Genomic DNA, 57,671 nt, shown 5'->3' with positions numbered 1-57,671 from the left:
GCTGATTGCGGCCTACCACTTCCAGCCGCTCACCCAGCCCAAGGCCCAGGCCCTGGCCACCAGCCTCGGCCACACCAACCCGCTGGACGAGCCCACCGCCCTGGCCGACATCTACAACCGCGAAGAGCAGGAATTTGAGGTAGGCAAGGCACCCAAACGTATCGGTTTTGGCGCCAAAGGCTAAACCTGGCAGTATAAACCTGGTATATTTTCAGTATAAAACCAGCACAATAAAAAAGCCACTCTGCACCAGGCAGAGCGGCTTTTTTGTCGAATCTAGGAAATCAGCGCCAGAAATTCCAGCGCTTGATGATCTAGCTCCTCAAAACTAGAACTGCTCGTTCGCGCCGAAGAAGAAGTTGCCTTCGATCTGGGCATTTTCGTCGGAGTCGGAGCCGTGCACGGCGTTGGCTTCGATGCTCTTCGCGTACTTTTTGCGGATGGTGCCTTCCTCGGCCTGAGCCGGGTTGGTAGCGCCGATCAGGGTGCGGAAGTCAGCCACGGCGTTGTCCTTCTCCAGGATGGCGGCCACGATGGGGCCCGACGACATGTACTTCACCAGGTCGCCGTAGAAGGGGCGCTCCTTGTGCACGGCGTAGAATTCGCCGGCGCGCTCGGCCGTCAGCAGGGTTTTCTTCAGCGCTACGATGCGGAAGCCACCGGCCTCGATCATGCTCAGGATGCCACCGATGTGGTTTTCCTGGGTCGCGTCGGGCTTGATCATCGTGAACGTGCGGTTCGTTGCCATGTCGGTCTGGGAAATGATAGGGGTGAGAGCCGCCCGGCGCCAAGGGCCGCGGTCGGCTGCGGGAGAATTGAATTTGCGGCCGCAAAACTAGGGGATTGTCCCGGAAGCGGCACGCCGCGGGCCTAAGTAATTAAGCAAGTTATGTGTAGCCCCGGCGGCGCGGGGCGGCCAAATCAGCCCGCTGGTCAGTATTCTGCGGGCCGCCGAACCGAAAAGCCGCGCGCCGATGTTGGGCTCGGGAACAAGTTTGGGAATTGTTCGCGAAATTTGCCCCCTTGCATCCCGGTAAGGGCCGCAAAGTCAGTCACCTATCAGCCGACAATGCACGACGTCACGGCGCTGAAAGAGCTTCTACGGGAGCCTCGGCGCATTTTCATCACCACCCACCACAAACCCGACGCCGACGCCCTGGGCTCGTCGCTGGGCCTGGCGGGCTACCTGCGCAAAAAGGGCCACCACGTGACGGTGGTTACCCCATCGGACTACCCCGACTTCCTGAGCTGGATGCCCGGCAACGAGGACGTGGTGGTGCACGAGCCCGGCCGCAACGACCGGCGCATTCAGGACATCCTGCGGGAGTCGGACGTGCTGTTCTGCCTGGATTTCTCGGCCCTGAGCCGCATCCACGAGCTGGGCGAGTACGTGCGCGCCTCCCACGCCACCAAGGTGCTCATCGACCACCACGAGCAGCCCGAGCCCTTCGCCGACATTGCGTTTTCCTTCCCCTCCGCGGCCGCCACGGCCGAGCTGGTGTTCGAAATTATCCGCGACCTGGGCGACCAGGCGCTGATTACGCCCGCCATCGGCGAGTGCCTCTACGCGGGCATCATGACGGACACGGGCTCGTTCCGCCACCCGAGCACCTCGCGCAACGTGCACATGATCATTGCCGAGCTGCTCGACGCGGGCATCAACCTCTCGGCCGTGCACCGGCGCATCTACGACTCGCACTCGGAGGAGCGCCTGCGCTTCCTGGGCTTCGTGCTCAAGGACAAGCTCACGGTGCTGCGCGAGTACAACACGGCCTACATCGCCATTACGGCCGACGAGCTGAAGCAGTACCACTCCAAGACCGGCGACACCGAGGGCCTGGTGAACTTTGCCCTGAGCATCGAGGGCATCGTGTTTGCCGCCATCCTCATCGACCGCGTCAACGCCGTGAAGATTTCCTTCCGCTCGGTGGGCGAGTTTTCGGTCAGCGAGTTTTCGCGCCGGCACTTCAACGGCGGCGGCCACCACAACGCGGCCGGCGGCATCAGCTTCGAGCCGCTGGAGCCCACCGTGCAGCGCTTCCTGCGCCTGCTGCCCGAGTACCAGCCGCAGCTGGTGACGGCCCCGCTCACGGTGTAGCAGGCCGGGCCGGCCTGCTCCCCGGCACCTGCGCCGGAACTACCCGGGGCGGCTTGGCCGTTGGGCGGTGTAGCTCCGCGCGTCTACGTCTAATTCCTAATACCTTCGCCCCGCATTTTCTCTCTTTTCTTCTTTCATGCTCCGCAACTCTCTTCTTCTGTGGCCGGCCGCGCTGGTAGCTGGCGCCATTGCGCTGAATGCCTGTAACCCGGCTGACGCCAAATTTGCCAAGACCAAGTCTGGCATCGAATACAAAGTATTCACCAAGGACGGCAAGGCCAAGGAAATCAAGCCCGAAACGGCGGAGGCGGCCTATAAGAAGAACGTCGGCCAGATCATTGCCCTGCACGTGGAGTACCGCACGGCCAAGGACTCGGTGCTGTTCCAGTCGCGCAAGCAGCAGATGGGCTTCCCGGTGCGCGTGCCGCTGCAGGACGTGACCCGCAAGGGCGGCCTGGAAGAAGCCATTTCGCTGCTGCAGCCCGGCGACTCGGGCGTGTTCCGCTTCAACGCCGACTCGCTCTCCGTGAAGACCACCGGCCAGCCGGCGCCCCCCCAGATCAAGAAGCACGGCAACACGATGACCCTCTTCGTGAAGGTCGATGCCATCCAGAACCAGGCCGACGCCATGGCCGCCCAGCAGAAGGCCATGCAGGACATGCAGGCCAAGGTGAAGGCGCACGAGGAAAAGCAGAAGCCCCTCGACGAGAAGACCATCCAGGAGTACGCCCAGAAAAACAACCTGCAGGTGCAGAAAACGGCTTCGGGCATCTCCTACGTCATCACCCAGCCGGGCACGGGCCCCAAGCCCACCCCGGGCCAGATCGTGTCGGTGAACTACAGCGGCAAGCTGCTTAGCGGCAAGGAGTTTGACTCCTCGGCCAAGCAGGGCCGCCCGATTGAATTCCCCATCGGCGTGGGCCAGGTGATTCCGGGCTGGGACGAGGGCATTCCGCTGCTCAACAAGGGCAGCAAGGCCATCCTGCTGATTCCGTCGAGCCTGGCCTACGGCCAGCGCGGCGCCGGCGCCGACATTCCGGCCGATGCCGTGCTGCGCTTCGACGTGGAGCTGGTGGACGTGAAAGCCGCCCCGCCCCAGCCGCCCATGGGCATGATGCCCGGCGGTGCGCCGCAGGGTGCCCCCCAGGGCCGATAAGGTATTATCTTTGGTGTTGCGAAGCTGATGCAACCCGCCGACGGGCGGCCGACTCTTCAGGTAGCCGGCCGCCCGCCGTTTTTTTTAAGCTCATTGCCATGCGTACACTTTCTTTCCCTGCCCCGGTCCGCGCCCTGCTGTGGGCCCTGCTGCCGCTGATGCTGTTGCTGGCGGGCTGCAAAAACGACTCCGATGACGCCGCCAAGGAGCTGGCCAAGCTCGTGGAACAGCACAAAGCCGAGGACGACGCCACCATTCAGGCCTACCTGACCGCCAACAACATCACCACTTACGAGCGGCGCGACTCCGGCCTCTACATCATCTGGCAAAACCGCAGCACCACCGGCACCACCCTGCCGGTAGCGGGCAGCCAGGTGAAGGTGCGCTACATCGGCCGTCGTCTCAGCGACGACATCCGCTTCGACGCGTCGATTGACAACGGCACGCCCTGCGGCTGCACCTCCTTCACCGTGGGCAGCGTTATCGAAGGCTGGAACGAGATGCTGCAGCTCATGCGCAAGGGCGACAAGGTCATCATCCTGGTGCCCTCGCACCTGGCCTACGGCCCGAGCGGCAACGGGTCGTTTATTCCCCCCTTCACGCCGCTGAAATTTGAAATGGAGCTGATCGATTTCCAGTAGGTCTTTCGTCAAGCCCACTGCGGGGCGGCCCGGCCCGCCCGCGTGATTCCGAAGAAACGCAGGCCCCGCCCCGGGCCTGCGTTTTTTTTTGCCGGCTGCCTGCTCCGGCCGCTTATCTTAGCCCCGATGGTATCAACGGTTCTTCTGCTGGCCCTGACGGCCGCACCCGCCGCCGCGCCCGACACCCTGCGCACGCCCGGGGGCGTGCAGTACGTGCTGCGCGCCCCCGGGCAGGGCGCGCCGGCCGGCCCCCGGGCCACGGTGCGCGTGCACTACACCGGCTTTCTGCCCAGCGGCAAGTTTTTCGAGACGTCGGCCACCGACCGGCGGCCGCTGCGCGTGCGCCTGGGGCGCGGCGAGGTCATTCCGGGCTGGGACGAGCTGCTGCCCCTGCTGCCGCAGGGCGCCCGCGTCTGGACGCGCATTCCGGCGCGGCTGGCCTACGGCGCCGAGGGCCAGCGCGACCCCGACGACGCGAGCCAGTACCGCATCCCGCCCGACACCGACCTGGTGTTTGAGCTGGAAATCGTGCGGGTGAATTGATTGGGCGTCCGAGGGGTTAATAGTCAGCGGGTTTGCCCGGCTTTTGCGGCCCGCCCGGCTGGCCGCTTGAAAAAGCCGCCCGCACCGGCGTAACTTCGGATTTCCAATCTGCCCGCTTTTCACCCCACGCATGTTTATTGAACCCCGAGTCGGCAATGGCCGCGAGTTGCCCCGCCGGGGCTGGATTGAGGTGGTGGTCGGCTCGATGTTTTCGGGCAAAACCGAGGAGCTGATCCGGCGCCTGAACCGGGCCAAGATTGCCCGCCAGCGCGTGGAAATCTTCAAGCCCGCCCTCGATACCCGCTACCACGCCGAGGACGTGGTGTCGCACAACGCCACCAGCATCCGCTCCACGCCCATTGCCTTTCCGCATGAAATGCTGCTGCCCGCCAGCAGCTGCGACGTGGTGGGCATCGACGAGGCGCAGTTCTTCGACCAGTCCCTGGTGGAAGTGTGCAACCAGCTGGCCGACCACGGCGTGCGCGTCATCGTGGCCGGGCTGGACATGGACTACCAGGGCAAGCCCTTCGGCCCCATGCCGGCGCTGCTGGCCGTGGCCGAATACGTGACCAAGGTGCACGCCGTGTGCGTGCGCTGCGGCGACATTGCCACCTACTCCTTCCGCAAAACCCCCTCGGCCGAGCAGGTGCTGCTGGGCGAAACCGATTCCTACGAAGCCCGCTGCCGCCACTGCTTTCTGGAAGGCCAGCAGGAACGAACGGCCCTCGGCACCGCGGTAGCCGAAGCGGCAAAGCACTAATTGGCCGGGCGGGGCGTTATTGGCGCACGTCTGATTTGTGATTACCCCTTCGTATGACTAAAGCGCTACGCACCGCGCTGCTGGCCGGCTTCGGCCTCGTGGCGGCGGCTTCTTCGGCCCTGGCCCAACGCACCGCCGGCTACGGCGACTGGCAGCTGCACCTGCCCACCAACCGCGCCCGCGTGCTGGCCGACGCCGGCACGCGCGTGTACGCCGCCGCCGAGGACGCCTTCTTCATGTTCGACAAGGAAACCAGCAGCGTGCAGCGCCTTTCGCGCCGCGACGGGCTGAGCGACGTGGACGTGCGCGAGCTGGCCTACGACTCGCTTACCCGGCAGGTGGTGGTGGTGTACCGCAGCGGGCAGGTCGATATCCTCAACAGCAAGGGACGGGTGGCGGCCTCGCTCTCCGATATCAAGCGCAAAACCCTGGCCGGCGGCAAAATCATCAACCGCGTGGACGTGGCCCGGCGCCTGGCCTTCGTCAGCACCAATTTCGGCATCGTGGTGCTGGACCTGCAGCGCTTCGAGGTCAAGGACACGTACACCAACTTCGGGCCGGGCGGCACGGTGCCGCAGGTGTACGCCACGGCCGTGCAGGGCGACACGCTCTACGCGGCCACCAGCGCGGGGCTGCTGCGCGGCAACCTGAACACCAACCTGCTGAACTTCAGCAACTGGCGCAGCACCGCCGGCTTCGGCACCCGCACCGGCGACCCGTACCGCACGCTGGTCACGCACCGGGGCAAGGTGTACGCGGGCGTCAACGGCGACAACCTGTACCGGGCCGTGGGCGCGGGCTGGGTTAGCCTGGGCTTTGGCTGGGGAACCATTCCGACCAGCTATGCCCTGCGCTCCTCGGCGGCCGGGCTGCTGGTGACCGAGTTCGACCGCGTCACGCTGCTCGACACGCGCACCAACCAGGTGCGCAGCCGTGTGCAGCTGCCTTACATGACGGCCGCGCGCGACGCCATCCGGCCCAGCAGCGGCCCGCTCTACATTGCCGACTTCCGCAGCGGCCTGATCCGGGTGGAGGCCAACGGGCAGAACGCTACCACCTTCGTGGCCAACGGGCCGGCCGCCACTAATGCCTTCAACATCGTGCCCGACCCCGTCAGCAAAACGGTGACGGTGCTGCCGGGCGGCTACAACGAGGGCTACGTGCAGAGCGACAATTACCTGGGGTTTTACGTGTATGATGCCGATGGGCGCTGGACCAACGTCAACGCGCAGAGCTACAGCGCGACGGATTTTCCGAACCTGAAGGATCTGAGCCGGGGGGTGCGCACGTCCGACGGCACGCTGTACGTGGCCAGCTATGGCCAGGGCCTGTTGGAATGGAAGGGACCCGGTCAGTGGCGCCAGTTCACCCAGGGTACGGCCGGCTCGCCGCTGCTCAGCGCCATTCCAGCTGACCCCTTGTACACCCGCCTGACCGATGTGGCCGCGGCGCCCAACGGCGACGTGTGGGTGGTCAACCGTCATCAGCTCCCCCAGCAGTCGGGCGTGTTCCGTTTCACGCCCACCACGGGCACCTGGCAGAGCGTTGCGCCCTTCGCCGGCTCCGAAAACCTGGAGCGCCTCACCATCGACGACCTGGGCCACCTCTGGCTGGGCCGGGCCCGGCGGGGGCTGACGGGCCTGGTGGCGTACAACCCGGAAACCAACGCGCTGCGCACCTTCACGGAAGGCGACGGGCTGCCCGACGGCACCGTGTGGGACATGGTTAAAGACCGGCGCGGCGCCATTTGGGTGGCCACCAGCGAGGGCGCGGCCGTGTACGACGACCCCAGCCTGGCGTTTGAGCCCGGCGCCGCGGGCTTCCGCACGCCCGTTGTGCGGCGCGGGGCGGGCACGGGCTTCCGCACGCTCTGGACGGAGGTGGTCAAGTGCGTGGCCGTGGACGGGGCCAACCGCAAATGGTTCGGCACCGAAAAAGGACTGTGGCTGTTCAACGAAGACGGCGACGAGGCCCTGCAGCACTTCACGGTGGAGAACAGTCCGCTGCCGTCCAACCGCATCTTCGACGTGGCCGTGGACGACCGCACCGGCGAGGTGTGGGTGGCCACCGAAGCGGGCCTGGTCTCGTACCGCGGCTCGGCCACGGTAACCGAGGGCGCCCCGAGCTGCGCCAAGGTCTTCCCGAACCCGGTGCGCCAGGACTTCAGCGGGCAGGTGGGCATTTCGGGCCTGGCCAACAACGCCGAGGTTAAAATCACCGACATCACCGGCACGCTGGTGTACCAGACGCGCGCCACCGGCGGCACCGTGGTCTGGAACCTGGCCGACTACAACGGCCGCCGCGTGCAGTCGGGCGTGTACCTGGTGCTGACGGCCGATTCGGACGGCAAGAACGGCTGCATCTCGAAAGTGGCCGTATTGACGAAATAGTGAACTGGTGAGGTGGTGAAATGGCGAGTGCCGTGCTGCTTGTGCAGGGCCGGCCTTCCAAACGACAACTCGCCATTTTACCACCTCACCATCTCGCCATATGCTGATCAAGACCCGGGGCATCGTCCTGAACTACCTCAAATACCGCGAAACCAGCATCATTGCGCGCGTATACACCGAGCAGCGCGGGGTGCAGTCCTACATCGTCAACGGGGTGCGCAAGGCCAAGCCGCCGGGGCGCATCGCGCTGTTTCAGCCCTTCACCCTGCTCGATCTGGTGGCCTACGTGTCGCCGCGCGGGGGCCTGACGCGCCTCTCGGAGTTTCGCTGCCTGCGCCCCTTCCGCAGCCTGCCCTACGACGTGCGCAAGAGCAGCGTGGTGCTGTTTCTTTCGGAAGTGGTGAGCCGGGTGCTGCGCGAGGAAGAGGAAAACGCGGCCCTGTTTGCGTACCTCTACCAGTCCATTGTGGCCTTCGACGAGCAGGAAGAGGGCTTCGAGAACTTCGCGCTGGCGTTTTTGCTGCACCTGAGCCATTACCTGGGCTTCGGGCCGGATTCGGGCCGGCAGATAACCGAGCAGGTGGCCTTCGCCACCGATGCCAACCTGCCGGCCACCTCGCGCCCCACGGTGCTGCGCTTCCAGGAGTTCGAGCACTTCTTCGACGAGCTGCTGCGCGACGAAGCCCCGGCCACCGTGCCCAACGGCCGCGTGCGCCGCGAGCTGCTCACCATTCTGCTGCGCTACTACCAGCTGCACGTCGAAAACATGGGCGACGTCCGCTCCCTGGACGTGCTGTCGGACGTGCTGGCGGAGCTGTAGCCCGCCAAGGCGGCCCACCCCGGCCGTCACTGGGAGACGCAGCCGAAGCAACCGGTCCTGGCCAACGGGCCAACAACCACTGCCCGAAACTGGTAACTGCCGTTTCGGGCAGCGCTGTTTTTCGGCTGCGCGATGTTGGGCTGTGGATATTGCGTCGGCGGTGCTCCCGCAGGCAGAATTGGCTACGTCTTCCGGCGGGTGCTTCGTTCCGCGCGCCATGACGGCCGGTGTTGCCGCTTCACTCCGCGTACTGCACGTGCGGCAGCTTGGTGGCCTCGGGCACCCGCCCGACGACTTCGCCCTCAGGCAGTTGGGCCTGGCAGGTGAGGCGGGCGGTGGCGGCGAGGCGGCCGGTGGTGAGGTAGCGCAGCTCGTGGGCGGTGGGCGGGGCCAGGCAGTCGGCGCCGCTGAGCAGCTCGATGCGGCAGGTGGTGCAGCGGCCGCGGCCCCCGCAGGCGTGCATCCAGTCGTGGCCGGCTTCGTGCAGGGCCCGAAGCAACGTCTGGCCGGGTTGTACGTTGATAGGGCCGCCGGGCAGGTTTTGCACGGTTAGTGTAGGCATTTTGGCTAACTTGCCCACTTGAAGCAGGCTTTTTCTGAGGATGCAAGATACGTATAGCAACGACCAGCTGCAGGCTTACGGCAAGCGGCTTGCCGCTCGCCTTTGCGACCAATACTTCGCCACCCAACCCGTGGGCAGCAGCCTGGACGGGCCCGCCGTGCTGCGGCTCGCGCCGGTGCGCCAACTCAACCTCTACGTGGTGCAGCAGCTGCTCACGCAGTGGACCGGGGAAATGGCCCGGCTGCGCAGCCCCTATTTCGACTACGAGGACCCGGCCGTGCGCCAGGCCCTGACGCAACTCATGAATCTGTTGTCGCGCCGCATCCGGCTGACGCGCGCCAGCTACGAGCCCCTGCTGGCCCAGGCCGCCGCCGACACCTTGCTGACGGCGCTGGACCCGCTGGCGGCCTTTGAGGCCAAGCTGCTGCCGGCGGGCCAGCCCTCGGCCACGCCCGCCCAGCTGCGCGACGCGCTGCGCTACGTGGAGGTGAACAAGCCGCTGTTTCAGGACTTCATCGACAGCCTGCCGGCCGACCTGCCCCAGGACCGGGAGTTTCTGCTGAGCCGCTTCCGCCTCTACCGCGACGCCCACTACAAAGAGCAGCAGCCGCTGGGCGCCCTGCTCGGGGAGCTGAGCGCCGTGGTGCCGGTGACGGAAGACGAGCTGCGTACTAAGACGGCTTCGGCAGCCCCGGCCGTTCCTCCCGCCCCGCCGGTAGCCCCGGCAACAGAGTCGCCCGCCGAGCCGGCAGCTTCTACGCCTGCAATGCCAGCAGAATCAGCCGAAGCGCCAGTCGTGGCCCAGGCGCCGGCCGCAGCACTGGCGCCGGCCGCGGCCGACAGCCCTGTTGCCCCGGCTCCCAGCCCGGCGCCAGCGGCCGAAACTCCGGCCCCCGCCGTGGCGCAGCCCGCACCCGTCGCAGCCGAAGTGCCCGCCGCCCCGGCCATCGAAGCGGCCACTGCACCGGCCGCCAGCGCGCCAGCGCCCCAGCCCGCCCCGCCGGCGGAGCCCGTTGCCTCTCCGTCGGTGGTGACCGAACGCGCCAAGCCGCTGGCTGAAACCGTGGCGCCCGCCAATACCCTGGCCGATAAGCTGGCGGCCAACGTGCGCACCAGCACCCTGGCCGATAAGCTGGCCTCGAGCAGCGCCGGGGCGGCGCCCACGCTGGCCGAGGCCCAGCCCAAAGTGGAATCGTTGCGCAGCGCCATTTCCATCAACCAGCGCTTCAGCTTTATCAATGAGCTGTTCAACGGCGAGAACATGGAGTACCACGCCGCCATCGAGCACCTCGACGCGCTGCCCACCGCCGAGGCGGCCCGGCGCTACATCAGCGAGGAGCTGACCCAGCGCTACCAGTGGGTGCGCAAGGACGAGCACGTAAACAAGCTGCTACGCCTGGTAGAACGGAAATTCGCCTGAGCAATGCTGCTTACTGCAAACGCCAACGGCCCGGTTTAGCTAAACCGGGCCGTTGGCGTTTGCAGTGCCGGCCTCATCCGTGCACCACCGCTCAATCAACCGCTCGTAGCTTAACCAAAGAATGGCTACTGTCTCCAAAGTCCATCCTGCTCTATCTGGCAGCTGCCGGGCGCTGGTAGAGGCGGAAGTACACCTGCCCGACCCGCTCCTCGTGCAGCAGCGGCCACTGCTGCTGCAGCGAATCGAGCACGGCGTCGCCGAAGTTCATGGTGTTGGACTGCAGCACGTAGCGGTTGCGGCGCAAATCCACCGGGGCGAAGCGGCGCGGGTCACCGTTGAGGTCGACCTGCTGCAAAGGATAGAGGTTGGGAAAGTTGCTGCCGACGTCGGCCAGCGGAATGCGGCGGGTGTCGAGCCAGCCGATGAAGCGGTGGCGCAGGCGGTAGTAGGGCCAGTGGGCCAGGGTGGCGTCCCAGCCGTTGGCCAGGTGGTCGGGATACACCCAGAAGTGGCCGCTAAGCAAACCCAGCAGCGCCACGCCGGTGAGCGGGCGGGCCAGGCGCCGGGCGGGCAGCTCGCTCAGCAGGTGGGCCACCAACAGGGCGAAGAGCAGCAGCACCGGCAGGTAGTAGCGGTGGCCGATGGGGTTGGCGTACCACACCATCGCGCCCGACAGCGCCAATGCGGGCGCCAGCCACAGCACCAGCAGCCGCCAGGTGGTCGGGCCGGGGCGCCAGCCGCCGCGCCACAGCGCCAGCAGCGCCGCGGCCCCGCTCAGCCACAGCACCAGCCGGCCCTGGTCGAGCAGGCGCCAGCCGATGAGGGCCACGTTGCGCCCTATGCCCAGCGGCCCGAGCAGCTCGTAATTGCCCGACCACTGCGAGCGGGCATTGTAGCCCACCCAGCCCCGCAGCCGGTAGTGCAGCGCCAGCCAGAGCCCGGCCAGCAGCAGGGCCGGCAGCAGCGGCCAGAGGCGACGGCCCAGTAGCCGGGCGGTGGCCACTGCCCGGCGGCGCGCGGCGCGCAACGGGTTTTCGTCGAGCCAGCCGAGCAGGGCGGCCGTCAGGGCCAGGGCGGCCCACAGGATCATGCCGCGGGTGCTCAGGAGCACCAGCGGCAGCGAACCGGCCAGGGTGAGGGCGGGGCGGCGGGCGGTGAGGCCGTTCAGGACCAGCAGGTAGCAGAACAGCAGCGCCACGTCGGACGACACCAGGGTACTCTGGGTGAGCCAGGTCGCGTCGAGCCAGAGCAGCAGCACGGCGGGCCCCACCCAGGCGCGGGGCACGAAGCGCCGCACCAGGCAGTAAACCTGCCAGAGCGTGCCGAGCACCAGCGGCAGCATGGCCCAATGCCCGGCGGGCAGGGTTTGGCCGAACAGCCGCCAGACCCCGGCCAGCGCCGCCGCAAACAGGGCCGGGTGGCCCGCATCGAGGGCCTCGGGCACCAGCAGGTGGGTGAAGCGCGTGTCGTAGTACCACTGCGCGTGGCGCGAGGCCTGCAGCACGGCGTCCCAGAAAAAGCCGTGGTGGGCGGCTAGGGCGGTGAGCAGCACGCTGCCCAGGGCCAGCAGCAGCAACAGCAGGCGGTGAGAAGCGGGCATCAGCGCAGGTCGGTGAGGTAGCGGGGGCCGAAGAAAGTGGGAAACGTGTCGCGCACCACGGGGCGGAAGCCGCGCAGCAGCTCGGCGGCCTCGGCTCCGCGCAGCAGGCTGGCGCGGTCGAGCAGCCGGGGGCCGCCGAGGGCATCGGTGCTGAGGCGGCGGCCGGCCTGCTGCTGGCTGCGCAGCCACTGCTGCAGCTGCGCGGGCGTCCAGTGGCGCTTTTGGCGCAGCAGGTCGGGGGCGGGCAGTACGTTGGGGGCCCCGTCGCGGCCGGTGAGGTAGTGCAGCTGGTTCAGGGCCAGGTTGTGGTTGTCGAGCAAAAACCAGGTGTTCGGCTCCTGCCGCACGCGCCGCAGCAGCGGGGGCAGGTTGGTGAAGTCGAGCCGGTGACTGGGCACGAGACCGAAGGCCAGGTTCCAGGCCAGCAGGGCGGCGGCGGCAGCCGTCAGCGGCCGGGCCAGCGTGGGCGGCGCGGCCGTGAGCAGCAGGGCCAGCAGCACCGGCAGCATCACCATAAACTCGGCATTGCCCGAGGCCCAGGCCGCAAACCCCAGGTGCAGCAGCAGAATCAGGCCGTGGGTGCGCCGCACGGCCTGCCCGAGCACCGGCGGCAGACCGGTACCGCGCGGGGCTTCGGGGTGGCGCGCACGGCGCAGCCAGGCCCATGCCACGCCCGCCAGGCCGAGCACCGGCACCACGGCCAGCCCGGGCAGCTGGCGCAGCAGCGCCAGCGTGGAGCCGTGGATCTGCGCGAAGGTGCGCACCACGTTGGCCCCCGTCAGCAGCGCGGCCTGCGGCAGCGAGGCGGGCGCCCCGGCCGAGCCGCTCAGAAAATCGTGCAGGGCGAAGCGCACCAAGGACTCGGCGGTGCGGGGCAGGTGCCAGTAGTCCAGCGCCAGCGCGTAGGTCAGCGGCACCAGCAAGGCCGGCGCAGCAAACCATAGCAGCGCCCCGCGCCGGGGGCTGAACAAGGCCGTCCCGATCAGCAGGCCCAGCCACCACCAGGCCTGCAGCTGGTGCAGCAAACAGGCCCCGGCCGCCAGCAGCCCGGCCGTCAGCAGTGCCGGCAGCGCGCCGGTGCGCAGGTGGCGCAGCCAGGCCACACTGCCCCCCACCGAGAGCAGCAGGGGCAGGACGTAGGTTTCGTTTTCGGTGGCGAAGCGCAGCAGCCCGAAGCTGCTGCCCGCGGCGGCCAGCAGGGCCAGGCGCAGGGCATCGGAGCCGGTGAGCCGCCGCAGCAGCTGGCGCAAGCCCAGCAGCGTGCCGCCGTAGGCCAGGGCGTTGAGGGCGAGCAGGGCGCTGATAACCTCCGGGTGCAGGGGCCGCAGCAGCTGCAGCCACAGCCAGCCCGCGGCGTTGTGGAGCAGGTGGTGGGGCAGCAGCAAATCGTGGCCGTAGCGCACGCAGGCGGCGTAGTACCAGGCGTCGGCGGTGCTGTTGCGGGTGGGCAGCAGCAGGCAGAGCAAGGTCAGGACCAATATCAGCGCCCATTCGCGGCGCGCGGCGGAAAACATCGGTCCAAGTTAGCGGCTGCCGACTACTGCGCCACTACCCGGCCAAACCGTTGGCGCGGGCGCGGGCCATCATACGCGAACAACCGGCCACCCTGAGAAGCCCCGTAGCATCATCCGCGGCCCGTCGGACTTCCGGGGAAGGCGCGGACAATCATCCACGAGCTTCCCGGACATCCCGGGAAGGCGCGGACAATCGTCCGCGGCCCGTCGGACTTTCAGGGAGGCCCTGTAGCATCATCCGCGCCTTCCCCGGACATCCCGGGAGGTCCTCCGCAGCCACCTTGGACCTCCGACGGGCCGCGGACAATCATTCGTGGCCGCAGTGCAGTTGCCCCGTGCTTACCGCACCAGGTCCTGCTTGCGGTAGGCGTCGATGGCCAGCAGGATGAAGAGCAGGATGGTGAACGACCAGAGCGAGGAGCCGCCGTAGGAGAAGAAGGGCAGCGGAATGCCCACCACCGGCGCCAGCCCGATGGTCATGCCGATGTTGACGCAAAAGTGGAAGAAGATGATGCTGGCCACGCAGTAGCCGTAGGTGCGCCCAAACACCGATTTCTGCCGCTCGGCCACGAAGATTACCCGCGCCAGCAAGGTCATAAAGAGCACAATGACCGTCATGGTGCCCAGCCAGCCCCACTCCTCCCCCACCGTGCAGAAGATAAAGTCGGTGCTCTGCTCGGGCACGAAGTCGAAGCGCGTCTGGGTGCCTTCGAGGAAGCCCTTGCCGGCCAGTCCGCCCGAGCCGATGGCAATTTTGGACTGCGTCACGTTCCAGCCCACGCCCAGCGGGTCGGCCGAGGGGTTCAGCAGCACCTCGATGCGCTTCTGCTGGTGGGGCTGCAGCACGTTGTTGTAGAAGAAGTCGACCCCGAACACCATGCCCAGCACCACGGCGTAGACGCCCGCCGCCACCGGCAAATGGTGGCGCAGCACCCGCGGGTTCAGGGCCAGCACGGCGGCCAGAATCACCGTGAAGGCGCCCACCAGCCAGAGCTTGGGCACCAGCAGCGAGAGAATGAGCACCAGCCCCGCCGCGGCCAGCACCAGCAGAATCAGCGGCGACATGCCCTCACGGAAGTAGGCCAGCAGAAAGGCCCCGAACACCAGCGCCTGCCCCGTTTCGTTGGAGGCAATGATGAGCAGCGGCGGCAAGAGCGTGAGGCCCGCCAGCACCAGCTGCTGCTTGAAGGCCTGCTGGCGCAGGTTGATGCCCGCCATAAAGCGCGAAGCCGCCAGGGCGGTGGTAAACTTGGCAAACTCGGCCGGCTGCAGGCGCATCGGCCCCAGCTCCAGCCAGGAGCGGGAGCCGGCAATGGGCCGGGCAATGACCAGCGTGACCAGCAGCAGCACAATCATGCCCCCGTAGAGCACGTAGGCGAAGGTGTCGTAGGCCTTGTAGTCGATGACCAGCAGCACCATGATGAGCAGCACGCTCACCCCGATCCAGACCAGCTGCTTAAACCAGTTGAAGGCCATCAACCCGCTCCAGTCGGCCGAAAACACGCGCTCAAACGGCACGTCGGCGGAGTACGAGGCGGCGTACACGTTGAGCAGCCCCACGCCCACCATCACGAGGTAAATGAGCAGGGTGACCCAGTCGATGCTGCGGCTGTAACGAACCTGATTCAAGGGAGGAGGTGTGGCTTTGCGGTCAAGAAGAACGTCATGCTGAGCCTGTCGAAGCATCTCTACCGCTTCGTTGGGCCCGATTCAGGTTGTCGTGCTGAGCTATTTTACTATCTGACGAAGCGGTAGAGATGCTTCGACAGGCTCAGCATGACGTGCTGGTATTGTTATCATCGTCTGTTGCGCTTGCTCACAAACCGGTCGGCGGAGCCGGGCAGCCACTCTTCCCAGCGGTGGCGCCAGGGCGCTACTTTGCCGCGCAGGTACTTTTCCATCATCAGGCCCGCCAGCGGGGCGGCCGAGGAGCCCCCGAAGCCGGCGTTTTCGATGAACACGGAAATGGCAATTTTCGGGTCGTTGGCCGGGGCAAAGCCGCCGAAGGTGGCGTGGTCGATGCCGTGGTAGTTCTGCACGGTGCCCGTCTTGCCGGCCACCGAAATGCCCACGTCGAGCAGCGAGGCGTTTTCGCCGGTGCCGCCGCGGCCGTCCACCACCGCCACCATGCCCGGCACGATGGCGTTGAAGTGGCTGCTGTCGACCGAGGTGTAGTGCCGCTGCCGGTAGCGCGAGAGGGGGCCGCGGTTGCCCACGCTGCGCACGAAGTGGGGGGCGTAGTAGTAGCCGCGGTTGGCGAAGATGCACATCAGGTTGGCCATCTGCAGCGGCGTCACCTGGATTTCGCCCTGCCCGATGCTGAGCGAGTAGATGGTCTTGTAGGTCCAGCGGTGGTGGCCGTAGCGCTTGTCGTAAAAGGCGGGCGAGGGAATCAGCCCCATCCTTTCGCCGGGCAAATCCACCTGCAGGTGCTGGGCCAGCCCGAAGGAAGTGACGTGCTTGCGCCAGTCGGCCAGGCCCAGGGCCACGTCCTCAAACTTGCTGGGCGAGCGGCCCTGGCGCACGGTGGCAAACATCACCTGGTAGAAGTAGGGGTTGCAGCTGTTCTTGGTGGCAATGGTGAGGTTGGCCGGGTACTCGTGGCGGTGGGTGCAGCGCACCAGCTTCCAGTTGCACGGAAAGCCGGTGTAGGGCGTCACCACGCCTTCCTGCAGGGCAATGGCCTCGTTCACCAGCTTAAACACCGAGCCCGGCGAGTAGGCCGCCGCCAGCGGGCGGTCGAACAGGGGGCGGGCCGTATCGCGCAGCAGCTCCATGTAGCGGTTGCCCGAGCCCTTGCCCGTGAGCATGGCCGGATCAAACGACGGGGCCGACACGAAGGCCAGGATTTCGCCGGTTTTCGGGTCGATGGCCACCACCGAGCCCTTCTTGCCCTGCATCAGGTACTCGCCGTACTTCTGCAGCTCCGGGTCGATGCTCAGGTGCAAATCCTGCCCGGCCACCGACAGCGTATCAAACTCCCCGTCGCGGAAAGCGCCCTTCTCGATGCCGCGCACGTTGACCATGCGGTACTGCACGCCGCGCCGGCCCATCAGCTCCTTTTCGTAGTACGACTCGATGCCGCTGATGCCGAGGAAGTCGCCGGGCACGTACTTGGCGTACTTGGGCTTGGCCAGCATCACCGGCGACACCGGCCCCACGTACCCGAGGGCGTGGGCCATGTTCTGCGTCTGGTACGAGCGGGCCATGCGCGGCTTCACGCTGAAGCCCGGAAAGTCGATCAGGTTGTCCTGGATGGCGGCCAGCTCGGGCGTCGACAGGTTCTGCACCAGCGGCGAAGCCTTGACGCGGGAGTAGATTTTGGCGTCCCGCAGCCCGTCGCGCAGCTCCTGCACGGGCATCTGCAGCAGCTGGCAGAAGCGGGCCGTATCCAGGTTCTTTACCTCGCGCGGCACCACCATCAGGTCGTACACCGGCGTGTTCTGCACCAGGATTTTGCCGTTGCGGTCGTAGATGACGCCGCGGTAGGGCATCTGCACGATGCGCTGCAGCGTGTTCCGGTCGGCGGCCAGCTTGTAGCTGCCGTCGAGCACCTGAATGTGGAAGAGCCGCACCGCAAACACCACCGCCACCGCCAGGAAAATGCCCAGCACGACAAATTTGCGGCCTTCTAAGTACTGCAAGACGCGTTACGAACTGAAGGTGAGTTGACTGCCCCGGGTGCAATCAGCCCGCAAAGGTACCACCACCGTGGCGTTATCCCTACGTTCCCAACCGATTCACCCGTCCGTCGCCCCCGTAACAACGCAGGTACGCGTTTTGCTCCCGCCCGGGGCCAAACAGGTTTGGCCGAAGAACCCAGCCCGTTATGTCGAGCGCAGCCGAGACATCCCGCGGGCTGACGTGGAACGACTGAAAAAGAACGTCATGCTGAGCGCAGTTGAAGCATCTCTACCGCTTCGTTGGCTCTTTCTCAGTTCGTCATTCCGAGCGAAGTCGAGAATCTCGCGTGCTGATATCAGGTTGCTATCTGGCGAAGCGGTAGAGATGCTTCGACAAGCTCAGCATGACAATACTATCCAGCGGGATTCCTCAACTTCGCTCGGAATGACGTTCAAATGCTGTCGTTCTCCTCCCCTACCGCCGGCGCCGCGCCGGGAACAGCAGCAGCTGCACGATGAGCATGGTCACGCCCGTAAACAGCGTGCTGGCCAGAATCTTCAGGCAGGTCAGGCCGATGGCGGAGAACGAGCCCAGCTCCAGGAAGAAAAACACGAAGTGGTGGATGCTCACCAGCAGGCCCAGGTACACGCCGAACCACTGCCAGCCCATCTGGTGAATGTTCACCGCGTCCTGCGCGTCGTAGCCGTCGCGGGGGGTGAGGATGCGCAGCACCCAGGGGCGCAGGTAGCCCAGCAGCACCGCCGCTGCCGCGTGCAGGCCGCCCGTGTCGTAGAACAAATCCATCGAGAAGCCCATCAGGAAGCTCACCACCAGCATCACCACAATGGGCGTAGCAATGGGCAGAAACAAGAGGAAGCCCAGATAGAAAAAGCACCAGCCCACGTCGAAGAGCTGCAGACGGCTGATGAGTAGCACGTGCACGGCGCCGTAGAGCAGAAAGCGCGCGGCCTGAAGCAGTAGTTGCAGAGCGTTTCCCATTACGGCCGGCCTCCTTCCTGCTCGGCGGCGCGCAGCCCCGAGCGGGTTTCCAGCGTGTCGCGCTCGGCGGCGCGGGGTGGGGTACCCACCACGTACACAAAGGTCAGGTTCGAGAAATTGGCGGCCAGCTTCACGCGCACCGTCCAGAAGTTCTTGTCCGGCTCCTTGGTGAAGTTGTCCACCGTACCGATGAGCACGCCCTCCGGAAACACCTGGTTGTAGCCCGAGGTGACGATGGTGTCGCCCGGCACCAGCTTGTTCTGGCGCGGAATGTAGTCGAGCAGCGCGTGGGTGGGGTCTTCGCCCAGCCACTTGATGGTGCCGAAAGTGCCGTCGCGCCGGATTTTGGCCGAGAGGTTGGTCTTGGAGTGCAGCACCGACGTGACAGTGGCGTAATGCTCGCTCACCTGCCGCACCCGGCCCACCACCCCGGCGGCCGACAGCACACCCATGCCGGGCAGCACGCCCTGCTGGGCGCCCACGTTCAGGGTCAGGTAGTTATCCACGCGGCGCAGGGTCTGGTTGATGACGCGCGCCGGAATCAGCGGGCTGCCCACCAGGCGCGTGGGCATGGGGCGCAGGCCCAGCCGCAGCGTATCGGCCCGCAGGCGCAGGCCGGTGGTGTCGCCGGGGGCGGCGAGGCTGTCGGGCATGCGGGCGGCGAGGTCGGCGCGGTAGAGGCGCTGGCGCAGCTGGGCGTTTTCGGTAGCCAGCGCCCGGTTTTTGTCGGCCAGGCTGAAGTAGTCGTAAATCTGCGTGCGCACTTCCAGCACCCGGCCGATGTAGGCGTTGGAGGAATTAAAGAACGCCGCCCGCTGGTAGGCGCTGTTGCGGATAAACAGCACCATGCTCACGACTTCCAGCAGCACGAATACCAGGACGCCCCGGTAGCGGTACAGAAAGTCGAGCAGATTACGCATGGGTGGAGCGACATGAGAAAATGAGACATGAGAAGTAAGACGGCCGCCTCGTTGCGAGGTCGTTCATCCCACTTCTCATGTCTCAAAATCTCACTTCTTAGGATAACAGGACGCTGCGGAAACCGGTGATGTTCTTGATGGCGGCACCAGTGCCGCGCACCACGGCGCGCAGCGGGTCTTCGGGCACGTGCACGGGCAGCTTGGTTTTGGCGGCCAGGCGCCGGTCGAGGCCGCGCAGCAGGGCGCCGCCGCCCGTCAGGTGAATGCCGTTGTCGTAGATGTCGGCCGACAGCTCCGGCGGGGCAATTTCCAGGGCCTTGAGCACGGCTTCCTCGATTTTGGCCACCGACTTATCCAGCGCAATGGCAATTTCGGCCGAAGTCACCTTGATAACCTTCGGAATGCCGGTCATCAGGTCGCGGCCGCGCACTTCGTAGTCGGGCGGGGTGTTTTCCAGCTCGGTCAGCGCCGCGCCCACTTCGATTTTGATGCGTTCCGCCGACCGCTCACCGATGAGCAGGTTGTGCTGCCGGCGCATGTAGTCGAGGATGTCCTGGTTGAACACGTCCCCGGCCGTCTTGATGGACTGGTCGCAGACGATGCCCGAGAGGGCAATAACCGCAATTTCGGTGGTGCCCCCGCCGATGTCGATAATCATCGAGCCCACGGGCTGCTCCACGTCGATGCCGATGCCGATGGCGGCGGCCATGGGCTCCTGAATCATCCACACTTCCTTGGCCCCGGAATGCTCGGCGGAGTCGCGCACGGCGCGCTTCTCCACCTCCGTAATGCCCGACGGGATGCAGATAACCATGCGGTGCGAGGGCTGAAACAGCCGCGTACCGGTATTGACCATCCGGATCAGGCCCTTGAGCATTTCCTCGGCGGCGTGGAAGTCGGCAATGACGCCGTCCTTCAGCGGGCGGATGGTTTTGATGTTATCGTGGGTCTTCTCGTGCATTTGCTGCGCTTGCCGGCCCACGGCAATGACCTTGTTGGTCGTACGGTCTTTGGCAATAATGCTGGGCTCATCGACCACGATTTTGTCGTTGTGGATGATCAGCGTATTGGCCGTACCCAAGTCGATGGCAATGTCGCTGGTGAAATTGAAGAACCCCATGGAGTAGCGGCAAGTGAAAAATTCAGCGCCGGTTTTGGCGTTGCAAAAAGGTGCGCAAAGGTAAGCAACCTTCTTCGAAGGCCAACCCTTTCGTTTTGTACTGGGCGAAGAGAAGCGCGCTAAACGCACCGGGCCCGGCCGCTAGTATACGGCCGGGCCCGGATTCGGCTAACTTCCTGAGAAATTAGTGCTTAAAGTGCCGCACGCCGGTCAGCACCATGGCCATGCCCAGACGGTTGCAGGCGGCTATGCTGTCCTGGTCCTTGATGGAGCCGCCGGGCTGCACCACCGCGCGGATGCCCGCCGCGCCGGCAATTTCCACGCAGTCGGGGAAGGGGAAGAAGGCGTCGGAGGCCATGACGGCGCCCTGCAGGTCGAAGCCGAAGGATTTGGCCTTTTCAATGGCCTGCTTGAGCGCATCCACGCGCGAGGTCTGGCCCACGCCGGAGGCCAGCAGCTGCCCGGCCTTGGCCAGCACGATGGTGTTGCTCTTGGTGTGCTTGCACACTTTCAGGGCGAATTCCAGCGCGTCCACTTCCTCGGCCGTGGGCGCGGTTTCCGTCACGGTGCGGAACTCGTGGCGGCCTTCCACCACGCGGTCGAAGTCCTGCTCCACGAAGCCGTTGAGCAGAGTCTTCACCTGCTTGGTCGGCAGCGCTACCGGCTTTTGCAGCAGCAGGATGCGGTTTTTCTTGCTTTGCAGCACCGGCAGGGCATCGGCGGCGAAGCCCGGCGCGATGAGCACCTCGAAGAACAGCTTGTTCAGCTCCTCAGCGGTGGCCAGGTCCACTTCCTTGTTCACGATGATGACGCCGCCGAAGGCCGAAATCGGGTCACAGGCCAGGGCGTTGACGTAGGCCTCGTGCAAGGTGCCGGCCTGGGCCACGCCGCAGGCGTTGGTGTGCTTGAGGATGGCCACGGCGGCCGGCCCTTCTTGGAACTCCTGCATCAAAAGCACGGCCGCGTCCACGTCCACCAGGTTGTTGTAGCTGAGCTGCTTGCCGTGCAGCTGCTCGAACAGGGCCGACAGGTCGCCGTAGAACGAGCCCTGCTGGTGGGGGTTTTCGCCGTAGCGCAGCGGCGTAGCGGGTCCTTCGCTGATTTTCAGCGCGGCGCCGGCCACCTCGGTGCCCTGGGCGAGGTAGTTGAAGATGTGCGTGTCGTAGTGCGAGGTCTGCTGGAAGGCGGCGGCGGCGTAGTGACGGCGCTGCTCCAGCGTGGTGGCCCCGTTCTGGGCTTCGAGCAGCTCGGTCACGGCGGCGTATTGGTCGCGGCTGCTCACCACCAGCACGTCGCGGTAGTTTTTGGCGGCGGCGCGCAGCAGGCTGATGCCGCCGATGTCGATTTTCTCGATGACGTCGGCTTCCGCGGCGCCGCTGGCTACGGTTTCCTCGAAGGGGTAGAGGTCGACGATGACCAGGTCGATGGGTGGAATCTGGTGCTGCTCGGCCTGCTGCCGGTCGCCGGCCTCGTGGCGGCGGTGCAGGATGCCGCCGAACACCTTCGGGTGCAGGGTCTTCACGCGGCCGCCGAACACCTCGGGAAAGCCGGTCAGGGTTTCTACGGCCGTCACGTCGGCGCCCAGCTCCTGGATGAATTTCAGGGTGCCGCCGGTGGAAAACATCTGCACGCCGTGCTGCTGCAGCAGGCGCACCAGCGGCTCCAGCCGGTCTTTGTAGTACACGGAAACCAGGGCGCCGCGGATGGGCAGACGCTCGGCGGTGGCCGTTTCCAGGGTGGCGGGCGACGGGGACGAACTCATGGCAAACGAAAGGTTTGGGGGTGAAACGCGCCGCGAAGGTAGCCCCTGCCGCCGCTCCCGGCGGCCCGGGCCATGTTACCGAATTGTTACGCCCCGCTTTACCCGCCGCTGATTCTGGCTCGGCGCAGCCCTTTTGCCCGAGCCGCCGTACTGCGTAGCTGGAGCAGGTATGCTCCGTAGTTGCCGCTATCCATGAGTATTCCTCTCGCCTGGCCGGCCGCGCCCGCAGCCGCCGGTCCCATGCTCCCTGCTGCCGCCGTAGCCGCCGCGGCCCAGCTTACGCCCCGGCTGTTTGCCCACGCCCCGCAGTCCGACCACGAAGGCGGCTTCCCGCACGAGGAATTTGGCTGGCTGCGTGCAGCCGGCCTGCTCACCGCCCCGCTGCCGACCCCGCTCGGCGGTGCTGGGCTCAATCACCCTACCCACCTGGCCGAGCAGCTGCGGGTGCTGCGGCACATCGGGGCCGGCAACCTGGCCGTGGGGCGCGTGTACGAGGGACACCTGAATGCCCTGCAGCTCATCGAGCGGTTTGGCACCGGGGAGCAGCTGCGGCGCTACGCGGCCGATGCCCAGGCCGGCCACCTGTTCGGGGTGTGGAACACCGAGGCGCAGGACGGCGTGCACCTGGAGCCGCTGCCGGACGGCCGTTTTCGCCTGCGCGGCAGCAAAACCTTCGGCTCGGGCGCGGGGCAGCTCACCCGCCCGCTCCTTACCGGTGCCCGGCCCGATGGCGGCTGGCAGCTGCTGGTGCTGCCCGCCGACGCGCAGCCGCCCCGGCTCGACCCCGCGTTCTGGCAGCCTCTGGGCATGCGCGCCACGGCCAGCTTCCGCGTCGATGTGACGGGGTTGGAAATCGGCCCCGCCGACCTCATCGGCCAGCCCGGCGACTACTACCGCCAGCCCTGGTTTAGCGGCGGGGCGGTGCGTTTCGCGGCGGTGCAGCTCGGCGGGGCCGCCGCCGTGCTCGATGCCACCCGCGGCTTTTTGCGGGGCCTCGGCCGCACCGACGACCCTTACCAGCGCCAGCGCCTGGGCGAAATGGCCCTGCTGGTGGAAAGCGGGCAGCTCTGGCTGACGGGCGCCGCCGCCCGCTACCCCGCCCCCGAAGCGGAAGAAGCCCAGGCCGAACCCATTGTCGCCTACGCCAACATGGTGCGCTCCGCCATCGAGGACATCTGCCTGCGCGTGCTGCAGCTGGCCGAGCGCAGCGTGGGCGCCCGCGGCCTGCTGCGCCCGCATCCGCTGGAGCGCCTGCACCGCGACCTGACGCACTACCTGCGCCAGCCCGCCCCCGATGCCGCCCTGGCCGACGTGGGCCGCTTTGCCCTCAGCCACGACGCGCCCGCCGCCCAGCTCTGGGAGCCGGAGCAAACTGCTGCTCCCTCAGCGTCCTCCGCAGCGTCTTCTGCGGGCTAAAAACTGCCTGCGACGCCTTATTTGTATTATGCCGACTCGCCCCGCTGCCCTGCTCGACCTGCCGCTGCGCCCCGCCAGCTACGCCGCCACCCTCGGCCCCACCGCCATCCTGGTGCCCCACCCCGACGACGAGTCCTTGGGCTGCGGGGGGCTGCTGGCGCTGCTGCGGCAGGCGGGCCAGCCGGTGAGCGTGACGCTGGTGACGGATGGCCGCATGTCGCACCCGAACTCGATGCGCTTCCCGCCCGCGGCCCGACAGCAGCTGCGGGAGCAGGAGCTGCGGCTGGCGCTAAGGGAGCTGGACGTAGCCGCTGATACATTGTTGACGCTGAGCCTGCCCGACGGCGCCGCCCCCCATCACCCCGGGCAGCCCGGTTTCGAGGAAGCCGTGGCAACCTTGGGCCACTGGCTCCGGGAGCAGCAACCCCGGACGCTGCTGCTGCCCTGGCGCCGCGACCCGCACCCCGACCACCGCGCCACCTACGCCCTGGCCCGGGCCGCGCTGCCGCTGCTAGCGCAGCCGCCCCGACTGCTGGAATACGTGGTGTGGGCCTGGCAGCGCGCCGCGCCTGCCGACTTGCCCCAGCCGGGCGAGGCGCAGGGCTGGCGGCTCGACATCAATTCGGTGCTGGGGCCCAAGCAGCGGGCCATCGAAGCGCACCGCTCCCAGCTCACCGACCTGATTGACGACGATCCGACCGGCTTCCGGCTGGGCCCCGACATGCTGGCTCACTTCGCGCAGCCCTTCGAAACGTATTTCGAAACCTCGGCTTCCTGAACCCATCCTCCCGGTGGCACCGCGGTGTCCAGCCAGGTCAACTTAGCTGCTACGGGTTGTTCCTGCTGCAGAAAATGTAGCACACGTACTTGCTACACGTTTTGCTGCCAACGTAAAACCCGTAGCAATTCCTTTTCCAGCCTACCGCTCCGTTATGAACCCCAAGCAGCCCAATACGCTGGGTGCCGACTATTTCGATGAGGTGTACCGCGCCAACGATGACCCCTGGCACTTCGAAACCAGCCCCTACGAGCACGCTAAGTACGCCGACACGCTGGCCGCGCTGCCGGCGCCGCATTACGCCCGCGCCTTCGAAATTGGCTGTTCCTTGGGCGTGCTGACGGCCGGGCTGGCGCCGCGCTGCGGCCACCTGCTCAGCGTCGACGTGGCGGAGGCAGCCCTGGCCAAAGCCCGGCAGCGCTGCGCCGCACTGCCGCAGGTAGAGCTGCGCCGCCTGGCCGTGCCCGCAGAGTTTCCGACCGGGCAGTTCGAGCTGATTGTGGTGTCGGAAGTGGGCTACTATTGGGACATGCCTACGCTGCAGCGCGCCGCCGGGCGCATTACGGACGCGCTGCCACCGGACGGGCAGCTGCTGCTGGTACACTGGACGCCCGAAGTCCACGATTACCCGCTGACCGGCGACGAAGTGCACGAATACTTTTTGAGCTTAGCCACCGAAACCGGCCCGCTGCGCCACCTGCACGGCCACCGGGCGGAAAAGTACCGGCTCGATCTGCTGGCCCGCCGCTGAGGCTTCGGCCGCCCGCAGCGGCCCCTGCAACGCCGCCCGGGCCGCCGTCAGCGGCAGCGGGGGCCACTGCACCCGCCACCGCTCGATGGCGGCTGGCCGCAGCGCCTCCCACGCCAGGCCGAAACCAGCTGTGCGCAGCGTAGTGCGCAGCCGGGCGGGCGTTACGGCCAGCTCGGCGGCCAGGGCCCGCACCTCGGCCGGCGCCACTGGCAGCCCGGCCTGGCCTTGCTGCCACACCCGGCGCAGCTGCCGCCGCAGCTGCCACTCGGCGACCAGCCGCTGGGGGTGCTCGGCCAGCGGCTCGCGCCCGGCGGCGGCGTCAGCGGCCCAGGCGCGCAGCTGCCACGACAGGCCCACCGCCACCCGCCCCTGCTGCCGCGCCGAGGTGTGCACGCGCACCAGCGGGCTGTGGCGCAGGCGCAGCTCGTGGCGCAGCAGCAGCTGGCAAAGGGCTTCATCTTCGAGGTAAGGCACCACGGGCAGGCCGCCCACCTGGTGGTAGGCTGCTGCCGTCAGGGCCAGGCTGCCGCCGAAGTGCTGGTGGTGGCGCGGCCAGGGGTCGGCGGCGCTGGGGTCGAGCAGGTGCTCCAGCCGGGCCAGGCCCAGGCGGTAGGCCGCGTCGTGCAGGTGCAGGCGGCGGGCGGGGCAGCCGGCCCTGGCCGGGGCGTCGGGCAGGATGCGGCCGCCCACGGCGTCGGCGCCGGCGGCGAATTCGCGCTGCAGGGCGGCCAGCCAGTCGGGGGCTACGCGGGTATCGGCGTCGGTGGAGGCAATGATGCCGCGGGGCCGGCCGGCCAACGCCAGGCGGCGGGCGGCTTCGTCCATGAGCAGGCGGCGGGCCCGCCCCACGTGAGCTTCGGCCCGGGGTAGGCTGATTTCGAGCACGTGCAGGCGCAGGTGCGGGTGCTGCCGCCCGGCGGCCCGCGCCACGGCGGCGGTGGCATCGGTGCAGTTATTGGCCAGCACAATGACTTCGTAGCGGGCGCCGCTTAGCGCCTGCCCTCTGGTATCAAGCTGAGCCGCCAGCGCGGCCAGCGTCGCGGGCAGGGCCTCGGCCTCGTCCTTGGCCGGGATAATCACGCAGATTTCCAGTTCTGCTGCGGGGGGCGTCGTTACTTGCGTAATGGGCGGCACCGCTCCAGGCGGCGCATCGATACTGCGGAAATAATAGCGTTGCGGCAAATTCATACCCTCGGTACGTAACTATACCGGGGCACGTTTGCTGATTGTACGCAGGCCGGGCTTACGTATTCGCCCTCATCCCAGAGTCAACCGGCCGTCAGCTGCCAAGGCCGCCATCTGCGCCCCGCAAACCTCTCCGAACGACTGCGGGCGAGTGGTTTCGCGCGGCTCCGTTCGCCCGTTCAATTGGCCTTCCGGCTACTCCCCACGCACTTGCCAAGACGCTTCCCAAACTCCCGCCCCAGCCCCGCTCATACGCCCGCCGCGCGGCTACAGCCCGCCCGTCCAAACACCCTTGCTGAGCGGCGCACAACGTTCCTGATCGGTGCAAATTCGCCCTAAAATGCTTCGTTGAAGGCGAAATACAGCCCGCTCGACTGCCCCGAGCCCACGGCGTAGTCGATGCGGATACCGAGGCGGTCGGCGCGGTTGACGGCAATGCGCAGGCCCGCGCCCGCGGCCACGTTGAAGTCGCCCGGGCGAAACTGGCCCAGCCGGTCGCGCACCTGCCCGGCGGCGCCGAACACCACCCCGCCGAGGCGCCAGAACAGCTGCTGGCGCAGCTCCAGCTGCGCAGCCACCATCTGCCGGTCGCGAAAACGGCCTTCGTAGATGCCGCGCATCATCTTCTCGCCGCCCAGGTTGGCCAGCTCCCGGAAGGGCACCCGGCCGCCGGCGTTGAACTGCGCCTGCAGCTGCCCGGCCAGGATGGTGCGGTTGTCCGTCTTGCGCAGGGAGCGGAAGTGGCGGGCATCGAGCAGCAGGCGGGTGAAGCGGTAGTCGCTGCCAAGGTAGCCGCCCATCACCAGGGCGCCGGTTTCGAGGTAGCTGCCGCGGTAAGTGCTGAGCACGTTGTCGCGGCTGTCGTAGAGAAAGGTGGGGCCGAGGCCGGAGGTGATGGTGGTTTGCCGCTCGCGCGGGTCGCGCAGCAGCAGCAGGTTGGGCCGGGTCCGGTCGTCGGTCGAGTCGTCGTCGAGCCGGATGTGGTGCAGGTCGGTCAGGCGGAAGCTCAGCCCGGCGAAGGTGTGCGGGCGAATCTTCTTCAGCACCCGCTGCGTGACGATGACAACCTTGTAGGAAATGTCGCTTTTCTCGGCCTTGCGGGTGTCGTTGCCGGTGCCGTAGTAGTAATAGGGAAAGTTGAAGTAGAAGGCCTCCCCGCTCAGCACAAACTTTTCCTGCGGGGTGAAGATATTGTAAGTCAGCGACATGCTCGACTGCTTGCGCTGGGTGTAGTAGCCCAGCAGGCGGGCGTTGGAGCTGCGCGTGAGCGTATCCTGGCCGAAGCGCCACACCGGCAGCACGGCTGCCCCGTAGGCAAGGCCGGTTTCGGGCTGCGAAAACACAATGGGCAGGGCCGCCACCTTTACCCGCCGGGCTTTGCGCGGGGGCGCAGGGGCGGGCATGGCGGCGGGCGTTTCGGCGGCGGTGGCCGGCGGGGTAGTCTGGGCGGCGGCGGGCAGCGTGGCGGCCAGAAGCAGCCCGCCTGCGGCAAGAATGGAAAACCGGCTGGACATCGGTAAACAGAAGCAGCCGCCCAACGCGGACGGCTGCTAAATGTACCAGCTTATTGCTCGGATTATCCAATCATAGGCCGCCAATTGCGCGGTCAATCTGACTTTGCAGCCGGCCCCGGATCGGCGCACCGGGGCCCGGGCCAGCTGTTTCGGCCGGATTTGCCGGACGTTAAGCTAGAAGGCCTCGTTGACGCCGAAGTACAGCCCGGAGCTGCCGCCCGAACCCACTCCGTAGTCGAAGCGGATGTTGATCCGGTCGCGGCGGTTGAACTGAAAGCGCACCCCGGCCCCGCCGGCCACGTTGAACTTGGAGCCAAAATCATCGAGGTGCGAGGCCACCTGCCCCGCCCCGACGAAGCCGGCCACGTTGATGCGCCAGAACAGGTGGTGACGGATTTCCGTCTGGGCCGAAACCAGCTGCCGGTCGCGGAACCGGCCTTCGTAGATGCCCCGCAGCAGGCTGATGCCGCCCAGGTTGGCCAGCTCCCGGAAGGGCACCGTGCCGTTGTGAAACTGCCCGTACAGCTGCGAGGCCCAGATGGTGCGGTTCGAGCCCAGGGGCTGGTAGTGGCGCGCATCGAGGGTGTAGCGGGTGAAGGTGTAGTCGCTGCCGAGGCCCTTCGCGTTGAACAGCGCCTGCAGGTCCAGGTAGTTGCCGTGGTAGGTGCTCAGGATATTGTCGCGGCTGTCGTGCACGATGGCCGGCCCCAGGCCCGAAATAAGCGTATTCTGGCGCTGCCGCTCGTCGAGCAGCAGCAGCTGGTTGGTGCCGTCGCCCTCGTTGTCGAGGGGCTTGTCGGCCTTGATGCTGCGGGCATCGGTGAGGCGGTACGTCAGGCCCGCAAACCAGTAGCGGCGGAAGCTTTTCAGCCCGCGCTGCTGCAGAATGAGCAGCTTGTAGCTGATTTCGCTCTCGTTGTCGATGTCGGTGCTGTTGCCGATGCCGTAGAAGTAGATCGGGTAGTCGTAGAACTGAATGTCGCCGCTGATGAGGTAGCGCTCCTGCCGGGTGAAGATGGTGTGCGAAAGCTGCAGGTTCAGCTGCTTTTTCTGCGAGTACCAGCCCCCGAAGCGGCCGTTGGACTTGCGCACGGTGGTGTCGCGGCCGTGGCGCCAGGTGGGCAGGAAAGTCACGCCGGCGGCGGCCCCGGTTTCGGGCTCGTAGAAGAGCACCGGCGCGGGAATAAAGCTGGGTTTGTCGTTCGGGTCCTTGGGCGGGCGCGCGTCGAGGGTGGCGTTGTCGGCGGGGCGCACTTCCGCGGGCAGCGGAGCGTCGGGCGGGGTGGTGGTGGGAGTGTCCTGAGCGTAGGAGTGAGCGGCCTGAAGCAGTATGCCCAGGAACAGGAACAAGCGGCGAAAGCGCATGGAAAATAGTAGGAGTGAGCGAATATGACCTCTTACGAGCAATCCAAAAAAAGCTCTGCCTCCACCGCTAATATTTTATCTTTTGTATGCTTTATTAGTGCAGTCAATTTCACGCTATCTGAATACTCTATGTTGCGTCATTTCTGTTTCCTGCCGCTGCTGTGCGCCCTCGGCGCGGCCCCTGTCGCGGGCCACGCGCAGGCCCGCCCCTACGACCCGCTGCTGCGCGCCAACGCCAACTGGCAGGGCTCCATTCACGACTTCTTTACCCGCACGCCCTACAGCTACGTCGTGGCCGGCACCACCACCGTTGCGGGCCGGCCCTTCACTTACTTCATCGTCCACCGCTTCAACCAGCAGTTTCTGCTGCGCGAAGACGCGGCGCAGCGGCGGGTATACATTCTCTATCCCGGCGACCCGCAGGAGCGGCTGCTCTACGACTTCACGCTGCAGCCGGGAGCCACGTTCAATTTAACTTACGGCAGCTCGGCGCGGCAGATGCCCATGCGCGTCCTGCAGCGCGACTCGGTCTGGACGGCACTGGGCTACCGCACGCGCATCGTACTGAGCGGCAGCAACCTGGGCAGCGAAACCTGGGTTGAGGGCGTCGGCAGCGAGCATAGCCTGTTGTACCTGGCCGATGGCGTCGGCACCGACCCGGTGCCGGTGCTCTACTGCGCCGGCCGCGGCACCCAGCACCTCTACACCGGGCAGTACGCCCCGGCCACGGCCCCCTGCCCCCGACCGCTGCCGACGCGCACCGCGCTGCCCGCCGCCGTGCTGCAATTGCAGCCGCAGCCCGACGGCAGCCTGCAGCTGGCCCTGACCGATTCAAACGTGCTCGTGGCGCAAACCACGGTGACCGATGCCGTGGGGCGGCGGCTGTTCACCTGCGCCGGGCTGCCGGCTTCGCCCCTGCCCGCCCAGCGCTGGGGCCGCGGCCTGTACGTGGTGTCGCTGGTGAGCAAGCGGGGCGACGTACTGACGCGCAAATTCCAGCAGCCCTGAGGCGCTAGCGGCCCAGCACGAGCATCGAGAGCACGCCGCCGAGCATGACCAGCTTGCAGAGCAAACTCAGGCGGGCAAAGTCGCGGCGGCGGTCGGCGCGCAGCAGCTGCCGGCCCAGCATGGCGCCCGGCCCGAGCACCGTGCCCAGCAACCACAGCGCCATGCGCCATTCGCCCTGCCCGAAGGCCGCCAGCACGGCTCCGCTCACCAGAGCCAGCAGCAGCAGCAGAAACAGCCCCGCCACCCACTTGCTGCGCGCCACCCCGGCCACGATGGGCAGCGTGCGGCAGCCGTGCTGGGCGTCGCCGCGCATGTCCTCGATGTCCTTGATAATCTCGCGCACCACCGTCAGCAGAAAAGCCGCCAGCGCGTAGGCCCACACCGCCGCCGAGCCGGTGCGGCGCAGCAGTTCGGGCAGCAGCACCGAGGCCGCCGTGAGGGCCGCAATGCTCAGGTTACCCACCAGCGCCAGCCGCTTGAAGCGGGCCGAGTAGCCCCACAGCAGCAGGGCCGCCCCCGCCGTCACCAGCCCCACCACCCGGCTCATGGCCCCGGCCACCGCCACGCCCTCCACCGACAGCACCAGGTGCGCCATCATGGCCGAGCGGCGCCCTACGGCCTGGCCCACCACCAGCGTGCCGGGCCGGTTGATGGCGTCGATTTTCACGTCGTAGTAATCGTTGATGATATAGCCCGCGGCGGCCACGCACACCGTGGCCAGCACCACCAGCCCAAAGCGCACGTCAAGCAGGGCGGCCAGGGGCTGCTCGGGCGCCAGCAGGCAGGCCTGCGTCAGGGCCATGGTCAGCACGATGATGAGCAGGTTGGGCAGGCGCACCAGCCGGGCCAGCTGCCCCCAGCGGGCGAGCGGGCCCGCCGCAGCCGGCACAACGGGAGAATTCACGGGCATAGACATAGAAAACGGGAAAAAGCGGCGCTCCGGGCGCCGCACGCCGCGCCCGGAGCGCCGCGCAAAGCTACGCCGGCGGGCCGCCGCGCCACCGGGCGGCAGAAAAAAGCCCCCGCCGCGGTGCGGCAGGGGCTTTTACCATGTACTGGAAGTGTCGGGGGGGGAGAGTAGAGGTGTCGCTCAGACTTTCTTGACGTTAACAGCGTTGATGCCCTTGCGGCCTTCGCGCGTCTCGAACTCAACGCGGTCGTGCTGCTGCACCTGCACCCCGTTCAGGCCGGTGATGTGCACGAAAAAGTCTTCTTTGGTTGCCTCGTCCGTAATGAAGCCGTAGCCCTTCGACTCATTAAAGAATTTGACGGTTCCTGTTTTCATTGGTAAGCGGGAAGGAGAAAGGTGAACAAAATGTCCGGTAAATGTATCGGAATATCGCACACTTGCAACTCTGCCCTTACCAGCCCGTTGTGAATAAATCGTGAAGCTGCGTAGGAGGCTACCAACGCCCCTGCGCCTTCATTACGGCCTCAATCAGCTCGCGGGCGGCGCCCCGCCCGCCGGGCAGCTGGGCCACGTACCGGCTGATGGCGCGCACGTCGGCGGCGGCATCGGCGGGGCAGGCGGCCAGGTGGCAGCGCTGCATCACCTCCAGGTCGGGCATGTCGTCGCCCATGTAGGCCACACGAGCCGCGTCGAGGCCGCAGGCCCCGAACACCTTCACCTTGTCGTCGACGCCGAGGTAGATTTCCGTCACGTCGAGCGACTCCAGGCGGCGGCGCACCCCTTCCTCCTGGCGGCCCGAAATGATAACCACCCGGTAGCCGCGGCGCAGCGCGTGCCGGATGGCGTAGCCGTCGCGGATGTGGAAGGTGCGGGCCTGCTCGCCGGTGCTCAGCGCCAGCAAGGTGCCGTCGGTGAGCACCCCGTCCACGTCGAACACGAAGGCCTCGATGCCAGAAAAATCGATTGTAGGTGACATGCGCCAGGTAACACGTGACACGTAACCGGCAACACCTCGGCCAGCTTAACCTGTCCCGTGTCACCTGCTACTTGCCAGCCAGATTATTGATTATCGCGCCACTCGTACACCCACTTGGCCTGGATTTGCTCTAGGTGGCCTTCGTTGGCCTGTTCGCGGGTGCCCTCGAAGTTGGGCAGGCTCAACACCCACTCCAGCAGGTCGGTGAAGCGGATGCGGTAGATTTTGGCCTCGGTGAAGTCGTCGCCGAACTTTTCGTAGAGGGCCATGGCAATGTCCTCGTGGTCTTGCCAGTGGATCGGCGGCTCGAAGTGGGTCATCTTGTTGGGTGTGGGAAATGTGGGGTGAATGTGATTGAATGTGGGAATTGAGTCGATGCAGGGCTATTCAGCACCGGAGTCGAACGGCATTTTGCACATTACTCACATGCAGCCACATTCCGCACTTCAAAAACTTAGTGGCCCAGGAAGTCCTGCTGGGGAATTTCGATGACGAGGTTTTCGCTGGCGGCCTGTACCACGCACTGGCAGGCTAAGCGGGAGCTGAGGCGGGGATTGACGGCGCGGTCGATGAAGTCCTCTTCCTTGTCGCTGATTTCCGGCAGCTCGTCGCCGCCCTGCAGCACATATACGTGGCAGGTACTGCAGCCGCACACGCCGCCGCAGTTGTGCTGCAGCTGGATGCCGTTGTTCAGCGCCACGTCGAGTACCGACTCGCCTTCCGCGGCCACGTGGGTCTGCTCGGGCTGCCCGTCCGAAAACTTGAAGGTGATATTGACGGCTTTCACGCGAAAGTTGCTTGCGAGGTGAAAATAAGGCCGCAAAGGTACGCAGGCCGCTGCATAAAGTCGGAACCCGGCCCGGATGTTTAGCCCGGCTCGGCCGGCCCGGGCCCGGGCGCCGCCGCGCTGGCCTGAATACTGGCCGTAAGCTGCGTGTAGAGGGCTTGCCAGCGCGGGTGGGCCGCTAGCGCCGCCGTGTGGGTGGCAATGGTGGCCGCGTCGTGGCGGATGGCTGGGCCGGTTTGCACCTGAAACGGCGGGTTGCGCAGGGCCTTGTCGACGGTTTCGCGCACCAGCGGGGTCAGCAGGTCGGCGGGCAGCTGGGCTTCGGTGAGCAGGGCATCGGCCAGGCCCAGCAGGTGGTTGGTGAAATTGCTGGCAAACACGGCCGCCACGTGCAGCTGCCGGCGCGGCACCGAGGCCACCAGCAGCACCCGCTGGCTAAGCGAGGCCGCCACCTGCTGCAGCACAGCCAGCCCGTCCGCATCGGCCGCCTCCAGGCACAGCGGCACCTGCGGCCAGTCGATGGCGCGGCCGGGGCTGAAGGTCTGCAGGGGATAGAACACGGCGCCGCGCACCTCGGGCCGGGCCGCAAACACGGCCAGCGGCAGCGCGCCGGAGGTGTGGGCCACCAGCGCGCCCGCGGGCCACTGCGCGGCCGCCAGCACGGCGGCGGCCGCGTCGTCGGGCACGGCCAGCAGGTAGAGGTCGGCGGCGGGGGCGCGGCGCAGATCGGGGGCGGGGCCGTGCAGCGCGGCGGCGCCCAGCGGGTCGGCCACGGCCCGGGCCGAAGCGGCCTGGCGGCTCCAGACGGCCACCACCCGGTGGCCGGCGCGGGCCAGGGCGGGGGCCAGTTGGGCGGCCACGCGGCCGGCCCCCAGCAGGGCTATTTTAAAGGAAACAGGCAAGTACCCAGGGCTTGAATGCTGAAAGGACGCCGAAATTTCGCATTTTGTAGCGCCATTGCCGCCGTTGGCGGCGCGAGGCGGGTCCGTTTTCACCCTTTTTCTTCTTTCTATTCACCCACGCTTACTCCAGCCTCATGCTTTCACCTCTACGTGTCGCCCGTTTGGGTAACTGGCGCGGCCTGGCCCTGCTGGGTCTGCTCACGTTGGCTGGCACCGCCGCCACCGCGCAGACGCTGAACTACACCGCGCCCATCGCGCAGAACGTGGCCGGCACCTACACCGACCTGGGCACGACGGGCACGGCCATTGCTACCGCCAGCACCGACGACGCCAACTCCACGCCCCAGAACATCGGCTTCGGGTTCAACTACAACGGGCAGGGCTTTACGCAGTTCATCCTGAACACCAACGGTTTCCTCAAGCTGGGCACTACTGCGCCCAGCAGCGCCGCGCTGTTTACGCTGGAAAACCAGCCCACCCAGGGCGGCCCCGTCAACAGCATCAACGCTGCCGATGTGAACCTGCTGATGCCGTTCAACTTCGACCTGGAGGCCGGCAACGGCGCGGGCGGGGCGGAATACCGGGTGGCTACCACCGGCACCGCGCCGAACCGGGTGTGCACCATCCAGTGGAAAAACGTGAGCGACAAGGCCGGCGCGACGCCCAAGCACTACGCCAACTTCTCGTTCCAGGTCAAGCTCTACGAAACCACCAACGTCATCGAGTTCGTGTACGGTACCGCTACGGGTACCACGGCGCCGGCCACGGCCGCGCCGCACTGGGCCACGGCCGGGCTCAAGGGCACCGGGCCGCTGCAGGGCCAGGTGCTGCTGATCAGCCACGCCTCGGTGAACCCGTGGAGCACCATCACCTACATCGACGAGCCTTACGTCAACAGCCCGACCCGGGTGGACAACGCGCTGAACTTTCGCAGCACGGTGACGCCCGATGCGGGCCGCACGTTTCGGTTTGCGCCGCAGTACGCCAACGACATCGAAGTGCAGCTGATTTATTCGCTGGACCGGCTGCCGGTTTCGTCCGGGGCGCCGCACGTGGTGCAGGCCGTGGTGCGCAACGTGGGCACGGCTACGCAAACGCTGATTCCGGTCACGCTGACGGTAGCCGGCGCGAACAGCTTCACCAGCATCAAGTCGGTGCCCTCGCTGACGGCCGGCAGCGCCGCCACGGTAATCTTCGACGGGTACACGGTCACGGCGCCCGGCACCAATACCCTGACCGTGAGCCTGCTCGGCGACAACAACAACAGCAACAACTCCGCCACGGCGGCCCAGCAGGTCACCAACAACGTGTTCAGCGTGGCCACGACCGGCCCGGCCACCGGCGCCGTGGGCTTCAATGCCAGCACCAGCGCCTTTGAATCGGCCTTCGCCGTGAAGTACGCCGTCGGCGGGCCGCGGCTGCTCACCGCCATTACGGCGTACATCTACGAGGACGCGACGTCGATAGCCGTGGGCAAGACGGTGTACGCGGCCGCGTACAGCAGCACCGGCGCCCTGCTCGGACGCACGCCCAACTACGTGGTGACGGCGGCCGACGCCAACAACCGCAAAACCTTCACCTTCCCCACGCCCATCAGCCTGCCGGCGGGCGAGTTCCTGGCGGGTTTTGTGCAGGCCAACGCCGCCGGTGGCACCAACTACTTCCCCATGGGCACCCAGGCGGAAGTACCCACGCGCCCCGGCACGTTCTTCACCCTCACCGGCGCCGGCGGCACGCCCAACGATGCCAGCAGCCGTAACTTCGGCCGCTACATGATCGAGGCGGCCGTAACCACCGTCACCGGCACCTCGAAGGCACTGGAAACGGCCGTGAGCGTGTACCCGAACCCCTCGGCCGGTGAGTTTGCGCTGGACGTGCGCGGCGCCAACGCCAAGCACGGCCTGCAGGTGGAAGTAAGCAACCTGCTCGGCCAGCGCGTGTACTTGGGCGCAGCCCGTGACAACTTCGAGAACAAGCTCAACCTTTCGCACCTGGCCAACGGCCTTTACACCCTCAAGGTGAAAGACGGCGCCCAGTACATGATGCGCACCATCAGCATCAGCAAGTAAGCCGCCCCGCACGGCGGCCCCTAACCACGCCAACGAGCGGCCACCTGCGCCGGCCCGCCCGTTGGCGTACTTTTCCCCTCCACCATCCACACACTTACCCCCTTACCAACGCCCATGTTTCCTCTTCAACGCGCTGCCGGCCGCGGCTTGGCTCTGCTCGGTCTGCTCACGCTGGCCGCAACTGCCGCCTCGGCCCAAGGCCTGAATTACCTCGCCGCAAACGCGCAGAACGCGGCCGGCACCTACACGGACCTGGGTTCGGCGGGTTCGGTCATTGCTACGGCCAACACCGACGACGCCAACTCGGCCGTCCAGAGCATCGGCTTCTCGTTCAGCTACAACGGGCAGTCGTTCACGCAGTTCATCCTGAACACCAACGGCTTCATCAAGCTGGGCAACGTGGCCCCTTCCGGCGGGCTTAACGTTATCGGCGGCATCGACCCGGCCGATACGAATATCCTCGCGGCTATTTCGTACACCGACCTGTACGGGGCGCTGAACCAGACCACTTCGCCGACGGAGTACCGCGTGTCGACCACCGGCGCCGCCGGCAACCGCGTGTGCACGATTCAGTTCAAGAACCTGGCGGATAAGCCGGGCACGGTGCCGGCTCAGTACGCCACAATGCAGTTTCAGATCAAGCTGTACGAAGGCTCCAACACCATCGAGTTCGTGTACGGCACCTGGACGCCCACCACGGCCGCGGCGACCAGCCAGCCGTTCGTAATTGGCCTGAAGGGTTCGAGCAACGGCGTGGCCGACCGCCTGATGGTGGCCAAATCCGCAGCTTCGGCCTGGAGCACCTCCACGTTCACGGCCGGGGTGGCCGGCTCGCTGGCCGGGCACTTCACCACCAACGCCGTGCTGCCCGACGCGGGCCGCACCTACCGCTTCCGCGCGCCGCAGCAGAACGACGCCGAGGTGCAAGTGGTGTACACGCTGCGCAAGCTGCCCCGCTCGGGCGCGCACGTGATTCAGGCCGTGGTGCGCAACGTGGGCGTGCAGGCGCAGACCAGCCTGCCGGTTACGCTGAGCGTAACGGGTGCCAACACGTTCAGCAACACCAAGCAGACGGGTACCCTCGCCTCCGGGGCTTCCGAAACCATCACGTTCGATGCGTTTACGCCGGCCAACCAGGGCACCAACACCGTAACCGTAAACCTGCCCTTGGCCGACGATTCGCCGACCAACAACTCGCGCAACCTCACCCAGGAGGTGACGGATAACGTGCTGGGCTACGCCGGCTCGACGCCCGACAGCCAGTCGGGCCTGGGCCTGCCCACGGCTTACACCGCCGGGGCCCTGGCCAACAAGTACACCGTTGCCTCGGCCCGCACCCTCACCGGCGTGGATGCCTACCTGCTCGCTGGCACCACGGCCAACCCGGCCGTTGGCCGTACGATTTACGCCGTGGCCCTCAGCAGCACCGGCGTGCTGCTGGCCCGCACGCCCGATTACGTGCTGACGGCCGCCGACGCCAACACGCGCAAGTCGTTCACCTTCCCCACCCCGGTGTCGCTCACCGCGGGTAGCTTCTACGTGGGTATTGCGCAGACCAACCCCACCGGCGCGACGCAGTTCTACCCCATTGCCACGCAGGGCGAAAACCCGACCCGCACCGGCGCTTACTACGTCTTCACCACGATGAACGCCACCGGCGCCAACACGCCGCAGGACCTGGGCTCCAGCAACCTGGGCGCGTTCCTGATCGACGCGGTGCTGAACGTGACGACCGGCACCTCGAAGGCACTGGCCGGGGCCGTGAACGTGTACCCGAACCCCTCGACTGGTGAGTTCACGCTGAAGATTCAGGGCGCCAACGCCAAGAGCAGCCTGCAGGTGGAAGTAAGCAACCTGCTCGGCCAGCGCGTGTACGCGGCTTCCGCCCGCGACAATTTCGAGAACAAGCTCAACCTCTCGCACCTGGCCAACGGCCTCTACACCCTCAAGGTGCTCGACGGCGACCAGTACATGATGCGCACCATCAGCATCAGCAAGTAAGGGTAATCCTGCTTGTCGGTTATCGGCAACGGGCGGCTCGCAGTGGCGGGCCGCCCGTTGTTTTTTTGGGGAGTGCTGCCGCTCCGTGCTCAGGCGTGGCGCCCGGCAGGCGGCCAATGGTCTGGTTGCCGACAACGCCCCAGGCGTTTGCGCTGTTTGTGCGCGAAGTCAGCCCGAACAGCGCAAACGGCTGGCTCACGCTGCACTGTTGTTGATCAACGCCCTTCGCCCTCCGGAACAGCGCCACGCCGGCCAGGCTATAAACCGCAACGGGCAGCCCAGCTGGGCTGCCCGTTGCGGTTGGCGCGTTGTGCGCAGGCTAGGCTACCTGCGCCTGCTTGGCGGCGCGCGAAGCTTTGCCAGCCGGTACCGGGCGGGGCTTGCGGCCGCGCTGCACCACCGCAATACCGAAGCCCAGGCCCATGAGCAGCGTGCCGCTCCAGAGCAGGTTGATGAAGGGCTTTTCCATGGCTTTCAGGATGATGTAGTCCTTCTGGGTGGTGGCCACCCCGAACGTGAACTTGCCCTTCTGCGGGTCGATGTTGTCGAGGGTGATGCGCAGGCCGAGGTCTTCCACCTCGTCGGCCACGCGGCCCACCAGACCGTTTTTCACCAGGAACACGGGGTGTACGTGGTACTGCCGGCCTTTCTCGCCGTACACGATGATGTCGCCCTGCACGGCAATGTCGTCCTTGGCCAGGCCCAGGCCGGCGGTGTTGTGCGCGGGCTCGGCGTTCTTAAACACGGCAAAGTAGTCGTTCAGGAACAAGGTGTCGTTCATGGCCACGGTGAACTGCTTGGCCTCCGACCAGTCCTTTTCCTTGTTGGGGTCGGGCACCGACGAAATGTGCGAGTAGATGTCGTGGTCCCAGAACAGCTTGATGTCGGGCGAGGCGAGCAGGCCGCCCATTTCCTCGTTGGCCTGGGCGCGCGGGAAGAGCACAAACTCCTCGCCGGTCTTGGGCTGCTTGTAGGTCACGCGGTAGTAGGTGTCCTCGGGGCGAATGGTCAGCGTGTCGCCGGCCTTGTAGTAGGTCTTCTCCCCGGCCTTGATTTCGCCGCGGGCAATGGCTTTGTACTCGTCGTTGGCGACGGGGAACAGCAACTCCTTGTTCACGTATTCCGGCACGCCGGGCACGTCGAAGTACTGGCCAGTGTAGGTCAGCTCGTACTTGCCCATTTTGGCCGCGTCGTTGCGCCAGAGCAGCACGTTGTCGCGGTTCAGCTCCTCGGAGAATTCGCGCGAGTAGAGCAGGCCGGAGGTGTTCTGCGAAATAATCTTGGAGTAGCCGGCCGAGGCCAGGATGCCCAGCAGCATCAGCGCGATGCCAATGTGCGACACGGCCCCGCCCGAGAGGCGTACCCCGCGGCGCAGCAGCTGAATGAGCATGCTCACGTTGGCCAGCAGCCCGAACAGACCGGTGGTCAGCAGGGCAATGTAGGGCAGGGACATCTGATGGTCGCCGTTCTGGCGCACCAGCAGGATGACGAGGCTGGCCCCGAGCAGGGTGAGAATAGCCGGAATGGTAAAGGTGGCGCTAACCGATTCCTTGTCGTTGCGCTGCCACCACAGCAGCTGGGCAATACCCGAGAGCAGGGCCACGGACACGCCCAGCCATAGCTGAATCTTGGTGTAGTGGGCAATCTGGTCGGCGGGCAGGGCCAGGTTCGACTTCACGCCGAAAAAGCCCACAATGGCGTTGTAGACCGGAATGCTGGTGGTGACGAGCACCTGGAAGGCGCCCAGGCAGAGCACCGTGGCCCCAATGAACACCCACAGCTCGGGGTGGTACATGGTCAGCTCCTTTTCCGACACCGGAATCTGCTTCCAGCGCCACACCAGCAGCCCGATGCTGAGCACCACGAAGGCCAGCAGGTAAATCAGCAGTTGGCCCGAGAGGCCCAGGTCGGTGAAGGAGTGCACCGAGGCGTTGCCCAGCACGCCCGAGCGGGTGAGAAAGGTAGCGTAGAGCACCAGCAGGAACGTGGTAACGACCAGGCTAAAGGCGGTGCGCAGGCCGGTTTTGCCGCGCTGCCAGAGCACCAGCGCGTGCAGGGCCGCCACCAGCACCAGCCACGGGATGTACACGGCGTTTTCCACCGGGTCCCAGTTCCAGTAGCCGCCGAAGTTCAGCGTTTCGTAGGCCCAGTAAGCGCCCATCATCACGCCCACGCCCAGGATGCCGCCGCCGATAAGGCTCCAGCGGATGGCCGGCTGCACCCACTGCGTCAGCTGGTTTTTCCAGAGGCCGGCCACCGCGTAGGCGAAGGGCACCAGCGTGAGAGCAAAGCCCAGGAACAGCGTGGGCGGGTGAATCACCATCCAGTAGTTCTGCAGCAGCGGGTTCAGGCCGGTGCCGTCCTGCGGCACGAAGTCGGGGTTGAGCTTGTACACCGGCAGGTCGGGCATAAACTCCTTCATCAGAATGAAGGGCGAGGAGCCCAGCTTGATGCCGCCCAGCATCACGCCCAGAATCATGGAGGTGAGGAACAGCTGCACGAAGGCAAACACGGCCATAACCGGCGCTTCCCACTGCTTAGCCGAGCGAATCAGCCAGAAGCCGATGAGCACGTGCCAGAAAATCCAGAGCAGGAACGAGCCCTCCTGCCCTTCCCAGAAGCAGGAAATCATGTAGTACACCGGCAGGTGGTTGCTGCTGTGCGACCAGGCGTAGTAGTACTCGTAGCGGTGCCCGTGGATGATGCCGAACAGGGCCACGATGACGCCCAGCACGGCCACGCCATGCACCAGAAAGGCGCCGCGCCCCAGCCGCTGCCACGAGGCATCCGCCTCGCCCAGGGCCCGGCCACGCGCCGCCATAAAATACCCCAACGCGGACACTACCGCCGCCACGAAGGCCACGATAACGCCCAAATGTCCCCAGTCGCCGATGTTCATGTTTTCCAATTAATAATTAGGAATTAATAATTAAGAATTGGCGAAAATGACCGTCTCCCGGCGCCTTTTAAGCCACAACTAGAGCCCCAGCTCTAATTATTAGTTCTTAACTATTAATTATTCATTACCGCGAAGCGGTAGCCCCTTTCACTTCCTTCTCCACGTACTTCGACGGGCACTTCAGCAGGATTTTGTCGGCCACGAAGATGTCGTTGCGCATGTTGCCGGTGATGACCACCTGCTCCGACTTGTCGAAGTCCTGCGGCTTGGGGTTGTAGTACACCACCTGCTGCTGCACGTGGTTGGTATCCACCAGCGTGAAGGCGAAGTAATTCGGGTCCAGCGTCGGGTTGTACTGCATCCCGACGATGTTCTTCTGCGCGTCGTGGGGCAGGCGGCCCACCACGTGCACCTTGCGCAGGTCGCCGTCGGCGGCCAGTTCCTTGGCTTCCGTAAACGAGACGTACACCGACGCGTCGCCGGCGGTGGCCATGACGATGCTGATGGCAATGGCAATGACCACGAGGGCCAGCAAGTGAGTTTTTTTCATGGTGCTTAAGACTACAGCAGCAGCGGAATTGGACCGGCTACGCAGCAGCCAGCCCGTTGAAACAACCCCGAGGGGCGGAAAAATTCACAGGTGAAGTTGGGAAAGGTGAACTTGGGAAACCATGACGCCAATCAGGTGAGCCCGCCGGGCTACGCGCTGATTCACCGCCGCCCAATTTCACCCCCTGGGAGCTAGTCGCGCAGCTCCCGCTCCAGGCGGCTCACCTTCCGGTCGATGCTGACCAGGTAGGCCAGCAGCCCCACCACGATGACCACGATGACGGCCACCACCACGTAGATCTTGCCGTCCTGGCGCAGCTGATCGGCCATTTCGGGGCCGGCTTCGGGCGTTTGGGCCAGCACTACCGACAGCGGCAGCAGCACGGCGGCCAGCGCCAGCAGGGCGCGGCGCGAGAACGGGTTAAGCCAGTTGTTTTTCATACAGCTTGTGTTTGACGAGGGCCAGGCGCACCGACACGTTGGTAATCCAGACGCCGAGCAGCGTCCAGGCAATGATGGCCGGGTAAAACACCAGGCGCATGTTGTTGTCGAGGTCGTACTTGTTGAAGCCCGGGTTGCCGCCGGCACCGGGGTGCAGCGAGTCGGTGAGGCGGGGCAGGATGAACAGCAGCGGAATGGCGGCGCAGAAGGCGAAAATGTTGTAGACGGCCGATATGCGGGCCCGCTGCTGCTCGTCGGTGATGGAGGAGCGCAGCACCAGGTAGGCGCCGTAGATCATCACGGCCACGGCGGCCCCGTTCAGGCGCGGGTCAGACGTCCACCAGGTGCCCCAGGTGTAGCGCGCCCAGATGCTGCCCGTGGCCAGCCCGAGCACGGCCATTACGATACCGGTCACGGCCGTATGATGGGCCAGCACGTCGAGGCGGTCGGAGGGCTTGCGCAGGTAGCGCACCGAGTACACCACCGAGGCAAACAGGATGATGGTCATGCCGAACCACATCGGCACGTGGAAGTACAGGTTACGGATGGTTTCGTTGAGGATGGCCAGCCGCGGCGCGTGGCCCAGCAGGCCCATCACCACGGTGTAGAGCAAAAGCACCACCGTCAACACTTTCCACCAGGCGTTTTTCATTGGAGGAGTTAGAAGTTAGGAGCTAGAAGCCAGGAGCGAAAAGCGGCAGCAGAACAACATTCATCCTAGCTCCTAGCTTCTGACTCCTAACTCCTATCAGATCAGGTTCGCCACAAAAACGGGTACAGCAGGTACGACACGGCCACGACCAGCAAACTCAGGCCGCCGAGCATGTAGAGCGGCTGCGGCGAGGCATCGAGGCCGTCGAGGGCGTTCTTGGCGGCTTTGATGAGTTGGAGCAGAATGGGAATGACCACCGGAAAGCCCAGAATCGGCATCAGCGTGTTGCTGTTGGCGGCCTTGGCGGCAATGCCCGAAATCAGCGTGAGGGCGGTGGCAAAGCCCACGGCGCCCAAAGCCACCACCAGCACAAAGCGGGGCACGTCCTGCACCGGGTTGCCGAGCACCACCGCGTAGGCCCCGAAAGCCAGCAAGCTCAGGCCCAGCAGCAGCAGCACGTTGTAGGCAATTTTGGCCAGGATCATGGCCTCGGGCCGCACCAGCGTGTAGTAGTAGAGCAAGCGCCCCCGGCTTTCCTGCAGGAAACTCTTGCCCACCGCGTTGATGGCGGCAAACAGCAGAATCACCCACAGCAGCGCGTTCCAGGCCGGGGCTGGCAGCTGCCCCCCGCGCACGAAGCTCAGGTAGCACACGTACACCGTGCTGCCCACGTAGAGCAGCATGCCGTTGAGGGCGGCGCGCTGCCGCCATTCCAGGCGGAAGTCCTTCTGCATCAGATACCAAATCTCGCGGAGCAGCTGCACGGGCAGTCGGGTGGTTTGCGGGACGGCAAAGATACAACCCAACTCGCGGAAAGGGGGTGGTGCCGCTTGAATATGTGATACTGAGCACGCTAAAAGAGCCGCGAGCCGACCTCAACAGAGGTCGGCTCGCTCAATGATGTTAGGTCCTGACACTCAAGGGGCCATGCACCGGACATTTGCCCGGTTTTGGCAGAACGGCGCTGGCATCAGTGCCCGGTTTTTCATGGCACAGCAGTTTCCTCGTCGTTACCGGGCTCCCCGTGGCGTTACTCTACCAGCAGCCGCCCGGTGGCGGTGCGCCCGCCCTGCTCGGCCCGGTACAGGTACAGCCCGGTCTTCAGCCCCGTCAGCGGCAGGGCCGCCCGGCCGTCGGCGGTGGCCGTGAGGGTGCGCTGCTGCACCACGCGGCCGGCTGCATCGAGCAGCGACACCTGCACCCGGCCGGCGGCCGGCGCCTGCAGCGTCACGGCGGCGCGGGCGGGGTTGGGGTACACTTCCAGCGCCAGCGGCCGGGCCATGCGCACGGCCAGCGGACCGCTCACGCGGAAGGGCAGGTAATCGACGAAGCCCAGGGTGTTGTCGTCGGTTTTGTGCGTGATGTGGGCTTCGATATCGGCCACCGAGGCCGTGCCCCACCAGTTGTTTTCGGCCCGGATGGTGTCGGTGGTCACGTTGTTGTTGTAGAGGTCGGCCACCGTGCCGCCGTTGCCGTTGCCCAGAATCACGTTGAAGCCGCGGTTGGTGGTATCGGCGCTGGCCAGGTTGCCGAGGCTGATGCGCGGCCCGCCCGTGACGCCCGCGCCGGTGCCCGAGCGCAGAATCGTCACGCCCCAGAGGTTGCCGCGGATGATGTTGCGCGATACCACCCCGGTCTGCGACTGGGTGCCGGTGAAGTTCAGCCCGCTGCCGCCGGTCAGGGCGTTGGGATTGGTGTTGTTGTTCTCGACGAGGTTCTGGGTGATGTAGACCGCGTAGCTGGTGGCCGTGATGCCCACGCCGTAGCGGTTGTTGCGGATGACGTTGCGCCGGATTACCGCTTTGCTCACGCTGCTGCCGCCCAGCAGGTTGGAGAGGCTGATGCCGCCGCCCATGTTGGTAGCCGTGCCGCCGCCCACCACCAGGCAGCGCTCAATGAAAATGGTATCGGTGGGAATGCCCGGGCCCAGGTTGATCTGCGGATAGTTGCCGTTGTCGGCGTTGTTGGCCAGAAAACGACAGTCGCGGATGATGGGCGAGGCCCCGCCGTTGGCCGGCGAGATGATGCCCGAGCGGGCGTTGCGCTCGAAGCGGCAGCCCTGCACCAGCGCCCGGTTGCCCGACAGGCTCAGCGCCCCGCTGCCGATGAGCCGGCCGTTGAGCGTGGCCACGTTGCGCCGGATGGTGCAGTCGATCAGCTGCAGGTTGGAGCCGATGGTGCGCAGCCCGGCGCAGTACTCCACCACCGTGCGGCGCAGGCGCGAGTTGCTGCTGGTGTTCGAAAACGAGAAGCCGTGCCAGGGCGCTGCCGTGTTCTGGGCCGTGAACTTCACCGAGTCGGGCGGGGTGATGAGCAGCGTCCCGTCGACGTACACCAGGGCCAGCGCCGCCGCCCGGATGGTTTCGTTGGTGGTGATGCTCAGCGTGTCGGTGGCGGCCAGCCGGATGGTGTCGTTCAGGCGCCACTCGGTGCCCGACTGGGCCAGGTAGCCCGCGCCGGCGGCTGTGCTCAACTGGGCCAGGGTGTAGCGGCGGCCGGTGCCGGCGGTCTGAAATTGGGCCTGCGCCGCCACGGTCAGCAGCAGCGCCAGGGCGCACAGTAGGAGTCGTTTCATAGCAAGGGAGGTGTGTTGGGTGAGCTACAAAGAAACACAACCGCCCGGTGCCCCGCAGGTTGCCCCGATTTTTCCGGCCCCAAACGCCGCCGGCCCCGGCAGCCGAAGCTCCCGGGGCCGGTGCATCTAGGTTGAAGAGGCCCGTCAGACGGCGTTGTTGCTATCCGTCAGCAGTCCGGCTTCTAGAAATCGTAGCCGAGCGAGAGGTAGAACTTCGGCCCTTTCTCCTTGCCGTCTTCGCGGGCCCAGGCCACGTCCAGCTTGGTGTAGAAGCCCAGCATGGTGGTGCGCATGCCCGCCCCGTAGCCGATCAGGAAGGGGTTCTGAAAGTTAGTTACCGTACCGGAGAAGGCGTTGCCGTTGCCCCCAAACAGCTGGCTGTTCACCGAGTTGTTGAAGTTGAACGGGTTAGCCCCGCGGTAGGCCGTGCCCGCGTCGCCGAAGGCCGTCAGCTGCAGGTTGCGGAAGAAGCCCGAGTAAATGGGCTTGCGCGAGAAGTACTGGATGATGGGAATGCGCAGCTCGGAGTTGAACAGCACGTACTTCGGGCCCGAGCGGGCGTTGTAGTTGAAGCCGCGCAGGTTGGTCACGAACTGCTGGTAGAAGAAGTCGGCCGGCGAGTTGCCCACTTGCGGCTCCACCTGCCGGCTGTCGTCGGTGCGCGCGTTCAGCCAGTTGTCCATGCCGCCGAGGCGGAACGTCTTCGGCGAGTTACCGAAAAACTGCCCGTAGCTGGCGCGGTTGGCCCAGATGATCTGCCGGTGCACCTTCTGGTAGTGGCGCAGATCCACGTAAATCTTGCCAAAGTCGCCCTTGGCGGTGTTCACCTCGTCCAGCTTCATCACCCCCACCTTCATGCGGGTGCCCTCCAGCATGTTCACGCCGGTGGCAATGGAGTTATCGAACACCAGCTCGCCACTGCCGCCCACGAAATGGTCGCGCCGGTCGGTGGCGCCCAGGTCGTCCAGGTTGGAGTAGGTGCTGGTGACGTAGCGCAGGTTGCCGCGCACGCTGATGTTGGGCGAGAGCGGGTACGAAACGCCCGGCGTAATCTCGTAGCGGCCCATGTACACGTTGGGCGAGAGGGCGTTGGCCACGTAGTAGCTCTGCTTCTGAAAGCCGATGCTCCAGTCGTAGCGGTGCTTCAGGTTGGTATACTCCGCGTACATGCTGCTGGTGCGCAGGTCCGTCAGGGCAAAGATGCCGGCGCGGATGCGGTGGTCCTCCATCAGGTCCGACATGGTGGCCTGCCCGATAAAGCCGAAGCCCAGCAGCGGGTCGTTGTAGATGGTCGACACCACGTTGTCGAGGCTGAAGCGCGTGTCGTAGCGCATCGGGCCGGTCACGCCCGGCGTGACGGCGGCCGGCTTCTGCACCACCGTGGGCGCGGCGCGGCGCGGCCGGGGCCGCGGGGCGTCTTCCTCAAACTGGTAGTCGCTCACGTTCACGTTCTGGTCCTTGCGCGCGGGCACCGTCGGCTGCACCGAGCCCACGTTGCCGCCCGCCGCGTTGTTGCCAGTCGTGCCCGCGCCGGGGGCCGGGGCCGCCTGCGGCCGGGGCTTGGGCCGCGCGGCGGCGGCCGAGCGGTCCTCCAGGATTTCCTGGCGGGCCGTTTTGCTCAGGGTCAGGTACTGGGGCAGTTCGTATTTGGGGTACGCGTACACGAAGTCGCGGGCCCGGTCGGCCGCCACGAAGCCCAGCGCCCCGGACTTTGCGTTGTAGTCGAAGCTCTTGACGTTGTTGAGGAAGCTGGTGACGGGGCTGCGCTGTCGCGAGGTCAGGTCGTAGCGGTACACGCTGCGCACGCCGCTTTCCTCGCTCAGGAAGAGGATTTCGTTTTGCGAGAGGACGCGCGGCCGGGTTTCGTTCGAGATGGTGGCCACCAGCTGCTCCACCGGCTGGGGCGAGCCGTCGAGGCGGTAGCGGAACAGGTCGTAGTTGTTGACGACGGCCTTGAACGAGCCCTTGGCCGTGCCGGCCGAATCCAGCCAGCGGTTGGAGCTGAACACCAGGGACTGCCCGTCGGGCATGAATACCGGCTGCACGTCGTCGAACACGTCGTTGGTCAGGCGCTCGGGCTGTCGGGCCCCGGCACGCAGCAGGTACAGGTCGGCCTGCCCGCTGCGCACGCCGCTAAAAGCCAAGGCCTTGCCATCGGGCGAGTAACCCATGCTCAGCACCTGCGAGTAGGGGTTGAACACGCTGCTGCCCCGGTCGCCGACGAACGGCAGCGACTCCTTGAGCCGCACCACGGCCCCGAACGGGCCGCTGTCGGCCGAGCGCAGGCGCAGCACCATCTTGCCGCGCGATTCTTCGGCAATGGCCAGCTGCGCGCTGTTGCGCCAGGTCAGCACCGGCAGGCGGCGGTCCACTTCCTGGTCGGGCGACTTGTAGCCGCCCGCAAATACGAGGTGCTTGCCCGAGCCGTCCACGTTGGCCACGTACACGCGGTAGCGGCCGCGGTCGGTGGTGGTGAAGGCCAGGCGCTGCCCGTCGGGGCTGATGACGGGCTCGTTGAAGCTGCTGCCGCGGCGGTTGCGGCGCAGCAGCAGGTGCTGCTCGTCGGGCAGCACGAAGGCCGTTTCGGGCTGGGCGTTCAGCTGCCGGTAGTAGCCCATCCAGTCGCGCAGAAACTGCTTGTAGGGCACGTTCAGCGAGGAGCTGATGCCCGTTTCCACGTCGCGCGTGATGCGCGTCAGGTTCAGAATGTTCTGGATGCTGGTGTAGCCGTAGCGCTCGGCAATGTAGTTCCACACGCTCTGGCCGGCCAGCTCGGGGTTGCGCAGGAAAAACTGCGACGCCTTGTCCTTTTCGACCTTCTGCGTCATGTCGCGCATGTAGTCGTCCATTTCCACGCTCCAGCCCTCGGCGGCGTAGGCCGAGGCCCCGCTCACAAACCAGTCGGGCAGCTGCAGCAGGTAGCTGCTCTGGATGACCTCCTTGAGCGAGCCGCCGTACATCATGTCGTTGAGCAGCACCTTGGTCACCTGGTAGCTCAGGTCGCGCTTGAACAGGGTCTGCTGGCCCTGGAAGGCCAGCTGCACCTTGGTCATGCGCAGCAGCGAGGTTTCGCCGCCCATCTGGTACTTGTCGTCGTTCAGCCCGATGTTGCTCTGGCGCAGGTCGCCCACCGAATTGTAGAGCATCACGGTGGTTTTCGAGTACGGGTAGTACCCAATCAGCGAGGTGATGCGCTGCAGCTCCTGCTCGGCGTACTCGGCCGCGCGCCGGGCCGCCGCTTCGCCGCCCTGGTAGTAGTACACGTTGAAGTTGGCCGTGCTCAGCAGCTGCCAGTCAAAATCCTTGTACTGGATGCGGGTACGGCCAAAGCTTTCCTGCGCCGTCTGGGCCTGCACTGCCTCCGTGGAGGTCAGAAACACCAGCCCCAGGGCCGGCAGGCTCAGCATGCCCCAGCGCAGGCGGGGCGTCAGATTGGACAAGTGCATCATAACGGCTGCAAAAAGGCAGGTCGAAGAGAGAAGGTCAGGCGGGCGTCGCGGCCGGCGGCAAGGTAACCGGATACAACGCCTGATAACGAATAATATTGACTTCCGGCCATAGTTCCGCACCGGTTTCCAGGGCCTCGGCCAGCAGCTCCGCCAGGCGGGGCGCCAGCAGCACGCCTTTCGAGCCCAGCCCGTTGAACACGGCCAGCGCCGGATGCGCCGGGTGCGTGCCCAACAAGGGTTTTCGGTCGCGCACGGCCGGCCGCACGCCCGCCCGCTGACCCGTGATGCGGAAGGGCACCGTGGTCAACTCGCGCAGCCGCTGGCTGAGTTCCTCGCGGGCCTCGGCCGTGGGCTCGGGGCTGAACGGAGGCCAGCGGTACGTGGCACCCACGCGCACGCGCCCCTGGCCGAGCGGCACCACGTAGGCGCCGCGGTTGAGCACGTAATCGGTGGGCAGGTCGGGGGCTTCCACGTCGAGCACTTCGCCTTGGTTGGGAGTCACCGGCAGCCAACTGAACCACGGATTGGCGGTGACGGCGGCGCCTTCGCAGAACACCACGCGCCCCACGCGCAAGCCGGGGCCGTAGCGGGCACCGGATGCCTCGGCAACAAGTAGCTCCGGCACAAAAGTTTCGGCGCGCAGCTCCCCGTTTTTCTGCGCGTCGGCGGCCAGCACGTCGAGCAGCAATTCGGTGTCGACCCAGCCGCCGTGGCGCAGCTCCAGGCCGCCGAAGGGTTGCTCGAGGCCGGGTATGGCGGGCAGGGGCTGGGCGGGGTCGGCCACGTAGTCGCCCCAGGGGTGGCCGGCCGAGCGGGCCAGCACGTCGTTTTGCTCACGCACCGAGCTGAACAGCTTCAGAATGGGCATTTCGAAGTACAGGCGCCGGCCCGATTCGGCTTCGAGCTGCTGGTAAAACTGCCGGGCGGCGGGCAGCAAATCGTTGATGCGCCAGGCCAGGGCAAAACGCTTGCCGGCCACGGGGTTGATAAGGCCGGCGGCCACGCGGGTGGCCGAGTCGGGCTGGGGGGCATCGAGCACGACCACGCGGCGGCCGCGCTGGCGCAGGGTGCGGGCCAGGGTGGCGCCGGCGAGACCGTGGCCAATGATGAGGTAGTCGGCGTAAGCTTGCATTCCGGGCAAAATACGCACTTTGCCCGACGGTACGCGGCCGATTGCGTAACTTACCCTCCCGTTCTCTGCCTGCCCCCGCGGCGGGCTTTTCCCTTTTTGCATGACCGTTTCGGGCTTTACGTTCAACGCCTTTTCCGAAAATACCTACCTGCTTCACGACGCTTCGGGCGCCTGCGCCGTCGTCGACCCCGGCTGCTACGAGCGGCGGGAGCAGCAGGCCCTGCAGCAGTACATCAAGGACCACCACCTGCGCGTGGAGCTGCTGCTGAACACCCACTGCCACATCGACCACGTCTTTGGCAACCAGTTCGTACTCGATACCTGGCCCGGCACGCCCTTCCTCATCCACCAGGCCGACCTGCCCACGCTGCGCGCCGTGCCGACGTACGCGCCCAACTACGGCTTCCCGCTCTACAACCCGGCCGAGCCCACCGGCTTCCTGACGCCCGGCGAGCCGCTGCGCTTTGGTGAAACCGAGCTGGAAGTGCGCTTTGCCCCCGGCCACGCGCCCGGCCACGTGGTGTTCTACCACGCGCCCACCCAGGTCGTCCTCGGCGGCGACGTGCTGTTCCGCGGCAGCATCGGCCGCACCGATCTGCCCGGCGGCGACTACGACACGCTGATCCAGAGCATCCGCGAGCAACTGCTCACCCTCCCCGACGAAACCACCGTGTACTCCGGCCACGGCCCCGCCACCACGGTGGGCGCCGAACGCGTGTCCAATCCTTTCCTGCGCTAGTTATTCCGCCTGATGGCTATCAAAAACCACCTGCCCAACGCCCTTACATGCCTGAACCTGCTCTGCGGCTGCGTGGCGCTGAGCTTGATTCTGGCCTACGACCCGCGCCAAACAGCCGCGCCCGACTGGCAGCCGCTGGTGCAGGCCGCTTACTTAATCGGTATTGCCGCCATTGCTGACTTCTTCGACGGCCTGGTGGCGCGGGCCCTGCACGTGTCCTCCCCCATCGGCAAGGACCTTGATTCGCTGGCCGACATGGTATCGTTCGGCGTGGTGCCGGGCGCTATCCTCTTCAAGCTGCTGCAGCACGTGCTGCCGCTGACTTCGCTGCCCGATAGTCTGGCCTACCTAGCCTTCACCGTGAGCATCTTCTCGGCCCTGCGCCTGGCCAAGTTCAACAACGACACCCGGCAGTCCGACTCCTTTATCGGCGTGCCGACGCCGGCCAACACCATGCTGATTGCCTCCCTGCCGGTGATTCTGGCCTACGACTCGTTCGGGGTGGGCGGTTTCATTCTGAACCCGTGGGTGCTGCTGGGTATTACCTTCCTGATGTCCGGTTTGCTGGTGGCCGAGCTGCCGCTGTTTGCCCTAAAGTTTAAAAACTTCACCTGGCAGGACAATTCGCTGCGTTTCGTGTTCCTGCTCCTGTCGGTGGTGCTGCTGGCGGTGCTGCGGGCGGCGGCGGTGCCGCTCATCATCCTGCTGTACGTGCTGCTGTCGGTGGTTCGGCTTCCGGCCAAAGGATAAGCGTCGCACAATATTTTCCCACTCAGCCAGTTGTATAGGCCGCTAACTGAACGCTCCGGCCGGAACGATTGTTGAGGGGTCCGCCGGGAGCTTTGCTGAAGTCACACCACGCTGTTTATATAGCCTTTATGCGGTTTTCTACTTCGTTGCTTTTGTGGGTGCTCCTCGGGCTCAGCTGGTCGGCGCAAGCCCAGGCGCCGGTCGAGCAGGTCTCGCTGAACTGGAACACCCAGGAGCTGATTTTCCCCACCCGCGGCGTGGGCGTCTACGTCCCTTCGTTCAAGGGAGCCGTTTTTGCTGCCGGCCAGCGTTTGCCCGCCGTCAGCCTTTACATTTCCGGCTACGTGACGGAGGTGCAGCTGCAGGATGCGCGCTACGCCCCGTTTACGGCCAAGGAAGCGGCGGCCTTTGCCGGTGCCCCCGACCCCACCCAGCAGTTTACCCTGCGCCACGGCACCGAAAACCGCCAGCCCGCTACCATTGCCCAGCTGCCGGCCGTGCGCCGCAACGGCCAGACCGGTCAGCTGGAAAAGCTCGTCAGCTTCGGCTACACCTACCGCACCGGCACCGCCCCCCAGGCCCGCACCAACAGCCGCGTATACGCGCCGAACTCGGCCCTGCGCAGCGGCGACTGGTTTAAAATCGGCGTGACCAACACCGACCTGGGTACCGGCAGCGTCTACCGGCTCGACAAGAACTACCTGCGCAACCTCGGCCTGCCCGTGCAGGCCATGGACCCGCGCCGGTTGCAGCTGTTCGGCTACGGCCTGGGCATGCTGCCCCAGGCCAACAGCATCGACCGCCCCGACGACTTGGCCGAAAACGCCATCTACTTCGCCGACAACGGCAGCAACAACGCCACGTTCGACGACGACGAATACTTTCTCTTCTACGCCCGCGGCCCGCACACCTGGTCGTACTCGGCCACCGACCGCCGCTTCAGCCACGAGCTGAACATCTACTCTGATACCACTTACTACTTTCTGACCGTCGGCGGGGCCAATGGGCGCCGGGTGGCGGCGCGGCCCGCCGTGAGCGGTACGCCCACGAGCACCATCACCGAGTATACCGACCACTTCTTCTACGAGCGGGAACTGGTCAACCTGCTCAAATCGGGCCGGCAGTGGCTGGGGGAAGGCTTCAACCGCGACGCGCAGAAGGATTTTTCCTTCGCCGGCATCAGCAACCTGGTGCCCAGCTCCCCGCTGCTGCTCACTTCCTCGGTAGCGGCTACCTCGCTGCCCGGCCGCACCACCACCTTCACGCTGAAGCTGAACGGCAGCACCGTGGGGGTGCCCCAGGCCGTGCGCGGCCAATACTGCGACCTGACGCAAGGGGACTGCTACGCCGAAGCTGCCAACACCGACGTAACCACCTACGCCACGGTGGCCCCCGCTTCCGGCTCCGACCTGAACGTCAACATCACTTACAGCGGCTCGACCTCCGACGCCTCGGCCGCCGGCTACCTCGACTACCTGGAGGTGCAGGCCCGGCGCCGCCTGCAGCTCAGCGGCCGCCCGCTGGAGTTCCGCTCCATCGACAGTCTGCGGCCCAACCGCATCAGCGCGTTTGAGGTGCAGAACGCCCCGGCCAATCTGGTGGTGTGGGACGTGACCAACCCGCGCCTGGCCCAGAGCGTGGCTCATACCAACGGCCGCTTCCTGGCCCAGACCAGCACCCTGCGCGAATACGTGGCCTTCACCCCCAACGGCAGCTTCGACACGCCGCGGGCCTTCGGCAAGGTGGCCAACCAGAACCTGCACTCCTTCGGCCTCACCACGCCCATCGACCTGGTTATCGTGGCGCCGCCCGTGTTTCGGGTTCAGGCCCAGCGCCTGGCCGACCACCGCCGCGACCATGACCAGCTCCGCACGCTGGTGGTGACGCCGCAGCAGATTTACAACGAATTCAGCTCTGGGGGCCAGGACATCACGGCCATCCGCGACTTCATGAAGATGCTCTACGACCGCCGCGCCGGGCAGCCGGGGCGTCTGTACCTGCTGCTCTTCGGCGACGCTTCCTACGACTACAAGTCCGACGCCAGCAACGACGCCGCGCAGCTGCCCGGCTGGTGGCGCAGCCGCCAGTTGCGCGACGCGGACAACCAGAACTTTGTCCCGACCTACGAGTCCTACTCGTCGTTCGACAAGGTGTACTTCCGGCCCTCGTTCTGCTCCGATGACTATTACGGTTTTCTGGACGACAACGAAGGTGCCTGGACCGAATCTGAGGTGGATGACATGATGGATGCCGCCGTGGGCCGCCTGCCGATTCGCTTCCCGATCAACCAGCCCAACTCGGCCGCCGAGGCCGTCACCTTGGTCGACAAGCTGATTGCCTACGACCAGCCCGTTACCCAGGGCAAATGGCGCAACCGCCTCACCTTTGTGGCCGACGACGGCGACCGAAACCTGCACCTGGTCAATGCGGAAGCCCCGGCCAACCTGCTCGTAAACACCCGCCCGGCTTACCAGGTAAACAAGGTATACCTGGACATGTATCCCCAGCAGAGCAGCGCGGCCGGCCAGTCGTCGCCCGAGGCCAACCAAGCCCTCGATGCCTCGATTGAGCAAGGCTCCCTGATGGTATCGTACGCGGGCCACGGCGGGCCGCGGGGGTGGACGGACGAGAAAATCCTGACCAACAGCTCGGTGATGGCGCTGCAAAACACCACGCGGCCCACCTTTATGTTCACCGGCACCTGCGACTTTGCCTGGTACGACGACCCGGGCTTCACCTCGGCCGGCGAGCAGCTGCTCACCGATACCCGCGCCGGCGGCATCGGCCTGCTTACCACGACGCGCCTCGTGTACGCCGCCAACAACCAGGCCCTGGCTACCGTCTTCCTCTCGGCGCTGTTTGCCCGTAACGCCAGCACCGGCGACTGGCCGCGCCTGGGCGACGCCGTGGTGGCGGGCAAAAACGGGGACGGTATCGACGTGTACAACCGCAACTTTACCCTGCTCGGCGACCCGAGCATGCGTCTGGCCATGCCGTACTACACCGTGCGCACCACCCGCATCAGCGACGCGCAGGATGCCACGCACGCCCCCATCGATACCATCCGCGCCCTGCAGCAGGTACGCCTCGAAGGCGAGGTGGTACACCCCGTCACGTCGGCCCTGCAAACCGCGTTCAACGGCCGCGTGCAGGTAACCGTGTACGAGAAGCCTTCCACCGTGCTCACGCTCGGCAACGAGAACGACACGACCCGCGTCAGCGTGCAGAAGGACGTGGTATACGACGGCTCGGCCACCGTCACCAACGGCCGTTTCGAGGTGCGCTTCGTCGTTCCGAAAGACATCAACTACAGCTTCGGTTTCGGCAAAATCAGCTTTTACGCGGCCGATTCGGCCCGCAACGTGGACGGCCAGGGCGCCAATCCGCGCATCACCATCGGCGGCGCCTCGCCCACGGCCCTGCTCGATTCCATTCCGCCCCTGATTCGCCTGGCCATGGACGACACCACGTTCGTCTTTGGCGGCCTCACCAAGCCCAATACCACCTTGCTGGCCCGCTTCAGCGACGCCAACGGCATCAACACCGCCGGCACCGGCATCGGCCACGAGCTAACGGCTACCCTCGACAACGATGCCAGCAAGGTGACCATCCTGAACGAGTACTACACGGCCGACACCGACAAATTCACCAGCGGCCGCGTCACCTACCTATTCAAAAGCCTCTCGCTCGGGCCGCACATCCTGCGCGTGAAGGCCTGGGATACGTTCAACAACTCCTCCGAAAAGGAACTCGAGTTTATTGTGGCTCAGAACGAGAAGCTGGCCCTCAGTCACATCCTGAACTACCCGAACCCCTTTGCCGGCCACACCACTTTCCACTTCGACCACAACCGCTTCGGCGACGCGCTCGACGTGCAGGTGCAGATTTTCACCGTGTCCGGCAAACTTGTGCGTACCCTCACGGCGTATGTGCCGGGTACCAGTAGCGAAGCGCACGTGGCCGCTATTCAGTGGGACGGCCGCGACGACTACAATGACCAGCTGGCTCGCGGCGTTTACGTGTACCGCCTGAGCGTGCGCACCCCGCACGACGGGTCGCAGGTCAGCAAATTCGAAAAGCTCGTGCTGCTCAATTAACCTCCGGCTGCTTTCTTCACCTTCGCTTTTCCCGACTCTTCCCTCTTGTTTATGCTTTTTTCGAAACCGACGGCTTCGCGCTACTTGCTCCCGGCCTTGCTGCTGGGCTGCGTAACCGCCGCCCACGCGCAGCAGGATCCCAACACCATCACCACCGCCGTCCCGTTCCTGACGATCAGCCCCGACTCGCGTTCGGCGGCGCTCGGTGATGCCGGCGTAGCGCTTTCGCCCGACGCCAATGCCTCCTACCACAACGCCGGCAAGCTCGGATTCGAAACCAACCCCTACGGCCTGTCGGCGTCGTATTCGCCCTGGCTGCGCAACGTAACCGACGATATGAGCATTTCCTCTATCTCGGGCTACAAGAAGTTCGGCCAGCGCGCTGCCCTGGCCGCGGCCATTACCTATTTCGACCTTGGGCAGATTGACTTCCGCAGTGCGACCAACCAGCCCGACGGTACCTTCAACCCCAAGGAATACTCTATCAGCGTATCCTACGGCCAGCAGCTGAGCCAGTATTTCGGCCTGGGTGCTACCGCCCGCTACATCCGCTCCAACCTCACCGGCAGCCAGATTCAGGACAGCCGCCCCGGCAATGCCGCTGCCGTCGACCTCGGCGCCTACTACACCCGCGACGTCACCATTGGTCCGTCCGACTACAACCTCTCGTTCGGGGCGGCCGTGTCCAACATCGGCAACAAGATCAACTACACCAAAGCGGATCAGGCCGACTTCCTGCCGACCAACCTCAAGATCGGTACCGCCATCACGCGCGAACTGGACGCCTATAACAAAATCACGCTTACCGTCGACGCCAACAAGCTGCTCGTGCCGACGCCGTACTACATCGACGGCGCAGCCCCCAACGACCCGGCGGTGGTAGCGCGTAACCAGGAAATTGCCAACAAAGGCATCGTGAGCGGCATGCTCAGCTCCTTCAGCGACGCGCCCGGAGGCTTCAAGGAAGAAATGCGGGAAATAAATCTCTCGGCCGGGGCCGAATACTGGTACAACGACCTGCTGGCAGCCCGCGTAGGATATTTCTACGAGAACCCCAAAAAAGGCGACCGGCAGTACCTATGCCTCGGCCTGGGGCTGCGTTATCAGGTGTTTGGGGCTGATGCCGCCTACCTGGTGCCGAACTCCAAAGCCAACCCCCTTGCCAATACCATTCGGGTTTCCCTGCACTTCAATTTCAACGGCAACCAAGGCGGCTCGGCCGCTCCCAGCGAGGATACGCCCTCAAACTAACTCTGGATGCTCAACCGTCTAGCTCCCCCTCCGACCCGGCCACTAGGCCGGGTCGATTTGCCTTCGGCCCAGGTGTCGTACCTGGCCAACGGCGCCCGTCTCCACGTACTGCCCCACACCGCTCAGCCAGTCGTACGCCTGCAGGTAGTGCTGCCCGCGGGCCGCTGGTATGACCCGTCGCCCGGTACCTCCCTGCTTACCGCCCGGGCACTGCTCGAAGGCACCCGCACCCGCTCGGCCCGGCAGATAGCCGAAGAAGTAGCCTTTTACGGTGCCTCGCTCGACTGCGAGCAGGGCTTTGACCGGGCAACCCTGACGCTGTACTGCCTTGCTCGGCATTTCAGCCAATTGCTGCCGCTGGTGCAGGATGTGCTGCTGAACGCCACTTTCCCGGTGGCCGAGCTGGACCAGATCAAGACGCGCACCGCGCAGAACATCCGCGTTGAGCGGCAGAAAACCAGCTACCAGGCCTCTGAGCGGTTCGCGCGCAACCTTTATGGCGCCCACCACCCTTACGGCGTTGTATTTGACGAAAACGCCTTCCGCGACATAACGCCTGAGGCTGTCACCCAATTTTATCAGCAGGCCTACGCCTTGTCTCAGGCTGAAATCTTCGCTTGTGGCGCCCTGGAAGAAGCCCACATTACCCAGATAAACGAGCTGTTCTCGGCCTCTGCCGCCACCAGCCAGCCCGTTTCCATAGCCGCTCCCCCTGCTCCCGCCGTTGCCCCTGCCGACCATGTCACCGTAGCCGACAGCTTGCAAGCCTCAATCCGCATCGGCCGCCGGTGGCCCGACGCGCAGCACTCCTCCACGCACCAATTGCAGGTGTTGGTAAAAGTACTGGGTGGGTATTTCGGCTCCCGATTGATGAAGAATATCCGCGAGGATAAAGGGCTTACCTATGGTATTTACGCCAGCATTGTGCACCGGGAACACGCCAGTTCGTGTGTAATCGGCTCCGACGTCAATGCCACAAATTCCGTTATTGCTATTAAAGAAATCGAAAAGGAGCTCATCAGGCTGCAAGAGGAAGCAATTCCGGAAGACGAGCTTGAAACGGTTAAAAACTACATCCAAGGCAAGTTTCTCAACGAACTAGGTACCGTGTTTGAGCAAGCAGACAAATACCGCTCAATCATCCTGCTAAATCTCCCAACGGATTTTTACAGTTCTTTCCTGACCGAAGTGGAATCTGTTTCCCCCAGTCAGTTACAGCGGTTAGCCCAGCAGTATTTTACTCCAACTGACTTTGTCCACGTCACTGCAGGCCCTGCCTAACATTCCTGCTCATTAAAAGAAAAAAGGAGACTGCTACCAAGCAGCCTCCTTTTTTAATAGCACCAGACGCCGTTAAAATAGGTGGTAGCTGCTCCATCTCTGTTGATAAATATGATAGCTGGAAGCCAGCTTAGAGGGTCCTATGTTTGAGCGGATGCTTAAACTTAGACCACGACGCAACGGACGGGAGTAAGATGGATTAGAGGCCTGGGGCCAGCCGAGCCCGGCAAACATGAGCATCCCCCGTCCGTTCTACGGCCACCTT

Annotated in this window: 47 protein-coding genes (1 of these 47 running past the window's edge); 20 read left to right on the top strand and 27 right to left on the bottom strand. The window is 65.6% G+C overall.

The features are described 5' to 3' along the window. A protein-coding gene (locus DLM85_RS24115; RefSeq protein ID WP_111480750.1) for an AAA family ATPase crosses the window boundary here: on the top strand, nt 1-184 show its end. 941 nt of this gene lie to the left of the window's left edge; only the last 184 of its 1,125 coding nucleotides appear in the window; its start codon lies off the left edge, out of view; its stop codon occupies nt 182-184. Nucleotides 185-328: 144 nt separating this feature from the next. Here the strand turns inward: DLM85_RS24115 and DLM85_RS24110 are convergent, their stop codons facing one another. Further along, nucleotides 329-748: a nucleoside-diphosphate kinase gene (locus tag DLM85_RS24110; protein ID WP_111480749.1), complete on the bottom strand. Its 420-nt coding sequence runs from the start codon at nt 746-748 to the stop codon at nt 329-331. 321 nt (nt 749-1,069) lie between these two features. Between DLM85_RS24110 and DLM85_RS24105 the strand changes: the two genes are divergently transcribed. From DLM85_RS24105 to recO, 7 genes are all read left to right on the top strand, one after another. After that, nucleotides 1,070-2,098 (top strand): DHH family phosphoesterase, encoded by a 1,029-nt coding sequence (locus tag DLM85_RS24105; protein WP_111480748.1) that lies wholly within the window; start codon nt 1,070-1,072, stop codon nt 2,096-2,098. A gap of 136 nt (nt 2,099-2,234) precedes the next feature. After that, the gene (locus DLM85_RS24100; protein WP_111480747.1) at nt 2,235-3,254 is read left to right on the top strand and encodes an FKBP-type peptidyl-prolyl cis-trans isomerase; all 1,020 of its coding nucleotides are present in this window, start codon (nt 2,235-2,237) and stop codon (nt 3,252-3,254) included. 98 nt (nt 3,255-3,352) lie between these two features. Then, nucleotides 3,353-3,895 (top strand): FKBP-type peptidyl-prolyl cis-trans isomerase, encoded by a 543-nt coding sequence (locus DLM85_RS24095; RefSeq protein ID WP_111480746.1) that lies wholly within the window; start codon nt 3,353-3,355, stop codon nt 3,893-3,895. 126 nt (nt 3,896-4,021) lie between these two features. Continuing rightward, on the top strand, nt 4,022-4,438 hold the full coding sequence (locus DLM85_RS24090; RefSeq protein WP_111480745.1) for an FKBP-type peptidyl-prolyl cis-trans isomerase: 417 nt from the start codon (nt 4,022-4,024) through the stop codon (nt 4,436-4,438). 130 nt (nt 4,439-4,568) lie between these two features. Continuing rightward, complete coding sequence (locus DLM85_RS24085; protein WP_111480744.1) at nt 4,569-5,198, top strand: thymidine kinase; 630 nt, start codon at nt 4,569-4,571, stop codon at nt 5,196-5,198. Between the two features lie 53 nt (nt 5,199-5,251). Next, the gene (gene porZ, locus DLM85_RS24080; RefSeq protein ID WP_111480743.1) at nt 5,252-7,588 is read left to right on the top strand and encodes a type IX secretion system anionic LPS delivery protein PorZ; all 2,337 of its coding nucleotides are present in this window, start codon (nt 5,252-5,254) and stop codon (nt 7,586-7,588) included. Between the two features lie 100 nt (nt 7,589-7,688). Next, entirely contained in the window at nt 7,689-8,408 is a 720-nt protein-coding gene (recO, locus tag DLM85_RS24075) for a DNA repair protein RecO (RefSeq protein WP_111480742.1), read from the top strand. A 238-nt stretch (nt 8,409-8,646) separates the two neighbouring features. Here the strand turns inward: recO and DLM85_RS24070 are convergent, their stop codons facing one another. Then, a complete protein-coding gene (locus tag DLM85_RS24070) occupies nt 8,647-8,970 on the bottom strand; it encodes a 2Fe-2S iron-sulfur cluster-binding protein (RefSeq protein ID WP_111480762.1) in 324 nt (107 codons plus the stop codon). Between the two features lie 40 nt (nt 8,971-9,010). On the opposite strand from DLM85_RS24070, the gene DLM85_RS24065 reads away from it, so the two are divergent. Then, entirely contained in the window at nt 9,011-10,390 is a 1,380-nt protein-coding gene (locus DLM85_RS24065) for a hypothetical protein (protein WP_111480741.1), read from the top strand. A gap of 151 nt (nt 10,391-10,541) precedes the next feature. Here DLM85_RS24065 and DLM85_RS24060 read toward each other — a convergent pair whose 3' ends face one another. The 8 genes from DLM85_RS24060 to purH all read right to left on the bottom strand — a co-directional run bounded on the left by DLM85_RS24060 (nt 10,542) and on the right by purH (nt 21,929). Beyond that, nucleotides 10,542-11,990, bottom strand: coding sequence for a hypothetical protein (locus tag DLM85_RS24060; RefSeq protein ID WP_111480740.1), 1,449 nt, complete (start codon nt 11,988-11,990; stop codon nt 10,542-10,544). Further along, on the bottom strand, nt 11,990-13,504 hold the full coding sequence (locus tag DLM85_RS24055) for a hypothetical protein (RefSeq protein ID WP_133257257.1): 1,515 nt from the start codon (nt 13,502-13,504) through the stop codon (nt 11,990-11,992). The genes DLM85_RS24060 and DLM85_RS24055 overlap by 1 nt, the downstream gene beginning before the upstream one ends. 339 nt (nt 13,505-13,843) lie before the next feature. Beyond that, entirely contained in the window at nt 13,844-15,133 is a 1,290-nt protein-coding gene (gene rodA / locus DLM85_RS24050) for a rod shape-determining protein RodA (RefSeq protein WP_243636104.1), read from the bottom strand. Nucleotides 15,134-15,300: 167 nt separating this feature from the next. Next, the gene (gene mrdA, locus DLM85_RS24045) at nt 15,301-17,148 is read right to left on the bottom strand and encodes a penicillin-binding protein 2 (protein ID WP_111480737.1); all 1,848 of its coding nucleotides are present in this window, start codon (nt 17,146-17,148) and stop codon (nt 15,301-15,303) included. A 454-nt stretch (nt 17,149-17,602) separates the two neighbouring features. Further along, nucleotides 17,603-18,127, bottom strand: coding sequence for a hypothetical protein (locus tag DLM85_RS24040; RefSeq protein WP_111480736.1), 525 nt, complete (start codon nt 18,125-18,127; stop codon nt 17,603-17,605). Then, complete coding sequence (gene mreC, locus DLM85_RS24035; protein ID WP_111480735.1) at nt 18,127-19,047, bottom strand: rod shape-determining protein MreC; 921 nt, start codon at nt 19,045-19,047, stop codon at nt 18,127-18,129. The genes DLM85_RS24040 and mreC overlap by 1 nt, the downstream gene beginning before the upstream one ends. 97 nt (nt 19,048-19,144) lie before the next feature. Then, nucleotides 19,145-20,167: a rod shape-determining protein gene (locus tag DLM85_RS24030; RefSeq protein WP_111480734.1), complete on the bottom strand. Its 1,023-nt coding sequence runs from the start codon at nt 20,165-20,167 to the stop codon at nt 19,145-19,147. Nucleotides 20,168-20,351: 184 nt separating this feature from the next. Further along, nucleotides 20,352-21,929 (bottom strand): bifunctional phosphoribosylaminoimidazolecarboxamide formyltransferase/IMP cyclohydrolase, encoded by a 1,578-nt coding sequence (gene purH, locus DLM85_RS24025; protein WP_111480733.1) that lies wholly within the window; start codon nt 21,927-21,929, stop codon nt 20,352-20,354. Nucleotides 21,930-22,121: 192 nt separating this feature from the next. Between purH and DLM85_RS24020 the strand changes: the two genes are divergently transcribed. The 3 genes from DLM85_RS24020 to DLM85_RS24010 all read left to right on the top strand — a co-directional run bounded on the left by DLM85_RS24020 (nt 22,122) and on the right by DLM85_RS24010 (nt 24,874). Beyond that, a complete protein-coding gene (locus tag DLM85_RS24020; RefSeq protein ID WP_111480732.1) occupies nt 22,122-23,345 on the top strand; it encodes an acyl-CoA dehydrogenase family protein in 1,224 nt (407 codons plus the stop codon). 28 nt (nt 23,346-23,373) lie between these two features. Next, nucleotides 23,374-24,123 (top strand): PIG-L deacetylase family protein, encoded by a 750-nt coding sequence (locus tag DLM85_RS24015; protein WP_111480731.1) that lies wholly within the window; start codon nt 23,374-23,376, stop codon nt 24,121-24,123. A 154-nt stretch (nt 24,124-24,277) separates the two neighbouring features. Then, entirely contained in the window at nt 24,278-24,874 is a 597-nt protein-coding gene (locus tag DLM85_RS24010) for an SAM-dependent methyltransferase (RefSeq protein ID WP_111480730.1), read from the top strand. On the opposite strand, the gene DLM85_RS24005 is transcribed toward DLM85_RS24010, so the two are convergent. The 3 genes from DLM85_RS24005 to DLM85_RS23995 all read right to left on the bottom strand — a co-directional run bounded on the left by DLM85_RS24005 (nt 24,791) and on the right by DLM85_RS23995 (nt 28,938). Then, nucleotides 24,791-26,062, bottom strand: a complete 1,272-nt coding sequence (locus DLM85_RS24005) for a glycosyltransferase (RefSeq protein WP_111480729.1) — start codon at nt 26,060-26,062, stop codon at nt 24,791-24,793. The two genes, DLM85_RS24010 and DLM85_RS24005, sit on opposite strands and share 84 nt — an antisense overlap. Before the next feature lie 332 nt (nt 26,063-26,394). After that, nucleotides 26,395-27,573 (bottom strand): BamA/TamA family outer membrane protein, encoded by a 1,179-nt coding sequence (locus DLM85_RS24000; RefSeq protein WP_133257256.1) that lies wholly within the window; start codon nt 27,571-27,573, stop codon nt 26,395-26,397. Nucleotides 27,574-27,747: 174 nt separating this feature from the next. Beyond that, on the bottom strand, nt 27,748-28,938 hold the full coding sequence (locus tag DLM85_RS23995) for a BamA/TamA family outer membrane protein (protein WP_111480727.1): 1,191 nt from the start codon (nt 28,936-28,938) through the stop codon (nt 27,748-27,750). Between the two features lie 129 nt (nt 28,939-29,067). Here DLM85_RS23995 and DLM85_RS23990 point away from each other — a divergent pair, with 129 nt between their 5' ends. Continuing rightward, complete coding sequence (locus DLM85_RS23990; protein WP_111480726.1) at nt 29,068-29,946, top strand: hypothetical protein; 879 nt, start codon at nt 29,068-29,070, stop codon at nt 29,944-29,946. A 4-nt stretch (nt 29,947-29,950) separates the two neighbouring features. Here DLM85_RS23990 and DLM85_RS23985 read toward each other — a convergent pair whose 3' ends face one another. The 6 genes from DLM85_RS23985 to DLM85_RS23960 form a co-directional block, all read right to left on the bottom strand. After that, nucleotides 29,951-30,850 carry a geranylgeranylglycerol-phosphate geranylgeranyltransferase gene (locus DLM85_RS23985; protein WP_165822288.1) on the bottom strand — a complete coding sequence of 300 codons (900 nt, stop codon included), beginning with the start codon at nt 30,848-30,850 and terminating at the stop codon, nt 29,951-29,953. A gap of 186 nt (nt 30,851-31,036) precedes the next feature. Further along, entirely contained in the window at nt 31,037-31,231 is a 195-nt protein-coding gene (locus tag DLM85_RS23980; protein ID WP_111480724.1) for a cold-shock protein, read from the bottom strand. Nucleotides 31,232-31,349: 118 nt separating this feature from the next. Next, entirely contained in the window at nt 31,350-31,832 is a 483-nt protein-coding gene (locus tag DLM85_RS23975; protein WP_111480723.1) for a KdsC family phosphatase, read from the bottom strand. An 83-nt stretch (nt 31,833-31,915) separates the two neighbouring features. After that, complete coding sequence (gene iscX / locus DLM85_RS23970; protein WP_111480722.1) at nt 31,916-32,152, bottom strand: Fe-S cluster assembly protein IscX; 237 nt, start codon at nt 32,150-32,152, stop codon at nt 31,916-31,918. Nucleotides 32,153-32,286: 134 nt separating this feature from the next. Continuing rightward, the gene (locus DLM85_RS23965; RefSeq protein ID WP_111480721.1) at nt 32,287-32,619 is read right to left on the bottom strand and encodes a 2Fe-2S iron-sulfur cluster-binding protein; all 333 of its coding nucleotides are present in this window, start codon (nt 32,617-32,619) and stop codon (nt 32,287-32,289) included. A gap of 80 nt (nt 32,620-32,699) precedes the next feature. Further along, entirely contained in the window at nt 32,700-33,521 is an 822-nt protein-coding gene (locus DLM85_RS23960) for a Rossmann-like and DUF2520 domain-containing protein (RefSeq protein WP_133257255.1), read from the bottom strand. Nucleotides 33,522-33,655: 134 nt separating this feature from the next. Here DLM85_RS23960 and DLM85_RS23955 point away from each other — a divergent pair, with 134 nt between their 5' ends. Next, on the top strand, nt 33,656-35,590 hold the full coding sequence (locus DLM85_RS23955) for a T9SS type A sorting domain-containing protein (protein ID WP_133257254.1): 1,935 nt from the start codon (nt 33,656-33,658) through the stop codon (nt 35,588-35,590). 114 nt (nt 35,591-35,704) lie between these two features. Then, nucleotides 35,705-37,591 carry a T9SS type A sorting domain-containing protein gene (locus DLM85_RS23950; RefSeq protein WP_133257253.1) on the top strand — a complete coding sequence of 629 codons (1,887 nt, stop codon included), beginning with the start codon at nt 35,705-35,707 and terminating at the stop codon, nt 37,589-37,591. A 319-nt stretch (nt 37,592-37,910) separates the two neighbouring features. On the opposite strand, the gene ccsA is transcribed toward DLM85_RS23950, so the two are convergent. The 8 genes from ccsA to DLM85_RS23910 all read right to left on the bottom strand — a co-directional run bounded on the left by ccsA (nt 37,911) and on the right by DLM85_RS23910 (nt 49,288). After that, nucleotides 37,911-40,490, bottom strand: a complete 2,580-nt coding sequence (gene ccsA / locus DLM85_RS23945; RefSeq protein WP_243636103.1) for a cytochrome c biogenesis protein CcsA — start codon at nt 40,488-40,490, stop codon at nt 37,911-37,913. A 124-nt stretch (nt 40,491-40,614) separates the two neighbouring features. Next, nucleotides 40,615-41,040 (bottom strand): cytochrome c maturation protein CcmE domain-containing protein, encoded by a 426-nt coding sequence (locus DLM85_RS23940; RefSeq protein WP_111480716.1) that lies wholly within the window; start codon nt 41,038-41,040, stop codon nt 40,615-40,617. Between the two features lie 191 nt (nt 41,041-41,231). Then, nucleotides 41,232-41,480, bottom strand: a complete 249-nt coding sequence (locus tag DLM85_RS23935) for a CcmD family protein (protein ID WP_165822287.1) — start codon at nt 41,478-41,480, stop codon at nt 41,232-41,234. Next, the gene (locus DLM85_RS23930; protein WP_111480715.1) at nt 41,461-42,132 is read right to left on the bottom strand and encodes a cytochrome c biogenesis protein; all 672 of its coding nucleotides are present in this window, start codon (nt 42,130-42,132) and stop codon (nt 41,461-41,463) included. Before DLM85_RS23930 ends, DLM85_RS23935 begins: the two co-directional genes overlap by 20 nt. Before the next feature lie 101 nt (nt 42,133-42,233). Beyond that, nucleotides 42,234-42,866, bottom strand: coding sequence for a heme exporter protein CcmB (locus tag DLM85_RS23925; protein ID WP_111480760.1), 633 nt, complete (start codon nt 42,864-42,866; stop codon nt 42,234-42,236). 296 nt (nt 42,867-43,162) lie between these two features. Further along, nucleotides 43,163-44,707 (bottom strand): T9SS type A sorting domain-containing protein, encoded by a 1,545-nt coding sequence (locus DLM85_RS23920; RefSeq protein ID WP_111480714.1) that lies wholly within the window; start codon nt 44,705-44,707, stop codon nt 43,163-43,165. 182 nt (nt 44,708-44,889) lie between these two features. Continuing rightward, nucleotides 44,890-48,156: a hypothetical protein gene (locus tag DLM85_RS23915; protein ID WP_243636102.1), complete on the bottom strand. Its 3,267-nt coding sequence runs from the start codon at nt 48,154-48,156 to the stop codon at nt 44,890-44,892. Between the two features lie 34 nt (nt 48,157-48,190). Next, a complete protein-coding gene (locus tag DLM85_RS23910; RefSeq protein WP_165822286.1) occupies nt 48,191-49,288 on the bottom strand; it encodes an NAD(P)/FAD-dependent oxidoreductase in 1,098 nt (365 codons plus the stop codon). A gap of 100 nt (nt 49,289-49,388) precedes the next feature. On the opposite strand from DLM85_RS23910, the gene DLM85_RS23905 reads away from it, so the two are divergent. The 5 genes from DLM85_RS23905 to DLM85_RS23885 all read left to right on the top strand — a co-directional run bounded on the left by DLM85_RS23905 (nt 49,389) and on the right by DLM85_RS23885 (nt 57,406). Next, a complete protein-coding gene (locus DLM85_RS23905) occupies nt 49,389-50,027 on the top strand; it encodes an MBL fold metallo-hydrolase (protein WP_111480712.1) in 639 nt (212 codons plus the stop codon). Nucleotides 50,028-50,039: 12 nt separating this feature from the next. Further along, entirely contained in the window at nt 50,040-50,777 is a 738-nt protein-coding gene (locus DLM85_RS23900) for a CDP-alcohol phosphatidyltransferase family protein (RefSeq protein WP_111480711.1), read from the top strand. Nucleotides 50,778-50,935: 158 nt separating this feature from the next. Next, nucleotides 50,936-54,874, top strand: a complete 3,939-nt coding sequence (porU, locus tag DLM85_RS23895) for a type IX secretion system sortase PorU (protein ID WP_243636105.1) — start codon at nt 50,936-50,938, stop codon at nt 54,872-54,874. A 51-nt stretch (nt 54,875-54,925) separates the two neighbouring features. Further along, nucleotides 54,926-56,125 (top strand): type IX secretion system outer membrane channel protein PorV, encoded by a 1,200-nt coding sequence (porV, locus tag DLM85_RS23890; protein ID WP_111480709.1) that lies wholly within the window; start codon nt 54,926-54,928, stop codon nt 56,123-56,125. A gap of 6 nt (nt 56,126-56,131) precedes the next feature. Next, entirely contained in the window at nt 56,132-57,406 is a 1,275-nt protein-coding gene (locus DLM85_RS23885; RefSeq protein ID WP_111480708.1) for a M16 family metallopeptidase, read from the top strand. The last annotated feature ends 265 nt before the right edge of the window (nt 57,407-57,671 follow it).

The sequence above is a fragment of the Hymenobacter edaphi genome, from assembly GCF_003258365.1.
Classification (GTDB): Bacteria; Bacteroidota; Bacteroidia; order Cytophagales; family Hymenobacteraceae; genus Solirubrum; species Solirubrum edaphi.
Note: the sequence above shows the minus strand (reverse complement) of the source record. Positions and strands in the feature narration are given on the sequence as shown.

Coding starts and splice junctions, on each gene's coding strand:
- DLM85_RS24110 (WP_111480749.1), bottom strand. CDS start 748: ATGGCAACGAACCGCACGTTCACGATGATCAAGCCCGACGCGACCCAG.
- DLM85_RS24105 (WP_111480748.1), top strand. CDS start 1,070: ATGCACGACGTCACGGCGCTGAAAGAGCTTCTACGGGAGCCTCGGCGC.
- DLM85_RS24100 (WP_111480747.1), top strand. CDS start 2,235: ATGCTCCGCAACTCTCTTCTTCTGTGGCCGGCCGCGCTGGTAGCTGGC.
- DLM85_RS24095 (WP_111480746.1), top strand. CDS start 3,353: ATGCGTACACTTTCTTTCCCTGCCCCGGTCCGCGCCCTGCTGTGGGCC.
- DLM85_RS24090 (WP_111480745.1), top strand. CDS start 4,022: ATGGTATCAACGGTTCTTCTGCTGGCCCTGACGGCCGCACCCGCCGCC.
- DLM85_RS24085 (WP_111480744.1), top strand. CDS start 4,569: ATGTTTATTGAACCCCGAGTCGGCAATGGCCGCGAGTTGCCCCGCCGG.
- porZ (WP_111480743.1), top strand. CDS start 5,252: ATGACTAAAGCGCTACGCACCGCGCTGCTGGCCGGCTTCGGCCTCGTG.
- recO (WP_111480742.1), top strand. CDS start 7,689: ATGCTGATCAAGACCCGGGGCATCGTCCTGAACTACCTCAAATACCGC.
- DLM85_RS24070 (WP_111480762.1), bottom strand. CDS start 8,970: ATGCCTACACTAACCGTGCAAAACCTGCCCGGCGGCCCTATCAACGTA.
- DLM85_RS24065 (WP_111480741.1), top strand. CDS start 9,011: ATGCAAGATACGTATAGCAACGACCAGCTGCAGGCTTACGGCAAGCGG.
- DLM85_RS24060 (WP_111480740.1), bottom strand. CDS start 11,990: ATGCCCGCTTCTCACCGCCTGCTGTTGCTGCTGCTGGCCCTGGGCAGC.
- DLM85_RS24055 (WP_133257257.1), bottom strand. CDS start 13,504: ATGTTTTCCGCCGCGCGCCGCGAATGGGCGCTGATATTGGTCCTGACC.
- DLM85_RS24040 (WP_111480736.1), bottom strand. CDS start 18,127: ATGGGAAACGCTCTGCAACTACTGCTTCAGGCCGCGCGCTTTCTGCTC.
- mreC (WP_111480735.1), bottom strand. CDS start 19,047: ATGCGTAATCTGCTCGACTTTCTGTACCGCTACCGGGGCGTCCTGGTA.
- DLM85_RS24030 (WP_111480734.1), bottom strand. CDS start 20,167: ATGGGGTTCTTCAATTTCACCAGCGACATTGCCATCGACTTGGGTACG.
- purH (WP_111480733.1), bottom strand. CDS start 21,929: ATGAGTTCGTCCCCGTCGCCCGCCACCCTGGAAACGGCCACCGCCGAG.
- DLM85_RS24020 (WP_111480732.1), top strand. CDS start 22,122: ATGAGTATTCCTCTCGCCTGGCCGGCCGCGCCCGCAGCCGCCGGTCCC.
- DLM85_RS24015 (WP_111480731.1), top strand. CDS start 23,374: ATGCCGACTCGCCCCGCTGCCCTGCTCGACCTGCCGCTGCGCCCCGCC.
- DLM85_RS24010 (WP_111480730.1), top strand. CDS start 24,278: ATGAACCCCAAGCAGCCCAATACGCTGGGTGCCGACTATTTCGATGAG.
- DLM85_RS24005 (WP_111480729.1), bottom strand. CDS start 26,062: ATGAATTTGCCGCAACGCTATTATTTCCGCAGTATCGATGCGCCGCCT.
- DLM85_RS24000 (WP_133257256.1), bottom strand. CDS start 27,573: ATGTCCAGCCGGTTTTCCATTCTTGCCGCAGGCGGGCTGCTTCTGGCC.
- DLM85_RS23995 (WP_111480727.1), bottom strand. CDS start 28,938: ATGCGCTTTCGCCGCTTGTTCCTGTTCCTGGGCATACTGCTTCAGGCC.
- DLM85_RS23990 (WP_111480726.1), top strand. CDS start 29,068: ATGTTGCGTCATTTCTGTTTCCTGCCGCTGCTGTGCGCCCTCGGCGCG.
- DLM85_RS23980 (WP_111480724.1), bottom strand. CDS start 31,231: ATGAAAACAGGAACCGTCAAATTCTTTAATGAGTCGAAGGGCTACGGC.
- DLM85_RS23975 (WP_111480723.1), bottom strand. CDS start 31,832: ATGTCACCTACAATCGATTTTTCTGGCATCGAGGCCTTCGTGTTCGAC.
- iscX (WP_111480722.1), bottom strand. CDS start 32,152: ATGACCCACTTCGAGCCGCCGATCCACTGGCAAGACCACGAGGACATT.
- DLM85_RS23955 (WP_133257254.1), top strand. CDS start 33,656: ATGCTTTCACCTCTACGTGTCGCCCGTTTGGGTAACTGGCGCGGCCTG.
- DLM85_RS23950 (WP_133257253.1), top strand. CDS start 35,705: ATGTTTCCTCTTCAACGCGCTGCCGGCCGCGGCTTGGCTCTGCTCGGT.
- ccsA (WP_243636103.1), bottom strand. CDS start 40,490: ATGAACATCGGCGACTGGGGACATTTGGGCGTTATCGTGGCCTTCGTG.
- DLM85_RS23940 (WP_111480716.1), bottom strand. CDS start 41,040: ATGAAAAAAACTCACTTGCTGGCCCTCGTGGTCATTGCCATTGCCATC.
- DLM85_RS23935 (WP_165822287.1), bottom strand. CDS start 41,480: ATGAAAAACAACTGGCTTAACCCGTTCTCGCGCCGCGCCCTGCTGGCG.
- DLM85_RS23930 (WP_111480715.1), bottom strand. CDS start 42,132: ATGAAAAACGCCTGGTGGAAAGTGTTGACGGTGGTGCTTTTGCTCTAC.
- DLM85_RS23925 (WP_111480760.1), bottom strand. CDS start 42,866: ATGCAGAAGGACTTCCGCCTGGAATGGCGGCAGCGCGCCGCCCTCAAC.
- DLM85_RS23920 (WP_111480714.1), bottom strand. CDS start 44,707: ATGAAACGACTCCTACTGTGCGCCCTGGCGCTGCTGCTGACCGTGGCG.
- DLM85_RS23915 (WP_243636102.1), bottom strand. CDS start 48,156: ATGATGCACTTGTCCAATCTGACGCCCCGCCTGCGCTGGGGCATGCTG.
- DLM85_RS23910 (WP_165822286.1), bottom strand. CDS start 49,288: ATGCAAGCTTACGCCGACTACCTCATCATTGGCCACGGTCTCGCCGGC.
- DLM85_RS23905 (WP_111480712.1), top strand. CDS start 49,389: ATGACCGTTTCGGGCTTTACGTTCAACGCCTTTTCCGAAAATACCTAC.
- DLM85_RS23900 (WP_111480711.1), top strand. CDS start 50,040: ATGGCTATCAAAAACCACCTGCCCAACGCCCTTACATGCCTGAACCTG.
- porV (WP_111480709.1), top strand. CDS start 54,926: ATGCTTTTTTCGAAACCGACGGCTTCGCGCTACTTGCTCCCGGCCTTG.
- DLM85_RS23885 (WP_111480708.1), top strand. CDS start 56,132: ATGCTCAACCGTCTAGCTCCCCCTCCGACCCGGCCACTAGGCCGGGTC.